At 48.7% G+C, this 57,671-nt stretch carries 53 protein-coding genes, 6 tRNA genes and 2 pseudogenes (1 of these 61 running past the window's edge); 9 read left to right on the top strand and 52 right to left on the bottom strand.

Translation table 11 applies throughout. From position 1 onward, the window contains the following. The 4 genes from holB to I2H39_RS26490 all read right to left on the bottom strand — a co-directional run. A protein-coding gene (holB, locus tag I2H39_RS26505; protein WP_195627942.1) for a DNA polymerase III subunit delta' crosses the window boundary here: on the bottom strand, positions 1–502 show its 5' portion. It extends 488 nt beyond the left edge of the window; the window shows 502 of its 990 coding nt (coding positions 1–502); the start codon lies at positions 500–502; its stop codon lies off the left edge, out of view. 171 nt (positions 503–673) lie between these two features. Next, positions 674–1,435: a response regulator gene (locus tag I2H39_RS26500; protein WP_195627941.1), complete on the bottom strand. Its 762-nt coding sequence runs from the start codon at positions 1,433–1,435 to the stop codon at positions 674–676. Next, complete coding sequence (locus tag I2H39_RS26495) at positions 1,428–3,146, bottom strand: sensor histidine kinase (protein ID WP_138310392.1); 1,719 nt, start codon at positions 3,144–3,146, stop codon at positions 1,428–1,430. Before I2H39_RS26495 ends, I2H39_RS26500 begins: the two co-directional genes overlap by 8 nt. Further along, positions 3,143–4,234 (bottom strand): ABC transporter substrate-binding protein, encoded by a 1,092-nt coding sequence (locus I2H39_RS26490; RefSeq protein WP_195627940.1) that lies wholly within the window; start codon positions 4,232–4,234, stop codon positions 3,143–3,145. The genes I2H39_RS26495 and I2H39_RS26490 overlap by 4 nt, the downstream gene beginning before the upstream one ends. 195 nt (positions 4,235–4,429) lie before the next feature. Between I2H39_RS26490 and I2H39_RS26485 the strand changes: the two genes are divergently transcribed. Continuing rightward, positions 4,430–5,284, top strand: a complete 855-nt coding sequence (locus I2H39_RS26485) for a hypothetical protein (protein ID WP_195627939.1) — start codon at positions 4,430–4,432, stop codon at positions 5,282–5,284. A gap of 66 nt (positions 5,285–5,350) precedes the next feature. Here the strand turns inward: I2H39_RS26485 and I2H39_RS26480 are convergent, their stop codons facing one another. From I2H39_RS26480 to I2H39_RS26350, 27 genes are all read right to left on the bottom strand, one after another. Next, positions 5,351–6,484, bottom strand: a complete 1,134-nt coding sequence (locus tag I2H39_RS26480) for a mandelate racemase/muconate lactonizing enzyme family protein (RefSeq protein ID WP_195627938.1) — start codon at positions 6,482–6,484, stop codon at positions 5,351–5,353. 70 nt (positions 6,485–6,554) lie between these two features. Continuing rightward, positions 6,555–7,790, bottom strand: a complete 1,236-nt coding sequence (locus tag I2H39_RS26475) for an MFS transporter (RefSeq protein ID WP_138310396.1) — start codon at positions 7,788–7,790, stop codon at positions 6,555–6,557. A 154-nt stretch (positions 7,791–7,944) separates the two neighbouring features. Continuing rightward, positions 7,945–9,408 carry a HAMP domain-containing sensor histidine kinase gene (locus tag I2H39_RS26470; RefSeq protein WP_138310397.1) on the bottom strand — a complete coding sequence of 488 codons (1,464 nt, stop codon included), beginning with the start codon at positions 9,406–9,408 and terminating at the stop codon, positions 7,945–7,947. Next, positions 9,405–10,070, bottom strand: a complete 666-nt coding sequence (locus tag I2H39_RS26465) for a response regulator transcription factor (RefSeq protein WP_138310398.1) — start codon at positions 10,068–10,070, stop codon at positions 9,405–9,407. Before I2H39_RS26465 ends, I2H39_RS26470 begins: the two co-directional genes overlap by 4 nt. An 18-nt stretch (positions 10,071–10,088) precedes the next feature. Next, on the bottom strand, positions 10,089–11,663 hold the full coding sequence (locus I2H39_RS26460; protein ID WP_195627937.1) for a BCCT family transporter: 1,575 nt from the start codon (positions 11,661–11,663) through the stop codon (positions 10,089–10,091). A 254-nt stretch (positions 11,664–11,917) separates the two neighbouring features. Continuing rightward, on the bottom strand, positions 11,918–12,112 hold the full coding sequence (locus I2H39_RS26455) for a hypothetical protein (RefSeq protein ID WP_195627964.1): 195 nt from the start codon (positions 12,110–12,112) through the stop codon (positions 11,918–11,920). Positions 12,113–12,142: 30 nt separating this feature from the next. Continuing rightward, entirely contained in the window at positions 12,143–13,582 is a 1,440-nt protein-coding gene (locus I2H39_RS26450; RefSeq protein WP_195627936.1) for a phosphoglucomutase/phosphomannomutase family protein, read from the bottom strand. 16 nt (positions 13,583–13,598) lie between these two features. Continuing rightward, the gene (locus I2H39_RS26445) at positions 13,599–15,251 is read right to left on the bottom strand and encodes an iron ABC transporter permease (protein ID WP_138310401.1); all 1,653 of its coding nucleotides are present in this window, start codon (positions 15,249–15,251) and stop codon (positions 13,599–13,601) included. Then, positions 15,245–16,324, bottom strand: coding sequence for an ABC transporter ATP-binding protein (locus tag I2H39_RS26440; protein WP_138310402.1), 1,080 nt, complete (start codon positions 16,322–16,324; stop codon positions 15,245–15,247). Before I2H39_RS26440 ends, I2H39_RS26445 begins: the two co-directional genes overlap by 7 nt. 149 nt (positions 16,325–16,473) lie before the next feature. Next, positions 16,474–17,598 (bottom strand): ABC transporter substrate-binding protein, encoded by a 1,125-nt coding sequence (locus I2H39_RS26435; protein WP_195627935.1) that lies wholly within the window; start codon positions 17,596–17,598, stop codon positions 16,474–16,476. A 342-nt stretch (positions 17,599–17,940) separates the two neighbouring features. Further along, positions 17,941–18,504 carry a 6-carboxytetrahydropterin synthase gene (locus I2H39_RS26430; protein WP_138310404.1) on the bottom strand — a complete coding sequence of 188 codons (564 nt, stop codon included), beginning with the start codon at positions 18,502–18,504 and terminating at the stop codon, positions 17,941–17,943. A gap of 133 nt (positions 18,505–18,637) precedes the next feature. Further along, positions 18,638–19,777 carry an aminotransferase class V-fold PLP-dependent enzyme gene (locus I2H39_RS26425; RefSeq protein WP_138310405.1) on the bottom strand — a complete coding sequence of 380 codons (1,140 nt, stop codon included), beginning with the start codon at positions 19,775–19,777 and terminating at the stop codon, positions 18,638–18,640. Between the two features lie 108 nt (positions 19,778–19,885). Beyond that, positions 19,886–20,122 carry a DUF3343 domain-containing protein gene (locus I2H39_RS26420; protein ID WP_138310406.1) on the bottom strand — a complete coding sequence of 79 codons (237 nt, stop codon included), beginning with the start codon at positions 20,120–20,122 and terminating at the stop codon, positions 19,886–19,888. Positions 20,123–20,258: 136 nt separating this feature from the next. Then, complete coding sequence (locus tag I2H39_RS26415; protein WP_138310407.1) at positions 20,259–20,465, bottom strand: sulfurtransferase TusA family protein; 207 nt, start codon at positions 20,463–20,465, stop codon at positions 20,259–20,261. A gap of 12 nt (positions 20,466–20,477) precedes the next feature. Further along, the gene (gene yedE / locus I2H39_RS26410; protein WP_138310408.1) at positions 20,478–21,572 is read right to left on the bottom strand and encodes a YedE family putative selenium transporter; all 1,095 of its coding nucleotides are present in this window, start codon (positions 21,570–21,572) and stop codon (positions 20,478–20,480) included. A gap of 193 nt (positions 21,573–21,765) precedes the next feature. Continuing rightward, entirely contained in the window at positions 21,766–22,698 is a 933-nt protein-coding gene (locus I2H39_RS26405; RefSeq protein WP_138310409.1) for a selenium metabolism-associated LysR family transcriptional regulator, read from the bottom strand. 6 nt (positions 22,699–22,704) lie between these two features. Then, on the bottom strand, positions 22,705–24,624 hold the full coding sequence (gene selB / locus I2H39_RS26400; RefSeq protein ID WP_195627934.1) for a selenocysteine-specific translation elongation factor: 1,920 nt from the start codon (positions 24,622–24,624) through the stop codon (positions 22,705–22,707). A 4-nt stretch (positions 24,625–24,628) separates the two neighbouring features. Further along, positions 24,629–26,038, bottom strand: a complete 1,410-nt coding sequence (selA, locus tag I2H39_RS26395) for an L-seryl-tRNA(Sec) selenium transferase (RefSeq protein ID WP_347708611.1) — start codon at positions 26,036–26,038, stop codon at positions 24,629–24,631. A gap of 33 nt (positions 26,039–26,071) precedes the next feature. Next, positions 26,072–26,165: transfer RNA gene (locus I2H39_RS26390), tRNA-Sec, on the bottom strand. 200 nt (positions 26,166–26,365) lie between these two features. Beyond that, positions 26,366–27,487: a glycine/sarcosine/betaine reductase complex component C subunit alpha gene (grdD, locus tag I2H39_RS26385; protein WP_138310412.1), complete on the bottom strand. Its 1,122-nt coding sequence runs from the start codon at positions 27,485–27,487 to the stop codon at positions 26,366–26,368. 27 nt (positions 27,488–27,514) lie between these two features. Then, complete coding sequence (gene grdC, locus I2H39_RS26380; RefSeq protein WP_138310413.1) at positions 27,515–29,071, bottom strand: glycine/sarcosine/betaine reductase complex component C subunit beta; 1,557 nt, start codon at positions 29,069–29,071, stop codon at positions 27,515–27,517. Between the two features lie 210 nt (positions 29,072–29,281). Then, positions 29,282–29,755 (bottom strand): glycine/sarcosine/betaine reductase complex selenoprotein A, encoded by a 474-nt coding sequence (gene grdA / locus I2H39_RS26375; RefSeq protein WP_080548683.1) that lies wholly within the window; start codon positions 29,753–29,755, stop codon positions 29,282–29,284. Positions 29,756–29,883: 128 nt separating this feature from the next. After that, positions 29,884–30,201: a thioredoxin domain-containing protein gene (locus tag I2H39_RS26370; RefSeq protein WP_002565763.1), complete on the bottom strand. Its 318-nt coding sequence runs from the start codon at positions 30,199–30,201 to the stop codon at positions 29,884–29,886. 33 nt (positions 30,202–30,234) lie between these two features. Continuing rightward, positions 30,235–31,176, bottom strand: coding sequence for a thioredoxin-disulfide reductase (gene trxB / locus I2H39_RS26365; RefSeq protein WP_138310414.1), 942 nt, complete (start codon positions 31,174–31,176; stop codon positions 30,235–30,237). Between the two features lie 204 nt (positions 31,177–31,380). Beyond that, positions 31,381–32,688: a glycine reductase complex selenoprotein B gene (gene grdB, locus I2H39_RS26360; RefSeq protein ID WP_138310415.1), complete on the bottom strand. Its 1,308-nt coding sequence runs from the start codon at positions 32,686–32,688 to the stop codon at positions 31,381–31,383. Between the two features lie 9 nt (positions 32,689–32,697). Then, a complete protein-coding gene (locus tag I2H39_RS26355) occupies positions 32,698–33,978 on the bottom strand; it encodes a glycine/sarcosine/betaine reductase component B subunit (protein ID WP_138310416.1) in 1,281 nt (426 codons plus the stop codon). Between the two features lie 4 nt (positions 33,979–33,982). Beyond that, a complete protein-coding gene (locus tag I2H39_RS26350) occupies positions 33,983–34,378 on the bottom strand; it encodes a GrdX family protein (RefSeq protein ID WP_138310417.1) in 396 nt (131 codons plus the stop codon). Between the two features lie 405 nt (positions 34,379–34,783). Between I2H39_RS26350 and I2H39_RS26345 the strand changes: the two genes are divergently transcribed. Beyond that, positions 34,784–35,806 carry a sigma-54 dependent transcriptional regulator gene (locus I2H39_RS26345; RefSeq protein ID WP_138310418.1) on the top strand — a complete coding sequence of 341 codons (1,023 nt, stop codon included), beginning with the start codon at positions 34,784–34,786 and terminating at the stop codon, positions 35,804–35,806. Between the two features lie 73 nt (positions 35,807–35,879). On the opposite strand, the gene I2H39_RS26340 is transcribed toward I2H39_RS26345, so the two are convergent. The 13 genes from I2H39_RS26340 to I2H39_RS26280 all read right to left on the bottom strand — a co-directional run bounded on the left by I2H39_RS26340 (position 35,880) and on the right by I2H39_RS26280 (position 49,520). Beyond that, positions 35,880–37,259 (bottom strand): amidohydrolase, encoded by a 1,380-nt coding sequence (locus I2H39_RS26340; RefSeq protein WP_195627932.1) that lies wholly within the window; start codon positions 37,257–37,259, stop codon positions 35,880–35,882. Between the two features lie 17 nt (positions 37,260–37,276). Next, the gene (locus I2H39_RS26335) at positions 37,277–37,972 is read right to left on the bottom strand and encodes a hypothetical protein (RefSeq protein ID WP_195627931.1); all 696 of its coding nucleotides are present in this window, start codon (positions 37,970–37,972) and stop codon (positions 37,277–37,279) included. 16 nt (positions 37,973–37,988) lie between these two features. Then, positions 37,989–38,696, bottom strand: a complete 708-nt coding sequence (locus tag I2H39_RS26330) for a DUF5058 family protein (protein ID WP_195627930.1) — start codon at positions 38,694–38,696, stop codon at positions 37,989–37,991. 50 nt (positions 38,697–38,746) lie between these two features. Then, positions 38,747–40,012, bottom strand: coding sequence for an MFS transporter (locus I2H39_RS26325; protein ID WP_195627929.1), 1,266 nt, complete (start codon positions 40,010–40,012; stop codon positions 38,747–38,749). A gap of 19 nt (positions 40,013–40,031) precedes the next feature. Further along, complete coding sequence (locus tag I2H39_RS26320) at positions 40,032–41,333, bottom strand: glycine/betaine/sarcosine/D-proline family reductase selenoprotein B (protein ID WP_195627928.1); 1,302 nt, start codon at positions 41,331–41,333, stop codon at positions 40,032–40,034. Positions 41,334–41,351: 18 nt separating this feature from the next. After that, on the bottom strand, positions 41,352–42,659 hold the full coding sequence (locus I2H39_RS26315) for a glycine/sarcosine/betaine reductase component B subunit (RefSeq protein ID WP_195627927.1): 1,308 nt from the start codon (positions 42,657–42,659) through the stop codon (positions 41,352–41,354). 288 nt (positions 42,660–42,947) lie between these two features. Then, positions 42,948–43,946 (bottom strand): helix-turn-helix domain-containing protein, encoded by a 999-nt coding sequence (locus tag I2H39_RS29715; protein ID WP_195627926.1) that lies wholly within the window; start codon positions 43,944–43,946, stop codon positions 42,948–42,950. A gap of 494 nt (positions 43,947–44,440) precedes the next feature. Further along, a complete protein-coding gene (locus I2H39_RS26305; RefSeq protein WP_138310419.1) occupies positions 44,441–45,037 on the bottom strand; it encodes a guanylate kinase in 597 nt (198 codons plus the stop codon). Between the two features lie 77 nt (positions 45,038–45,114). Beyond that, positions 45,115–46,656, bottom strand: a complete 1,542-nt coding sequence (locus I2H39_RS26300) for an aminotransferase class I/II-fold pyridoxal phosphate-dependent enzyme (RefSeq protein WP_195627925.1) — start codon at positions 46,654–46,656, stop codon at positions 45,115–45,117. Further along, entirely contained in the window at positions 46,653–47,189 is a 537-nt protein-coding gene (locus I2H39_RS26295; protein ID WP_195627924.1) for a DNA topology modulation protein, read from the bottom strand. The genes I2H39_RS26300 and I2H39_RS26295 overlap by 4 nt, the downstream gene beginning before the upstream one ends. 137 nt (positions 47,190–47,326) lie before the next feature. Continuing rightward, positions 47,327–48,838, bottom strand: coding sequence for a DUF4173 domain-containing protein (locus tag I2H39_RS26290; RefSeq protein ID WP_138310422.1), 1,512 nt, complete (start codon positions 48,836–48,838; stop codon positions 47,327–47,329). Continuing rightward, positions 48,831–49,058: a helix-turn-helix transcriptional regulator gene (locus tag I2H39_RS26285; RefSeq protein ID WP_138310423.1), complete on the bottom strand. Its 228-nt coding sequence runs from the start codon at positions 49,056–49,058 to the stop codon at positions 48,831–48,833. Before I2H39_RS26285 ends, I2H39_RS26290 begins: the two co-directional genes overlap by 8 nt. A gap of 15 nt (positions 49,059–49,073) precedes the next feature. Then, on the bottom strand, positions 49,074–49,520 hold the full coding sequence (locus tag I2H39_RS26280) for a DUF2975 domain-containing protein (protein WP_138310424.1): 447 nt from the start codon (positions 49,518–49,520) through the stop codon (positions 49,074–49,076). A 306-nt stretch (positions 49,521–49,826) separates the two neighbouring features. Between I2H39_RS26280 and I2H39_RS26275 the strand changes: the two genes are divergently transcribed. The 4 genes and pseudogenes from I2H39_RS26275 to I2H39_RS26265 all read left to right on the top strand — a co-directional run bounded on the left by I2H39_RS26275 (position 49,827) and on the right by I2H39_RS26265 (position 51,451). Beyond that, entirely contained in the window at positions 49,827–50,264 is a 438-nt protein-coding gene (locus I2H39_RS26275) for a MarR family transcriptional regulator (RefSeq protein ID WP_195627923.1), read from the top strand. An 11-nt stretch (positions 50,265–50,275) separates the two neighbouring features. Continuing rightward, positions 50,276–50,515: pseudogene (locus I2H39_RS29550) on the top strand (DUF554 family protein); the annotation flags it as partial. After that, complete coding sequence (locus tag I2H39_RS29545) at positions 50,489–50,671, top strand: DUF554 family protein (RefSeq protein ID WP_330641145.1); 183 nt, start codon at positions 50,489–50,491, stop codon at positions 50,669–50,671. The pseudogene I2H39_RS29550 and the gene I2H39_RS29545, both read left to right, overlap by 27 nt. A gap of 117 nt (positions 50,672–50,788) precedes the next feature. Continuing rightward, positions 50,789–51,451, top strand: a complete 663-nt coding sequence (locus I2H39_RS26265) for a 4Fe-4S binding protein (protein ID WP_195627922.1) — start codon at positions 50,789–50,791, stop codon at positions 51,449–51,451. A 145-nt stretch (positions 51,452–51,596) separates the two neighbouring features. Here I2H39_RS26265 and I2H39_RS26260 read toward each other — a convergent pair. Then, positions 51,597–51,827: pseudogene (locus tag I2H39_RS26260) on the bottom strand (4-hydroxyphenylacetate 3-hydroxylase C-terminal domain-containing protein); the annotation flags it as partial. Between I2H39_RS26260 and I2H39_RS26255 the strand changes: the two are divergent. Then, positions 51,774–51,992: a hypothetical protein gene (locus I2H39_RS26255; RefSeq protein ID WP_227147523.1), complete on the top strand. Its 219-nt coding sequence runs from the start codon at positions 51,774–51,776 to the stop codon at positions 51,990–51,992. The pseudogene I2H39_RS26260 and the gene I2H39_RS26255 sit on opposite strands and share 54 nt — an antisense overlap. 66 nt (positions 51,993–52,058) lie before the next feature. Here the strand turns inward: I2H39_RS26255 and thrS are convergent, their stop codons facing one another. After that, positions 52,059–53,813: a threonine--tRNA ligase gene (thrS, locus tag I2H39_RS26250; protein ID WP_138310427.1), complete on the bottom strand. Its 1,755-nt coding sequence runs from the start codon at positions 53,811–53,813 to the stop codon at positions 52,059–52,061. 727 nt (positions 53,814–54,540) lie between these two features. Here thrS and I2H39_RS26245 point away from each other — a divergent pair. Both I2H39_RS26245 and I2H39_RS26240 read left to right on the top strand, forming a co-directional pair. Further along, positions 54,541–54,963 (top strand): DUF3842 family protein, encoded by a 423-nt coding sequence (locus tag I2H39_RS26245; protein WP_138310439.1) that lies wholly within the window; start codon positions 54,541–54,543, stop codon positions 54,961–54,963. Next, positions 54,950–55,192 carry a hypothetical protein gene (locus I2H39_RS26240; protein ID WP_195627921.1) on the top strand — a complete coding sequence of 81 codons (243 nt, stop codon included), beginning with the start codon at positions 54,950–54,952 and terminating at the stop codon, positions 55,190–55,192. The genes I2H39_RS26245 and I2H39_RS26240 overlap by 14 nt, the downstream gene beginning before the upstream one ends. Positions 55,193–55,218: 26 nt before the next feature. Here I2H39_RS26240 and I2H39_RS26235 read toward each other — a convergent pair whose 3' ends face one another. The 6 genes from I2H39_RS26235 to I2H39_RS26210 all read right to left on the bottom strand — a co-directional run bounded on the left by I2H39_RS26235 (position 55,219) and on the right by I2H39_RS26210 (position 57,670). After that, positions 55,219–57,024: a DUF5050 domain-containing protein gene (locus tag I2H39_RS26235; RefSeq protein ID WP_195627920.1), complete on the bottom strand. Its 1,806-nt coding sequence runs from the start codon at positions 57,022–57,024 to the stop codon at positions 55,219–55,221. 143 nt (positions 57,025–57,167) lie between these two features. Then, positions 57,168–57,240: transfer RNA gene (locus tag I2H39_RS26230), tRNA-Phe, on the bottom strand. 6 nt (positions 57,241–57,246) lie between these two features. Then, a tRNA-Lys gene (locus I2H39_RS26225) sits at positions 57,247–57,319 on the bottom strand. A gap of 27 nt (positions 57,320–57,346) precedes the next feature. Continuing rightward, a tRNA-Met gene (locus tag I2H39_RS26220) sits at positions 57,347–57,420 on the bottom strand. Positions 57,421–57,472: 52 nt separating this feature from the next. Next, positions 57,473–57,554, bottom strand: a tRNA-Tyr gene (locus I2H39_RS26215). A 43-nt stretch (positions 57,555–57,597) separates the two neighbouring features. Continuing rightward, positions 57,598–57,670, bottom strand: a tRNA-Val gene (locus tag I2H39_RS26210). Position 57,671: the final 1 nt, after the last annotated feature.

The following is a 57,671-nucleotide window of genomic DNA, read 5'->3' as shown; positions in this document are numbered from 1 at the left end:
GTTTCAGCTTAAGCTGCACACACCTTGACAGGATAGTGGGCAGGAACGAGTCCTGGTTGGTGGTCAGAAGCAGGATAACTGCATAGGCAGGCGGCTCCTCTATGGTCTTCAGGAGGGCGTTCTGCGCCTGTACCGTCATCTTTTCCGCTTCATCCACTATATATATCTTATAATAACTGCTGTAGGGACGTACCTGTATGGTATCGTTAAGCTGTTCCCTTATATCATCCACGCCAATGCTGGCGGGCTTCTCATGTGTCACGTAAATCAGGTCCGGATGGTTCCCGGAAAGTACCTGCTTGCAGGCATGGCACTGCATACAGGGCTCTGCCATTCCCTTCTCGCACAACAGGCTGAGGGCAAATGCATTGGCCAGGGATTTCCTTCCCATTCCGGCCTCGCCGCTCAGTATATAAGCATGGGAAACCTTCCCTGTCTCCACTGCGTTGCGGAAATGTTCCTTTATCTGTTCATGTCCTAATATATCGTTAAATCCCAACATAGTGATTGGCTCCCCCTTGTGCTGCCGGCCTGGTTTTCAAAACCAGGAAAATGCCTGAAACCGGTCTGTCCGGACCTCTGCCCTGATGGGGACAAACGTCCTCAATAAGTATAGCATAAGAATTTTTCAATGTATAGTACTACATTTTTCCCTGTTTTCCCTATTTATAACCTATCTGCATCTATCCTGATACTCCGACGGGGACACCCCCAGAATCTTCTTAAACTGGGCGCTGAAATAAGCTGTATCCGAATATCCCACCTGGTCCGCCACCTCGTACACCTTCACCCGGCAGTCCTTCAACAGGTTCATGGCCACCTGCATCCGGTAATAGGCCAGGTAGTTGGTAAAGGTATAATCGGTTTCCTTCTTAAAGACCCGGCTCAGATAGCCTTCGCTGATTTCCAGGAAGGAGGCCACGGTGCTGATAGTAATATCCTCCCGGTAATGCTCCCTGATATACTGGGTGGCTGCCTCCACGTACTTATTCTTGGTTTTCCGGTCCGAATGGAACCGGAGGACCGGGGCGGCATCTGTTTCCTCCTCCCTGGCCGGACGCTCTTCCATCTGCTCCCTGATGTGTTCCACTGCATGTTCCAAATCTCCGTCCCTCAAAGGCTTCAGCAGATAATCGCTGACGCCCAGCCGCAGGGCGCTCTGGGCGTACTTAAAATCCCCGTAGGCCGTCAATATGATAAATTTGGCGCGGCAGCCCTGCTCCCGCAGTTTTGTTATCATCTCCACGCCGTCCATCCTGGGCATCTTTACATCCGTCACGATAATATCCGGTGAAAGGCGCACTGCCAGCTCCGCCCCTTCTTCCCCGTTGGCAGCCTCCCCTGCAATGACGCAGTCCAGGGCCGCCCAGTCAATGGTCAGGATGATTCCCCTCCTTACCATTGTCTCGTCTTCCACCACAATGACCTTATACATCCGGCACCTCCTTCTGAACCGGCAGCCTGAGTGTAATGGTGGTTCCATCCTCCGTAACAGCCGCCCTCATACCGTATTCCTGTCCGTAATATATTTTCAATATGTTGATGACATTGTACAAGCCCAGATGGCCGTCCCGCTTAGCCGGGGAGTCGCTGTTAATCCAGTCCACCATGTCCTGTCCCATGCCGCATCCGTCGTCTGTCACCGATATATTCAGTATCCCTTCCTTCTGGAAGGCATAGATACAGATATAGCCGTGCTCGCATCCGTCCAGCCCATGGATAATGGCATTTTCAACCAGGGGCTGCAGAATCATCTTGGGCACCATGCAGTCCTCCAGCTGGTCCGGTATCTCTGTCTCGTACAGAAACCGTCCTGTAAAACGTATTTTCTGTATCTCCACATAGCTCTCTATGGTCTCCAGTTCCTCCCTCAGGGTAATGAAGGGCCGGCTGGATATGCTCTTTCTCAGGATAACCGCCAGGTTTTCCGCCAGCACGGCAATCTCCGGCACCTGGTTGATTCTGGCGCTCCACTTAATGGAATCCAGGGTATTGTACAGAAAATGGGGATTCAGCTGGGTCTGGTACAGCTTAAGGGTTGTCTTATTTAAGTCCTTCTGCTTCTGCACCGTGTCCTCCAGGTATTTCTGCAGGTCACCGGTCATCTGGTTAAAGCTCTCTGTCAGCCTGCCTAATTCATCCTGGCGGCTGGTATGGATGCGGATGGATAAATCCCCTTTCTTCACCTTAGCCATGGCTTTGTCCAACAGGCTCACCGGCTGGCCCATGCTCCGGGACAGCGCGCCTGCTATAATAAGGCAGAGCACCAGCCCCAGACCGGACAAGGCTAAACTCACCGTACCCATGGTGCGCACAGCAGGAGCGCTGATGGGAGCCGAACAGCGCAGCAGGATGTAAAAGCCCCTGGAAGGCTCCCTGGTCCACAGATATCTGGTGTATACCCCTCTTTTCTCCGTTCCCCCCTGGCCTGAAATGGTATGTTCGATAATATCATTGATTTCTCTTTCCCCGTACTCAGGCCTGGAACAGTAAAGTGGTTTTTGGTGGGAATCCAGCACCAGCAGGGTGTCACCGGATGAATAGAAGCCATTCAGCAGGTTATCAAAATTTTCCCTGGTAAAATCCAGCACCACATATCCGGTTCTGGCTCCATGGGCGCTCTCCAGCGAAAATGCTCCCTGCATCAGGACATCACTGCCAGAAGAGGAAAGGTAGGGGTCAGTCCTGTAATAGGTGATTCCCGGTTTCTCCGACGCTTTGTTGAGCAGTCCCCAGCTCACAGGCAGACGGCTGCTTTTAGGCGCAGTATCCGTGGTAAAACGCAGTTTTCCGCCTGCATCGTAGATGCTGAACTGGGCATGGCTGTAAATCTCCTGGACAGCCTGGTACATGGACAGGTATAAATCCTTCTGGAACTCTATGGTTTTATTGTCAATCATAACCCAGGCAGCAGAACCGTCCTCAGTCAGTGTTTCACAGGCGTTCTGGCAGTTCTCCAGCAGCTGGGCAAACCGTTCCCTGACTTCCTCCAGCTGCTGGTTTCCGTCCACGGTTATCTGGCGGTTAATGGAGGCGGTGAACAGGCGCATCATTACAACGCTTGAAAATGTAAGGGGAACCAGGGCTACCAGGAGGCAGCCCAGGAATACCCTGGCCTTAAAAGAGAGTCTCCGGTACCATCTCATTCCACAGGCCTCCCTTCTCTACGGGACAGTATGCCGTTCCACCTGGCCAGTACGTCCTTCTTTTCCCTGGAAAGCTCCTCCAGGTCCATCTCAATCAGCGGAAGCCTGCCAATGGGCGACAGTCCGGGCAGCGGCGGCACATCGCTTCTCACGGACCTGCGGTTTAAATCCGATACCAGAATCCGCTGGACATCCCTGCTCACCGTAAAATCCAGGAACTGCCTGGCAGCGTCAGGGTTTGTGCATCCCTTTACAATGGCTGTGCCGTCCGGAAGAGCCGTGGTGCCCTCCTGCGGGTAAATATAGTCTATATCCGCTCCCTCAGACAGCAGGGCCTGGGCGGACTCCTCCATGGTGACCCCAAGGGAATACCGCCCGTCCAGGATACCGGCATTTACCTCCTGCATACTGTTCAGGGTGCCGTATCCCAGGTTTTCCATGAACTGTTCCAGATAATCCCCCTTTTTCTCCCACGTATGGACAGCCGTCACAAGGGCGGAGGAATACACATCGGACCTGCGCGGGTCCACAAAGGCAATTCTGCCCTTCCACCTGGGTTCCAGAAGGCTGTTCCATCCCACCGGCAGCTCCCGGTACGTAACCACATTTGTATTGTACATGATGACCAGGGGCAGGGCGGAAAAAGAGGTCCAGCGGCTATCCTCACACCGGAAATTTTCTGTTATGAATGCTGCTTCCGGGCTTTCATATACCTGCCAATGCTCCTTTGACTGTTCCAGTGTCTCTATGCCAACCCCGAACACCACATCCCAATCAGGTCCATCCTCAGCCTCCAGCCAGCCTGTCATTTCCTCGGAGGACCCGCGTTCCACCTTTACCATCAGATTGGTGCGCTCCTCAAACTCCTTGATGATGGGCTCATATATCTCTTCCTCCTGGGCTGTATAAAGAACCAGGTCCGGCACAGCAGGCATGGGAGCTGACTCCGGCCCCGGCTGGCATGAGGAAAGAAGGGCTGTGCAGAAAAGGCACAGGCCCCATAGCGCCGGATGCATCCTTCCCACGGCAGTTCTTTTCCTGCCTGCAATCGTTTTTTTCCTGCCAGCGGCAGCTCTGTTCATATACATGGCGGCACCCCCGTGTCCTATACTACCGGTAGAATCAGTCCTGTTTGCTACATTATATCAAAGAAAAACATATTTTTCCATTGCGGAAGCCCTTGAAATCATTCCCTTTGAAATCGTTCCCCTTGAAATCGTTCCTTCCCCATGTTACCCTTAAGGCAGAACGCAAAGAGTATCGTCAAAGGGGAGGCAGACAATATGAACGTGCAGATGATAGAACAATTTATCTGTTCCAAATATACGGACCAGCAAAAATGCGAGGATGGTCTTTTTATCAGTGATGACTTCATTGCCGTCATAGACGGTGTCACCAGCAAGGGGGCGCTGACATGGCCGGTACAGACAGAAGGCGCGGCCGGTACCCTTCCTTCCATGACCAGCGGCCGCTATGCCAGGGAGGTACTGGAAAAGGCCCTTAAAGCCATGAAGCCCAGCATTGATGCCGCCTCTGCCATAGAATATTTAAACCAGGCTCTGGCAGCAGCCGGCACCAGCCGCCGGGATTATCTGAGGGACCATCCTGAGGAACGGCTCCAGGCAGTGGTCATCCTGTACAGCTGTCACAACAGGGAGGTATGGGCCTTCGGAGACTGTCAGTGTATGATTGGGAATACGCTTCATACCCACAGCAAGGAAATTGACAGTCTTATGACAGAAATCCGCTGTCTCTATGACCAGGCAGAACTGATTTTAGGTGGGTCCGAGAATGAATTGGCAGAGCATGACCCTGGCCGGGTCTGCATCCTTCCTCTGCTGCGCCGCCAGTTTCTGCTGGCCAACCAGGACTGCCCCTATGGTTATGATGTGCTTGATGGTTTTTCCATTCATGCCCACCATGTATCCATTTATCCTGTCCTGCCCCAAACCCAGGTCGTCCTGGCCAGCGACGGCTACCCTGCATTAAAAGGCACTCTGGCTGAAAGCGAGGAGGCGCTGAGGGAGCTTCTGCAAAAAGACCCCCAGTGCCTCCGGGAAAACAGGGGCACAAAAGGGCTGGTAAAAGGCAACCAAAGCTTTGACGACCGGACCTATGTGCGGTTTATGGTTTTATAATCGGGAGCTGATATGCGGTAAGAGCGCCCCCTGTATAAACAGAGGGCGCCCTTACCGCACCTACACCTATTCACCTACATAAAAATCCTTAATCTCGTATTCCCTTAAAGCTTCCTCATCCGGCTCAAAGCCAAGTCCCGGCTTCTGGGGAACATGCATGTAGCCATCCTTGTCAACTAATACCCTGTCCTCCTCCTTAAGGATATAATCCCTGCGGTCAACCGTCCATACAGGCGGGTCAAAGGGATATTCCAGATATTCCGCATCGCTGACAGCACAGGCCATATGAAGGTTGGCCAGAAGTCCCACGCCGTTGGACCAGGTGTGCGGACAGAACACAGCCCCCTTGGACTGCACATAGTCGGCAATCTTCTTAGTGCGGGTAAATCCTCCGCACAGCACCGTGTCAGGCTGATACACATCATAGCTTCCCTTATCCGCCAAATCCCTGAAATCGTGCCATCTGCGGTTCATCTCGCCGCCTGCAATACGAATATCCGTCATCTCCCGCAGGCGGGCCAGGTTGTCGTAATCCGCGTGATGGAGCGGCTCCTCCAGCCAGTATACACCCAGCTTCTCCAGCTCCCTGGCCACCTTGACCGCTTTTTTCAAATCCCAGATACGCTCCACATCCCACGGCATTTTCCAGGCCTGGTTGCCGTCCACCATGATTTCCATCTTATCGCCAATAGCCTTCCTGACAGCCTCTATGACCTTGATATCCTCCCTTACATCCTCATGATGGAAACGGATTTTCATTGCCTTAAATCCCATGTCCACATATTCCTTAGCCTTCTCAGCCCTTTCCTCAGCCGGAATCCTGGCGCCGCAGGAGCAGTATGCCTTTATCTTATCCTGCTTCCCTCCCAAAAGCTTATATACAGGCTGCCCGCATTTCTTTCCTATGATATCCCACAGCGCAATATCCAGAGGCCAGCACCTTCCATAATGGAAATCAATGTTGTCAATGACCTTGTTATGGTTTTCCATCTCAAACGGGTCCTTGCCGATAAAGAATTTCTCATGTCCCGCAAAGCCTGTCATAAGGTCGCCGGAGCCAATTCCCGTAATTCCCTCGTCCGTGTATACATAAACAATGGTAGATGCAAACTTTACACGGGGATTCGGGTCCCATGATGCCAAAAATGGCGGGTCCAATGGCTTTGCATACTGTTTGATTTCAATGCCTGTGATTTTCATAAAATACCTCCATACTTATATATGATTTTTATTTTTTCTGTTTAAGCTTATAGCTTCCCGGGCAGCTTTCTTATCCCTTAACCGGGGTCTTTCTGATACTCTTAATAAGGATGACTGCCACGGCAGCGCCAACGATACATGTACCGATGCCGTACAGGAACATGGAACGGTACCCCTGGACCCCCTGGTCAATCCAGCGTCCAATCATAGTGTACAGGAACACGTCCGGAAGATAACCGATGCAGGATGCCATACCGGAGACCGCGCCTGTAACTGAACGGTCTATCTGGGCCTCATCAATAACTGCAAAATAAATGCCTCTCACCGCGTACACGGTTACATTTAACAGGATGAAGTCAAAGACACAGAGCATGGCCAGCGAAGGCTGCTGAGGTGTCAGCAGGAATACAATCAGGAAGGCGATGATAGCCGTATATCCCAGCAGGACTGTCTTTATCCTGGAGCCAATCTTATCAGCCAGGAAACCGCCTGTGATTCCGCCTGCAAACTGTATGATGTATCGGATGCCTCCTATCTGGACGCTGAAATTCTTGGACATGCCGTATACGGATACCATGTAAGGCGGCAGGAAACTGAGGATTGCGTAAATGGAATAAGCGGTAAAGATTATGAGACAAATCATCCACATTTTCGGCATCAGAAGTACGCTCTTAATCTGCTGCACCAGGCTTGTGCCGCTTGCCGCATCCTCCTTCTTATCCTTAATCAGGAACCAGAGGGCGATACCAACTATGATTGCCAGAAGGGCATAGGAGCGGATCACCCAGCTCAGTCCGAACTTGCCGCCTCCCAGGCTGTTAAAAAGTCCCAGAAGCACAAACACTGCCGTGGCCGACACAACACCCCTGCCCCCTTCCAGGATGCCGAACAGCCTTCCCTGCTCATTGCTGTCCCCCAGACACCGCACCGCCTTGATAAGCGCGGACCAGTATGTAAGCACGGTGGTTACGCCGAAGGCCGCAAATATCAGCCTCATGGTGCCGTAGCTTGGGAAGGTGGAAAACAGAAGTCCCACCAGGCCCGTGGATATAAAGGAAATGGTCAGCAGCTTTCTTGGGGACACACGGTCTGCAATCCACCCGCCGAAGAAATAACATATCATGGAAATGGTTGCGTAGGATGTGGAGAGCGCCCCGAATTCCTCATTGCTTAGATTAAGGGCCTCCACCAGCGGAATATAAAATGTATTCCGGATATAGGGAAGCTGGAAAATGACACCAGTACCGCAGCAGAGCACCAACAGGGACGTCCACTTTTTCACATCAAATTTTTTCTTACTGTTCACTGTAAAACCCCCTTTGTACAGTCTTTACTTGTTTTTTGTTGATACGCGTCTCAACTTGTCTCCCATTATAGCGGATAAAAATCAAACTGCTGTCTTCTTGTTCAAAAGACAACAGTTTTGTTACAGCTTTGATACAATCCGCCAAAATTCCTTGTTATCTTATAATATTTGACGCCTCGTACATCCACAGAGTGTCCGGTTTAATCTGGTCTGTCTGGTCCGGCGACTCCAGACGCAGGTAGTCCCCAGCCGGGAACCCCATGGTGACCGTGGTATATACTCCCTCTGCGCTCTCGTATTTCAGCGAACCGTGATGATGCTGCATCACCGACTTGCAGATGGCCAGTCCCATGCCGAAACCGTCCTCCCCCTGGCTGTGGGCCTTATCTCCCTTATAAAACGGCTGGTCTATCTTATCCAGAATATCGGCCGGGATTCCGATTCCATGGTCCGTTACCCGGATAAATGCCAGGGCGTTTTCTTCCCCGGCCGCCCTGATTTCAATCAGTCCCCCTTCATGGGAAGCCTTAATTGCATTGTCCAGCACGTTTTCCATCATGGTAATAAGCAGCTCCCTGTCCCCATAGCAGAATATGCCCTCCGGGATGTCCGTGGTAAAACGGATTTCTTTCTGGTTGGCTTTCATCCGTACTGCCATCAGCGATGTCTCCAGCATTTTTTTCACATCCTGCCGTTCAATATTCAGCAGTCCCGGCTGTATGCGTGACAGCTTAATCATTTTCCGGGTAATGGAATTCAGCCTTTTGCCTTCCTCCAGGATATAGTCCAATGCCTGTTCCTGAAGCTCTTTATCACAGTCGTGGTTTTTTAGCAGTTCCGCATAGCCTATGATGGATGTCAGCGGCGTCTTGATTTCGTGGGTCAGATTGCCCACAATCTGTTTGTAATCATCAATGTTTCTGTTGATGGCAGCAGACATGAGATTGAAATTATGGGACAGCTCGCTGATTTCATCCTCTCCCTCCACGGGCAGCTTAAGGGGAATGGATTCCTGAGCCATGAGTTTTGCCGCCTCATTCAGCCGTTCAATGGGAGAGGTAATCCTCTTTGTTATCAGAAACATAATCATGGCTGTAATAAAAGCCTGAAGCAGGCACAGGGCAAAGAAAATATTCAGCTGCATGTCGCAGGATTTATATATATCAGATAAATCCTTAATCATCACTACCTTATACATCATATTGTCATATGGAAATTCAGACTCCACGTACAGATACCTGGAATCCCCTATGTCCTTCATATAAGTGGGCGTATAGGCTGCCTGCCCCTCCACAAAGGTGTAGCGGGGAGCCGGGGGGAACTTTTCAAAGCTGTCATATGTAAGCCTCTCCCCGGCCCATACCTGCAGGTACCGTCCCTCTCCCGCCAGCTCCTCCCTGAAACCGTCCATGAACCCTGACAAGCCTTTTCCGGCCTCTGACTCCTGAAAAAAATTCTCAATTTTCCCCGCGTATACGGACTGGTAATATTCCGTCCTCTCCATCTCTCCTTCCAGCGTAAAGTGCAGTCCTGTCACCACAAGATAAAATCCGCAGAAAAAGAAAATGGCCACGCTGGCTATGAATGCGCCCAGGAATATTTTCTGCCAAAGTTTCATCTGTCATCACTCCCCTTAAGCAGATACCCCACCTTGGTAACAGTCTGTATGATGCCTTCCCAATCCAGCTTTTTCCTCAGCCTCTGGATGTGGATATCCACAGTCCTGGTTTCCCCCACATAGTTATATCCCCATACATCGGAGAGGATTTCCTTTCTGGTCAGCACCTTGTCGCAGTTGGAGCACAGATAATACAGCAGGTCAAACTCCTTGGGAGTCAGCTCCATTTCCTTTCCGTCCTTAAGCACACGGTGCAGGTCAGGGTCCACACTGATGTTCCTGACATTGAGGGACACGGGACGGCGCCTGCACCGGCGCAGCACCGCTCCCACTCTGGCTAAAAGGTCCATACTGTCAAATGGCTTTGTTATGTAATCATCGGCTCCCACCTGGAGGCACTGGACCTTGCTGCTCAAATCATCCAGGGCAGTCACCACGATAATGGGCATCCGGAAATCCTTTACCCTGGCCAGGATATCAACCCCGCTTACCTTTGGCAGCATCAAATCCAGAATCAGCAGGTCAAAGGGTTCTGCCTCCAGAATCTCCAGTGCAAACTCCCCGTCATAAACCTGGCTGGTATCGTATCCGGCAAAGGACAGGTGGGTCTTAATCAGGTTGGATATGGCCTTATTATCTTCTGCAATCAGTATCCGGTACATGCTTCTCATCCCCCTATCTTACATTTCGTCATTTGTATTCTGGCTGCACTTATCGTATTTCCCGGGATTGCGCATTATCTTAATCAGTGCTGCGCAGGAGGCAATCTGCAGGAACATGGAGGGAAAACCGCCTATGCTGGCAAGAGTCTTTGCGCCTCCCACTCCTGTGAACACAGCCATGACAGCCGCCATAATGCCGATTATCAGGCCCCAGAGTATCTTAAGGGCCACCGGGGCCTCCATCTCCTCCTCAGACATTCCGCTGGTGCACACAGAAGCAATTGCATTGGTATTGGAATCAGCGGCAGTGACAAAGGATATGAAGGTGGCAAGCACAAACACAGGAATACACAGCTGACGCAGGGGAAGCACCTCGAAAAGCTTATATACAATGGATTCTGCCCCGGATGTCTCCAGCAGCGGAATCAGGCTCTCCTGCATGTGCATATGGATGGCGGTGCCGCCGAATATGGAAACCCAAATCATGGAAAAAACAGTGGGCACAAACAGGTTTATGATAATACAGTCTCTTATTTTATATCCTCTGGCCAGTTTCCCCAGGAACAAGGCTGTAACCGGCGCCCAGGCCAGGTAACTGGCCCAGTATCCCACCTTCATATTCCCCAGGCTGGACCAGGAACTGTTGCCAAGATTCATGGAATCCGTAAACAGATTGCGCATGAAAAAGGAATCCATCAGCTCTCCCACTGATTCCGTACCAAAATTCAGGATAAATTTTGTGGGACCAAACAGGAAAATGAACAGAATCAGAAACGAAAATATGTATACATTAAAGCTGGAAAGCCACTTAATCCCCTTCATAATGCCGGACGACGCCGATATGGTATAGACCAGTATAATGGCCGCCATAACCATTATCAGCATAATGCTGTTGGTGGGTATGCCTGTTATGTTGGATACGCCTCCTGCCACGGAAAAAGCTCCTGTGGACAGGGAACCGGACATGCCGGCGCAGAGTATGAAGATACAGAGAGCGTCAATGCCGTCCGCCAGTCTTCCCTTTGTGGCCCGTTCCCCCAGTAACGGAGAGATGCAGGACCCCAATGAAAATGGTTTCTTCATATTGTAATAGGTAAATGCAAACACGGTTGCCGCCAGGGCATAGATTGCATAAGGTGTGATTCCCCAGTGCAGATACATCTGGGCCATGGCAAAAACAGCTGCCTGGGGCGAGTTTGGCTCAATATCAAAAAAGGGCGACGGGTCGCTCATGAGATAAAGCGGCTCTGCCGCTGCCCAGAACATCAGGCCTGCCGCAATGGTGGTACACAGGCTGATAGCAAACCAGTTGAATTTGCCCAGTATTGGTTTGGCGTCCTTTCCGCCGATGACCGTGTTGCCGAATTTAGAAAAGCAGGCATAAAAACAAACTCCCACTGCCGCCAGTCCATAACCGGAAAACAGCCATTTAAAATTGCCCCAAATCCAATCCTTTACCCCGTTGACCACCTTCAAAAAGGCATCCTGGGACACAAACCCCAGTATCAATACCATTAACAGTACCAAAAACGGCGGCCAGAATACCCAGCCCCTTAGCCTGCTCTGCCTTTTTCCCCCTGACATGTTCCCCATTTAACAGTACCTCCTCATCTTTTGTCCCGTCTCCTTTACTGCCGGAGACGTTTAACCTGTGGTTGTATCATTTAACCTGTAAACTAAAGTAATTAGGCTCATTATATCATTTGTACACGGAACCCAGAAACAATTTTACAACTCTGATACAAAAACCAGGCAGATTATCCGCCAAAAAAAGGCTGCGTTTCCACCGGCCAATGCCGGTGAAACCACAACCTTTAATCATAGACCGGCACCTTAAAACCGGCTGCCTATTCACTTTGTTTATCCAATCCCAGATATTTCCTCGCCCCGGCTGTAACTTTTATCTGCTGCTGGCGGTTCTCTATTATCCCGTTTGCCGCCCTGTAAAAATCATGGCCGTAATCCGTATCCGGTACAAACACCTGGATTCCGCCTCCAAGCAGCTTGATAATATCCATAAAATGATGGGGTTTAATAACCATTTTAATATCTCCTGTTCATCCGGAATCTTTCTACAGCCCCAGATACTCCTCAAACAGATTGCACACCCTGACCGCATCCGCCTCATGTTCCATCTCGCAGAATATGCGGAGCAAAGGTTCTGTGCCTGAAAACCTGGCGATTACCCAGCCTCCGTTCTTAAAATATACCTTGCATCCGTCAATATAGGATACATGGTCTGTCTCAAATGGCAGCTCCGGCAGTTTCTTTTCCTCCATAAGGATGTGATGGATACGTTCCTTTTCCTCCGGCGTGAACCTGTAATCACGCTCCGCCATGTGGATGGCCCCGTACTCCTTTCTGATATCCGCTGCAATCTCCGACAGCTTCTTGCCGCTGACAGCTATCATCTCCACCAGAAGGGTGGCTGCATAGATGCCGTCTTTGCCGTGTATATGGCCTTTTACCGTCAGACCACCTGAGGACTCACCGCCTATAATGGCGTCTTTCTCCTGCATTTTAGCGGATATATGCTTGAATCCCACGGGCACCTCGTAGCATTTCTGTCCAAAGCTCTCAGCCACCTTATCCAGCACATGGGTGGTGGCCAGGTTGCGCACGGCAGGTCCCCTCCACCCCTTGTATTTCAGCAGATAGTAGTAGAGCATGACCAGTATGTCGTTTGCATGGAGATAATGCCCCTGGTCATCAATCACTCCCAGCCTATCCGCATCCCCGTCCGTTGCAATACCGATATCACAATAGCGGTCCAGCACATAATTCTGCAGATTCCGCAGGGTCCGCTCCGTGGGCGCGGGCATCTTTCCGCCAAAGAGGGTATCGTGCCTGGAGTTAATGGTTTCTATGGTGCACCTTGCAATGGAAAGAATGGTGCTCAGGGCCGTCAGGCTCACACCGTACATGGGGTCAATGGCAATACGCAAATCCCGTTCCTTGATGGCATCCATGTTAATCACAGAAATGATATTATCCAGGTACTCGTTCATGGGATTAATTTCCCGGACCATGCCCTGCCTTACAAGCTCCAGATATGAGGGCGGGGGCATCTGCCCGTTTTCCTCCTCATTTGGCATGTAGAGCTCCTCCGCCTGTTCCAGGTAATACTCAATTTCCGAGGTCTGTTTCTCATCTGCATCCCGGCCTCCGTAGGTAAACACCTTGATACCGTTATAGATGGCCGGATTATGGCTGGCAGTCACCATCATGCCGTAGCTCAGTTCATGCTTCATCACATAGAACATTACCAGGGGGGTGGGCGAGCTGCGGTTTACAAACCACACACGGATTCCCTGATTCCCAAATATCTCGCAGGACCATATGATGGCCTCCTTGGAAAGAAACCGCCGGTCATACCCCATGACAATGCCCTGGCCCTCCGCTCCCTCTGCCTTCATCTTAAGGCATATGGCCAATGCCAGCTTCTGTATGTTTTCTTTTGTAAATTCTTCTCCAATAATGGCTCTCCAGCCGCCTGTACCGAACTTTACCATATGTTTTCTCCTAACACTACACGATTGACACCTTTCCTTTGCTCACCTTCAGGAAGATAAGCAGCATGACCACTGTGCTCACAGTCAGTATTGATGCCAGGGCTGCCGCTGTGCCGTAACTGTTGCGCACCACCTCTGTATAGATGGCCACGGAAATGGTACTTGTCTTGCCGCCGTAGAGCATGACGCTGGATGACAGCTCATTGATACAGGTAATCCAGCTGAGAATGGCTCCGGACAGGACGCCGGGCGCCATAAGCCTTGCTGTCACCTTGCCGAAGGTCTTCATAGGAGACACGCCCAGGCTGATGGACGCCTCCTCCACACTCGGATCCATCTGCTGCAGGAAGGCGCTTCCTGACCGGACCGTGTAGGGCAGTTTCCTGACCACAAAAGCTATAATGATAATCAGGGCCGTACCTGTCAGGATGACAGGAGGCTTATTGAATGCAACGATTAAGCTGATACCAAGCACTGCTCCGGGAATGACAAAGGGGAACATGATGATTAAATCCATCAGCTGCCCGGCCAGACCCTTCTGCCGGACCACGATATAGGAAATCAGCATACCCAGCGCTATGATAAACACAATGGCAATGGTGGAGAATACAAAGGTATTCCTGATGTTGGTCCACAGGCGGTTGAAAATGGTAATGTAGCTGCCAAGGCTGAATCCCTTCTGGAAGCCTGTGAAATCACACTTGATAAAGCTGGTGATAAGCACCACAATCTGGGGCAGGATTCCCACAAAAGTAACCAGCATCACAGGGAAGGTCACCAGGAAACGCTTCAATCCGTGCAGCACCTCTTCCTTGGGAGGACGCATGGCTGTCATGACATAATTCTTTCTGGATACATAATACTTCTGCACCAGCAGAACGGTTGTGGAACAGATTACAATGATAACAGACAGGGCACTGGCCAGGTGGGCGTTGCCCCCAATCTCACTCATGTATTCATTGTATACCAGAACCGGAAGCACCATATATCCCTCGCCAATCAGCATGGGCGTTCCAAAATCAGCCAGGCTGGTCATAAACACCATGATGGCTCCTGCTGCGATGGACGGAAGCACCACTGGCAGGGTAATGGTCCACAGCCTGCGCAGCTTATTGCTGCCCAGATTTTCCGCGGCCTCCTCCAGGCTTGAATCAATGCTTCCCATGGCCCCTGAGGTATACAGGTACACATAGGGGAATAATTTAAAGGTAAATACGATGATAATGCCAATTTTGCCGTAAATGCTGGGCAGATGGATACCGATATTTGCAAACATGCTGGTGATGAAACCGGAACGCCCGAACAGGGTAATCCAGCTGTAAGCCCCGATAAAAGGAGGACTCATAAGGCTCATGATGATGAAAATATGGATGAACCTCTTTCCCACTATGTTATATCTGGACATGACATAGGCTATGGGCACGCCTACCACCAGGGTGGTCAGTGTAGTTACAACGGACACGAACAGGCTTCGTCCGAGAGCCGTGTAGTAGTACTTCTTAGTAAAGAACCGGATATAGTTCTCCAGGGTAAAGCCAGCTGCATTTTTTGAAAAGAAGCTTCGTGTTATCAGGGTACAGAAGGGATAAAACAGGAAAATCAGCATGAATCCCACTACCAGCACCTTGACCCAGAACCAGAAATCCAGCTTTTTCCGCGATTTTACCATGAAATCACCTCCTGGGTCTGGGCATCGTACACGCCTACAGCATTGATATCAAAGTTTACCTTCACCCTCTGCCCGTCAGGACGCAGCTCACGCACATCCTTTGTGTACTCGTTAAGCTGCACGGTCTGGCCGTTATCCAGTTCAATTTCATATTCAATGAAATCCCCCAGGAAGGTGGATATGACAATTTTTCCCGGCAGTCCTTCCTTCTCGTCAAAGAACAGCTGCTCCGGCCTGGCTGAAATAATCCCCTTTCCCTTAAAGGGGGCCTTAAGCCTGCATGTGATGGTGCACTCACCCTTGATGTCCAGGATAGCTGCCTCCGGATGTTTGCCGTCCACATCACATTCCACAAAATTGGACACGCCGATGAATCCTGCCACAAAGGTGTTCTGAGGCTTCTTGTATATATCCTCAGGGGACCCCACCTGCATCACGTCCCCCTCTTTGATAACTGCTATGCGGTCTGAGATGGCCAGGGCCTCCTCCTGGTCATGGGTCACATAGATGGTGGTGATTCCCAGCCGGCGCTGGAGCTTCTTGATAACCGTCCTCATCTGTACCCTGAGCTTTGCGTCCAGGTTGGACAGGGGCTCATCCATCAGCAGTACGCCGGGCTCTATGACAAAGGCCCTTGCAAGGGCCACCCTCTGCTGCTGTCCTCCTGACAGCTCATTGGGCTTTCTGTCCTTTAACTTCTTAATCTGAACCAGGTCAAGGGCCTCATCCACCTTGCCTGGAATCTGGTCCTTTGGATACTTCTTTGCCTTTAACCCGTAGGCCACATTCTCCGCCACAGTCAGATGGGGGAAGATGGCGTAGTTCTGGAACACCATGCCGATATCTCTCTTATGGGCTTCCAGATTGTTGATGACCTTGTCGTCGAAGCAGATTTCCCCGCCATCCACGCTGTTAAACCCTGCTATCATCCTGAGCAAGGTGGTCTTGCCGCATCCGGAGGGCCCCAACAGTGTAAAAAATTCGCCCTGTTTTATCTCCAGATTCACTCCTTTTAACGCTGTAAAATCACCGTACCTCTTAACGGCGTCCTTTATGATAACTGCATGGCTCATACCAGTCTCCTCCAATCATACCCTTTACGTGAAAGACTGTCCCGCCCTTCCGGGTCCGGACAGCCTTTTCACCATGTTCCTCTGACAGTTTAACGTTTCCTGATTACTTAATACCTACTGCTTATATATACACAAATACTCCCTCGGATTTAGTCTACCATAATGTCATTGAAGTGCTCAATGATGGCTTCCTTCTCATTGGCTGCCCAGTCAAAGTCATAATCAACCAGCGGGATATCTTCCAGTTTAGCCATGCCCTCGCCAACTTCCATGTCGCTTCTTACAGGACGTCGTCCCCAGTTTCCGCTCTGCTCTGTCTGGCACTCTTTGGAAGTAACAAAATCAATGAACAGCTTTGCATTTTCCTCATTGGGGCATCCCTTAACCAGGGCAACGCCGTCAGGAACAGCACTGGTTCCATCCTTCGGATATACAAATCCTACCGACGGGTCATCCTTATACTGTACAGCTGCCTTCTCCAGGGTCAGACCTACATAGAACTCGCCGTCTGCCACCATCTTATGGCACTTGCCTGAAGAGTCAACAATCTTTCCGTCCAGGTTGTCATATAATTTCTTGATGAAATCCCATCCGTCTTCCTTGCCGCCATGGCCCAGAATCATGGTACACAGCTGTGTATAAGCAGAACCGGATTTGGATGGCAGACAATATGCAATCTTGCCCTTCCACTCAGGCTTTGTTAGGTCTTCCCATGTCTCAGGAATGGTCAGTCCGTCCTTCTCAATCAGGTCCTTGTTATAGAAAATAACCATTGGCAATGGGCTCTCGCCAATCCACAGCCCATCCGGGTCCTTGTAAGCAGCGCCTATGAATTCATCGTTAGCACATACATAAGGTTCAAAATATTCCTTAAATGCTGCCAGGGAGTCAGCGCCGCCGCCCCACAATACGTCTGCAATGGGGTTGGCTGTCTCAGCCGCAATACGGTTGCACAGCTCGCCGGTACCTGCTGCCACTACCTCAACCTTAACATTGGGATACTTCTCCATGAACAGGTTAACGCCTGCATTCAGCGGATCTGCATCATGGGGTGAATATACCACCACGGTTCCCTTATAATCCTCAGGAGCCTTCTCACCTGCGGCCGCTGCCTCTGCCTTAGGCTCTTCTGCCTTCTCCTCCGCCTTAGTCTCTGCCGGTGCTTCTGTGGCAGCAGGAGCTGCCGTGGTATCGGCCGGCTTATCGCCGCCGCATGCCGCCAGGCTTAAAACCATCATTGCTGCCAGTGAAGCTGTTAAAAACCGTTTTTTCATAATACACCTCTCCTTTTATATCATATTTTCAGTTCACGTAATCATTGGGAGTTTTTACCTCCGATAGTCATATTATATGACTTTATTGTGCGTTTTTCCATTTGTTATTCTTACATTTCTTTTGTTATTCTGAACTATTGCATAGTTTTAATGACTTTTTTTATATTTATATATGCATATTATCCACTCTCCGGGAGCCCTTTTACCGAACCGTCATAAACATCTGTATAAATATGGGCAAAAAAAAGCCGCGGCATTTTCAATCTGCCACGGCATTCTCTGTTTCAAACACATATTTAGTTAATACCAGCGCCTGTTCCGCCTGCCTGTTCCTGTTCCGGCCTATTTCCTATATCCGCATTTCGGACACACGCCGTTTTCATCTAATGCAATACCGCATAACGGACAGCGGTCCATGGTCCTCTGGGGCTTAAATTCCTCGGACGCTGCATTTACACCGCTGGTAAAGGTTATTTTCACGATGTTTAACTTGTCCTTCAGCAAGTCATAGACAATTTTAATCATGCCCTCAACCGTCATTGTCTCCTTTGTTACAACCAGACGGCATTCCGGATATGCTGTGGCAAGCTCTGTTTTAAAGGCCGGGCCTTTCATTGTATTGTTAGGAGCCCCGTCCTTGATACCCTGGGCCTCATATACCCCCAGGAGCGCCGGAAGCAATGGGTCGTCTTCCCGTAAAATCGTAGCATGGTCAAAGTTTTTCAGAACCTCCCATGCTGTTTTCTGAATCTCGTTACAGGGGAATACCATATTGACACCTGCATTAACCGTATCCTCTACCTCCAATGTCAATATGCCTGTGTGTCCGTGCAGATACTGTGCTTCACCCTTAAAACCATAAAACCTGTGTGCATACTGTAAATCCAACCTGGTGATACTTCTCATATAAAACCTCCTTTTCTTCTGTATTTACGGGTTTCTAAAAATAATAACTATTCTTATTATCATTATAGTCAATATACCCGCAGAAGTCAAGGAAAATCCATCTGTAATTTCAACTATCTTAACATGCAAATCCTTACTCTTCCTCAGCCAATTCCCTTACTGCCCGGATTCCGGTATCAACCTCTTCCTCTGTGTTAAAGTAAGAAAAGCTGAACCGCACCATTCCCTGTTCCACGGTTTTAAAGGATTCATGCATCAGAGGCGCACAGTGGGCGCCCGGCCGGGTGGAGATTCCGTAGGTGACAGCCAGTTCGTCGCTGACCTCCGAGGAATCGTAATTTCCGATATTCAGGGCCACGATGGCTGCCCGCTCATCCGAAGAGAAATCACCGTACACCCGTACACCCGGTATCCCCGACACTCCCTCATAAAACCGGCGCATCAGTTCCGCCTCTCTCCGGTGGATGTTTTCCACTCCCGTCTCCTTTATGAAGCCAAGGGCGGCGTGAAGACCTGCTATTCCATGGCCGTTCAGCGTACCTGCCTCCAGGGCAGTGGGCATGTCCTGGGGATGTTCTTTCAGATAGGTGTGGACGCCGCTTCCCCCTGCCTTAAGGGGTTTTATACGGATGCCGTCACCCACGCAGATTCCGCCTGTTCCCTGGGGGCCCAGAAGCCCCTTATGGCCGGTAAAGCACAGCACATCTATATGCATCCGCTTCATGTCAATGGGAAGGACTCCCGCTGTCTGGGACGCATCCACCACCAGGCGGATTCCATGTCTGCGGCACAGCCCGCCAATGCGTTCCAAATCCATCCGGTTGCCCGTCAGGTTGGAAGCATGGGTACATACAACTGCCTTTGTCTCAGGCCGTATGCTTTCCTCCAGCCGGTCATAACACAGAACTCCCTTCTCATCGCAGGGCAGAATCGTCAGGCTGACTCCCCGCTTTTCCATCAGATAAAGAGGACGGAGCACGGAATTATGCTCCAGCACCGTGGTAATCACATGGTCCCCTTCTGAGAACAGGCCCTGGATGACCGTGTTCAGGCTTTCCGTGGAATTACTGGTAAATGCAACCTGCAGGGGATTGCCCAGGTGAAACAATTCAGAAATCCTCTCCCTGGTTTCATAAATCATCCTGGACGCATCCAGGGAAGCCTCATGGGCCCCTCTGCCGGAATTGCCAAAATTCCTCATGGCATCCGCAACCGCGTCTATAACGCAGTCCGGTTTCCTCATGGTAGTAGCTGCATTGTCAAAATAAATCATAATAGCGCCTCCCTTTCCCACCTTATCAATCGGGAAATTCCAATCACAATCCGGTCCCGCCCAACATTCATACACGGGGCGGGACATCTGTTGGCATACACCCTGATATCAGTACATGAGCTGAACCATTTCCTCATGCTCCACGCCCTTTTCCTTCATAAACCCTGCCATCTCTTCTTCCATGTCAGGTTCGCAGCACCAGGCAAGGCCGCAGCCCGCGGATATTTCCCTGGGCACCGGTATCATCCTTCCTGACTTCCGGTTCTCCTTACAAAGCTTTTCCATGGCAATGGCTTCAGCCGTGGTATGAAATGTAATAATTAATTTCGGTTCTTTTTTTCTCATCCCATCAATCCTTTCGTATCTAAAAATATGCTGCAGCAGACTGTCACCAGGCTGTCAAACAGCCTGACACCTTCCACTGCAGCATCCGGTTTCAGAAGCCCTGGTTCAGACACGCTGTGACTCCGGGACATCTGTTTTATTCAATCACTATTTCAAATTCAGACCCTTTTTCGGTTACTGTAGCCGTCTTTCCCTGGCTCTTTGCGTACTTTTCAACATTCATCCTGGTATGAGGTTCACTGACCAGCACCCTGACTGTCTCTCCCTTGTGTTTCTTAAGGGCCGCCGCTGTCAGCAATACAGGCTCCGGACAGGATAGTCCTCTTGCATCTACTTCGTACATATCTCCTACCTCCTATTTCCCTTCCTCTGACTTTGGCACAAATCCAATGATGAACAGGATGACAATACATCCAATCACCGCAGCCTTGCCGGCCACGGCAAGGCCGCCTGGCGCCGCCGGGGTATCTGCGGTGGCTGCCGCTGCCGCGGATGCAGCCAGCCCGAAGTTGTGGCAGAAAGCAGCTCCCACAAGAAGCCCAAGGAATGTAACCGCAGAGTCAGATGAGCCCTGACCGGCTAAGACCAGCTGGCGCAGCGGGCATCCGCCTGCCAGGACCGCTGCAAAACCAACAGCGTAAAGTCCCAGGATATTCCAGATATGTTGTGAATGTGCTACCGGCTGTCCTGCAAAGGAAAGCTTGAAGCCGCCTGTGGCCAGGTTAAACACCAGCATGACAGCAAACAGTCCGCCGATGACAGTAATCAAATCAAAATTCTTCATTAAAATGACGTCGCGGATACTGCCTGCAAAACAGGTTCTGCATTTCTGTGCTATGGCGCCAAACAACAGGGCCACAACCAGAGCAAGAAGCGCTGGTGCATGCATGCTGCCAGGACCTTTTTCACTGAATGCAAATAATGTGGTGGTCAGGCTCAGTACAAACAATATCACCAGGGCAACCGGGAGCACTGCCCCGTTTATCTTTCCGGTTTCATGAGCCCTTCCCAGTGAAAAGCCCTGCTTTAAGGCGATTGTACCTGTAAATACACCGGCCGCAAATCCGATGAATCCTACATATGCATTTAAATCACCGGCTGACATGCGGATTACCATGCGCAGCGGGCATCCCAGGAATGCCAGGGAGCCAATCATCATGATGACGCCCAGGATAAAACGCAGCATGGGAGACGACCCGGCTGTGGAACGGTATTCCCTGGTTGCCAGGGCAATCAGGAAGGAGCCGCAGACAAAGCCCACGATTTCAGGCCTGAAATACTGCACAACAGCTGCCGTGTGAAGCTTCATGGCCCCGGCGGAATCCCTGATGAAGCAGGCCACGCAGATAGCCATGTTCTTTGGGTTTCCAAAGTAAGCGAGAATACATGCCAGTATTCCCAGCGCCACTCCGGACAGGAGCAGTGTCTTTTTAGAACTTGTCAGATTCATAATCATATCCCCTTTTCTTTTGGTAAAATCAACTGAAAATCATTCGTAAATCAATTCATGTTTTACCTATATTTCCTTAATCATCTTACCAAAATGGAAGGGGCAAATCCAATTCAAAAAAACATGGAACCGCTTTTTAATATAGACTTTTTCTATACAAAACACTATTCCCGCCTGATTCATACATAACCCGCTACATAAACCGCCCGATATCCTGCTGCCAGTTCCTGTCCCTGTATTCAATCACAAGGTCCCGGAATGCCTCCGCAATCGGAGACAGGCGAATGTTCTTGCAGTATACCATGTAAAAGGTCCGTTTCTTCTCCAGGCCGTCTATCTTTAAATATTTAATCCGGTGGCTTTCTTCCTTTTCACCGGCAGCCATCCTGGAGAGAATGGATATTCCCAAGCCTCCGGCCACTGCCTGCTTAATGGCCTCAGTGCTGTTCATCCGGGCAATCACATCCACATTTTTAAACACAGGCACACCGTGGATTTCCGCCTTTTCCATCTCCTGCTTTGTGCCTGAGCCTTCCTCGCGCAGAATGAATGTCTCATGTTCAAAGTCCTGGAAGCTCACCGTACTTCCCTTTTTCCACCGTGCAAACTTTTCCGTGTCCGGCACAATCAGCACCAGCTCATCCATGAAAACCGGCTCATACACCAGACTGTTATGCATCTTATAGCCCGTGAGTCCAATCTCACCCTTCTGGCTCATAACATTGTCAATCACCGTCTTGCTGTCCGACTGGTCCACATAAAACCGTATTTTCGGGCATTTGGCGTGAAACTCCCCTATGAGCCTTGGAAGATAATACTGTCCCGGAATACTGGACGCATATACATCCAGAACACCATCCATTGCCTCGCACTGGGTCTGCACGGTTGCCAGTGCCTGGGACCGGGTATGGAGCATGTCGATGGCATAGGGATAAAACAGCTCGCCCTGCTTTGTAAGGGTTATCTCCCTTCCTGTACGGTTCACAAGGGTTGTTCCCAGCTCATTTTCCAGGTTATTGATATGAGCGCTGATGGTTGGCTGGGTCAGGAAGGTGGCATCTGCTGCTTTTGAAAAACTTTTGTACTTTACCGCATTTACGAATGCTTCTAATTGTCTGAATTCCATAGCCGCCTACCTTGTCTTCTGGACAAGAATACGCACATCGTCTTGTTTCTTTGTTATCTTCTGCTGGTCGCAGTACTCCAGGAACAGAACGGCATACTTTCTGGAGGTTCCCAGCAAATCCCTGTAATCACCCAGGGAAATGGTGGGATGGCTCTCAAAGTATCCCCTAAGAAGTCCCATGGCTTTGTCCCAGTTGTCCTTATGAATCAGGGCGCCGGGATTTATCTTGACCAATGTGCCTTTCTTCACCAAATCATTCGCAATCTGTTTGGCCATCTTTTTGTCCTTGAATTTATTGATTACATCGTCCGTGGCCGGTATCTCATATCCCGCCTTCAGGTATGTCTCCTCTATCTCCTTTAACATCCCCTTAAGCTCATGGGAATATTCAGCATTAAATCCAGCGGCTGCAATGGCGCTTGCCATGGTAACCGTGATGCTGCGCTTTATCATCTCATTTAAGAGGACATCTGCTTTCCTGGACTCCCGAATCTTAAAATTATCCAATATACGGCTCTTAAATTCTTCCTTCTCCATACCGTCGGAAATAGGATTCTCCTTATGGAACTGGTTCAGAAGCTCGGTACCAAACTGTGTAATTTCATTCCAGTAATCCTTATGGATAAAGCTCCCATCGCTGAGGCGGATGGCCTTCTTTCCCTTGACCAGGACCTCCAACTGCTCCTCTGTCTCCTGGTTGGTCCAGTTCAGCTTGGTAGCCAGTATCTTTGGAACAGGGAAGTACCGGCTCTCCTCTTTAAGCTCCAGCTCCAGTACCTCCAAATCAGTGCCCAGCTCCTTAATATGAAGGCTGTCAATGACCTCATCGTGGTTCCTCTTATGCTTTAAGGCCTCTGCCTCCAGCACAATGCCTCCGCCGAAGGTAATGGTGGGCGAATAGAAACGGATGATGAACCTGTCATTCCTCCTTACGGCCACAGGCTCGTCGAAACGGAACTGCACATAGGCCTCCTCGCCCGCGGACAGCACGTCCTTGTCAAGCAGGACTGCCTTGCATATGGCCTGGGCCGATCCATAGTTGATGTGGACCCTGTCCCCGTTTCTCAGTTCCCTGTCCGTGGATGAAAACAGCTGCACCTTAGCATCTATGAACTGGCTTTTCAGCAGGGAATCCTGGGCAGCCAGAACCTCTCCCCTGTTAATCTCATCCTTTTTAATGTTCACCAGGTTCAGGGCTGTTCTCTGCCCCGCATAGGCCATGTCCACCTTGTGGCCATGGGTCTGTATCTCCCTGATTTTAACTGTTTTTTCAGTGGGATACAATTCTACCTCCTGTCCTACCTGGCAGCAGCCCTCCAAAAGGGTGCCGGTAACAACCGTACCAAATCCTTCCATGGTAAATACACGGTCTATGGGAAGGCGGAACAGTTCCTTTTCCTGGCGCCTGGCGCCAGCCGCCCTTACCTTATCCACTATCATCTGCTTTAACTCATTGATATTTTTGCCGGTATAAGCAGATACCTGGATGCGGTCGGCCTTTTCCATAAAGGTCCCCTTGACCAGGTTGTCCACATCGTCATTTACCAGCTCGGCCCAGTCCTCATCCACCAGGTCGGCCTTGGTAAACACCACAATGCCCTGCTTGATATGGAGCATCTTCAGAATCTCAAAGTGCTCCACGGTCTGGGGCATAACGCCCTCATCCAGGGCAACGACCAGAAGCACCAGGTCTATGCCGCCAATACCTGCCAGCATGTTCTTCACGAACTTCTCATGGCCCGGAACATCGATAATACCAATATGGATTCCGGCATCATTGGGCAGGTTGGCGAATCCCAGCTCTATGGTGATTCCCCTTTTCTGCTCCTCCTTCAGTCTGTCCGTATCCGTCCCTGTAAGAGCCTTTATGAGACATGTCTTGCCGTGGTCCACATGACCGGCTGTTCCTACTATCACATTTTGCATATTATCACCCCTCAACCTGTCTGCTGTCCATTGCCAAAAATGCTGCTACAATATATTCAAACTCATCTTCCCTGATGGTCCTCACATCCAGATATACCTGGTTATGGGTAATCCTGACAATAATCGGAATCTCTTCCTTGCGGAGAAGACGCTCAATCTTCTCCGGCGTCAGCGCTCTGCCCTGTATGGCCACCGCATATCCGTCCAGGAGCACGGTTGGCGCGGAGCCGCCTCCCACCTGGTCCTTGCACGCCTCTACCTCCACGGTAAAGTTATGGGTTACCCCGCGGATGGCTTCGGCCAGGCGCTCTGCCTTGTCCTTAAGCTCTTTTGCCGGCGTGGTAATCATGTTCAGCACAGGGATGGTTTTTCTGGCCTGGCGGATATCCGAATACTCAAAGAAGGTGGCCTCCATAGCTGCCAGCGTCATCTTGTCCACCCGGAATGCCCTTGCCAGGGGGTGGGCCTTCATTTTATCAATGTACTCTTTCTTTCCTGCAATGATACCGCCCTGGGGTCCGCCTAACAGCTTGTCCCCGCTGAACAGAATCACGTCTATGCCGGTCTTTAAGGCATCCAGAACCGTGGGCTCGTCCACCCCATACTCTGTCAGGTCTGCCATAAGACCGCTTCCCATATCGTAGATAACCGGAAGATTTAATTTTTTACCCAGCTCCACCATCTCAGGAAGTTCCACCTCCTGGGTGAATCCCAGTATCCTGTAGTTACTTGTGTGTACCTTCATCAGGGCGCCGGTCTCACCTTCGTGATAAGCGTTCAGATAATCCGATGGCTTTGTCTTGTTGGTGGTTCCCACATCCATCAGCTTGGCGCCGCTCTGTTCCATGATTTCCGGCACCCGGAAGGAACCGCCTATTTCCACCAGCTCTCCCCTGGATACAATGACTTCCTTGTCCTTTGCCAGAGCAGAGAGGCAGAGCATGGTTGCCGCCGCATTGTTGTTGACCACCATGGCTGCTTCCGCGCCCGTAATCTTGGTCAGAATTTTCTCCACATGGTCATGGCGGGAACCTCTGGACCCCCGCTTTACATCATATTCCAGGTTTGTATAGTTCCTGGCCACGTCCATGATGCTCTCGCAGGCCTTGTCCGACAGATTTGCCCTTCCCAGATTGGTGTGAAGCACCACTCCTGTTGCATTTATGACCCGACGCAGGCTCTTTTTCTTCTTGCCTGTGATGCGCGCCACAATTTCTGTCATCAGTGTTTCCTTTGTCCCCACCTGATTCCGTTTGCCTTCCAGGATGTCTTTTCTCAGCTCCTCAATGACTTCCCTCACTGAGTCAACAATCACTGACCTGGGCGTACTTTCCGTAAAAAAAAAGAGACGCTCATCCTGCAGCACCTCGTCTATTTTCGGAATCTTTCGGAGTAACTCTCTTCTATCTTCCATCATATATTACCTCCACTACAGATATGGTTTAAACGGAGGAGGTGGGAATCGAACCCACCCAGAGGGCTCTTAACCCCCCACAACGGTTTTGAAGACCGCGAGGCACACCAGCAACCTATCTACCTCCATATCTTTTGGATAGCATTTAACTTTAATATACTATCATGTATTCAGTTGTCTGTCAATCCATAACTTTCTAAATGTTATCGCGAAAACTTTATATTATATTCCGCGCCGCGGAATTTCTCCGCGGACACGGAACATATAACTTATGAATGAATGGCTTTCAGTATGGTATCAGGCCAGAAGGGCCTGACCAGCATGTACTTAGCTGACGTATCCGGCGGCCTTCAGAATCTCATGGGCCTTATCCTTGTTGGCATCGGACATCAGTACGATGGGTCCTGTACAGCCCATGCCGCTCTCCGCATAGATGCCGGCCTTCCACAGTGCCTTAACAGCATCCTCCAGGTCCATAACCTCGATACCCGGAATCTGTGAAGTAACCACTTCCTTAGGAGGCATCTTCACTTCCTCGGCTGCTGCGCCAGCATCCTTCTTGCCTGCAGACTTCAGCTCGTTGATGATATCCTTAAGTCCGGCCTTGTTAGCCTTCTCAAATTCTTCATCAGCAACCTTCTTCCAGTCATGGCGGACCAGGTTGGTGGCGAACTCCATGGCTCCTGCAATAACAGGCGCACCGGAAGCACGTGATACAATCATGATGAGACGGTCATAACCCTCACCAATACCAGGGCCGTAACCGAATCCAAGGGACTCGTAATTACCGCCTGTGGTGTAGGAGGAGAATACCTTCATCATCAGGTTGCCTGTAAGTGAATCCATAACCATGATATCAGGCGTTCCGCCTAACAGGTCGTTTCCTCTCATGACAATGCCGCCGTCAGCCCTTACGGACTCTGCGAAATGAATGTCATAGCCGTTCTCAGCCAGCTTGAGCAGAGCCTTCTCTGTCTGGCGTGCGCCGTCAATATTAGCAATGCCCACGGTTGGATTCTCCACGCCGTCAGCCTTTGCCGCAATAATTCCATAGATTGCATTCTTTACCATGCCGCTGATACGGTCTGTGTCGGACGTACCTGTGGTAGTTGCGATATACATTGGTTTTCCCTTGCCCGGGGTGATAACCTTTCCGACTGTGGACACACCGATGGGGAATGGATAGTGCATGGTAACGGCGCCGTCAATCTCGCCTGAATCCAGCATCTCTTCCATTTTCTTATGAAGGTCTTCCCCCTCGATAAGGACAGCCTTAAGTCCCTTCATCTCGGCAATCTTCATGGCTTCTTCGATATTATCCTGGCCATGTTCGCTGCCTTCTGAGGCGAAGCCGATAACCGGCTTTTTGCCATATTGTCCTGTTTCAAGAGCATCGGCCACCTCAAGAAAAGTATTAGCAATCATAGCTTTTATTTTCTTATCAGACATAACATATTTCCTTTCTCTCGGTGAAAATTATTCCTCTTCGCCCATCAGACCCTCAGCAAACGCTCTCATGGCCTGGCCAATCATAGCCTTTACCTTGCTCTCATCCACGCCGCCGCTCTCTTCTGAAGCAGAACCGTCGTTGGCCTGAACCACGAAGGATACGCCGTCAAACAGATTGGTCATTCTTCCAAGGAATAAGCTTCCCTTACCGATAATCATGGCGCGCTTTGTCTCGCCTGCCAGGATTTCATCTCTCAGAAGTCCCAGGTAAGGAACGCCTGAAGGAATATGTCCCTGGGTGGGAGCCCAGCCTGTCATACCATGTTCCTTAACGAAATCCGCAATCTCATTGCGCTGTAATTCGCCTCTCTTAACGCCCAGGGCAGCAATCATCTTGTAGTTTGCTTCCGGAACATCGCCTGCGCCTGCCGGCTTGGTGATATCCGGGTTCTGCATCTCAGGAGAGTACTTGTCGATATCCACAATCTTTAAACCAGCCTCATCCAGAGGATTGGTTACCAGGGAGGAGATAACGTTCTGAGGAGCGGAACCTGTTCCAACGGTGTGGCGTCCAACGATATCAGTCCTAATCTGCGGGCTTACACCGTCGTCAGCGCTTACTAATACGGAGAAGCCAGCGATAGCGTCTTCCAGAATCGGAAGGCCCTTCTTCACATGGTCTTTGCCGTTCATGCCTAATTTAGCGGTACAGCCGCCGGCTGTAACCACAACGTTCTTAAATGTGCCGGATTTTACCAGGGCAGCTGCGTGAAGCATTGCATGAGCTGGTCCTGCACAGAAGCCTCTTACGTCAGATCCGGTTGCGTTAACAAATCCTGCAACCTCAGCTGCAGCCTTTGCAAAGTTGCCGCCGCCTCTCTGGTTCATATCGCCGCATGCTTCCTCGCAGCAGTCAACTACATAATCTATATCAGCCGGATTAACTCCTGCCTTTTTTACCAAGTTAAGTAAGGATAATACGTTAGAAGCCTTTGTAACCAGGTTCTCTAACATAACGTGTGCGGATAAGTTTACATCCACATCATGAGCTCTCTTAACAGCGCCAACCAGTACATTGTTATAGTACAGAGGCTCTGCATGCTCGTCATTTACCAGGGCAGCGATTTCTTCTTCTGTTGTCTCGCTGTTCTTATCAAGAACCGCTACATGCTCGTCTGTAAACATGTGATGAGCAGACAGCTTAGCCTTAACATCAGCTGCAAATCCCTTTTCCAGTTTAACCAAATCAAATACGTCACAAATCTGAATCAGACCGTAAAATTCATCTTCCGGCATGATTTCGCCGTACTTACCTTCTTTGCTGGCTCCCTCCATCAATTTATCATACCAGGGGAATCCAACCTCAGCCATCTTCTGTGGCTTTTCATTGCCAATATATACCTGGTTCGGCATATAGTTAACGGCATCCTCAAAACTCCTCAAATGACTTGGAAGTTCCTTCAAATATTCTGACTCAGGATTAACAATCATCTCTGTTGTCTGTGTTGTACCATTGTGAATAACCATATCAGGTGTAACCGCCAATGTATAGCTGGCACCCTTTAAAACTGCATAACCGTTCATTCCTTCACCTCACCATAATTTATGACATCTAGTACTGCGTTGCGCAAGTCTCAGTCCGCGGCTGTCTCCGCGCTGCTGATGCGGATTACAGCTATGTACCATACTGGAACTTGCGCAATGCAGTACTAGCATAGTTGCACAATAAAACCCCTTTATTGCACAAAACCCCCGGAGACCCCATGAAGAGCCTCCAGGGGAATTACATTTTAATTATAAATATTTGCAATACTGCTCTCTGATGGAAGACATCTCCTTAGCGATGTCATCAACGTCCATAACCATCTCCATCATACTAATCTGGTCGTCATAAACGCTGCTGTCAACCTCATCTTTGATTTCGTTCTCACAAACATGGAATACACTTAGTCCCAACTGGACTCCTGCTAGAGGACCTGCAAAAGTAGGATCGCCTGCTGTAACGGTTTCTGCAGCTAAACCAGCTGCCTCACCCTCTGCTGCTCCAAGAACAACTACAATGTTCTCAGCGCCGTACTGCTCAGCGAAATCTTTAACTCTCTTCTGATTTTCCAGATCCATAGCACCAGCGGCCGTTCAGACGAAGCACTCAGTTGAAGAATATACAACTTCGGCGCCTGCGGTCTTTACGCATTCTTCTATGGCTGGTCCCGGAATACCGTCACGGTCTCCGATGATGATGACTTTTTTGTCTTTCAAAATTGCCATATCCGTTTTCCTCCTTATTTTATTTTTGGTATTTAATTTGGCTGCCGGGCGTATGCCCGGCGCCATAATATAGACAAACGTCAGTATTGACGGTTGCTAGTAAAATAATGCGGTTGTCTGAGGACAAATTATAAGTTAGCCTCAATCATAGCCTTGATGTTCTCAACAGTTGCATCGTCCTTAACGCACTCGGCAACCTTCTCGCCGCCCTTGTAGATAGCGATAACAGGAAGACCAAGAATCTTCTGTCCGATTGCCAGACGACGTGCCTTGGTGGTGTTTAAAGAGGTGAATTTAATCTTATCGCCGTAATCACCCTCCATAGCATGGATATGTGGCATAAGAGCCTGGCATGGTACACATCCATCACCGTAGAAGTCAACCAGTACTGTGCCTTCAGCCTTCAATACTTCTTCTTCAAAATTGTCCTTGGTTAAATCTACCATTGGTATTACCTTCCTTTCTCAACTATGAATCACTTATTTCTGCTCTGCCAGCCATCTCTCAACCTGCATGGAAGCGATTGCTCCGTCAGCAGCAGCAGTAACAACCTGTCTTAAGCTCTTTACACGGATATCGCCAACTGCGTACACGCCTTCCACACTGGTATGCATGTCTTCGTCGGTCTTGATATATCCGCGGTCCATCTCTAACTTGCCTTCGAACAGTTCGCTTCTTGGGTTGTATCCGATGAAGCCGAATACGCCGAACAGGCCGTCGTCCTCGTCTGCATCGATTCTTGTAAGCTCACCTGTCTTAACATTCTTAACAGTCATGCCGGAAAGGATGCCGTCTCCGTGAAGCTCTTCCACAACTGTATCCCACATGAAGAACAGCTTAGGATTCTTGAACGCGCGCTCCTGAATGGATTTTGCTGCACGCAGTTCATCACGGCGATGGATGACAGTAACTTTTCTTGCAAACTTAGTCAGGTACATGGCTTCCTCAACAGCAGAATCGCCGCCGCCAACCACGAATACTTCCAAATCCTCGAAGAAGGAAGCATCGCAGGTTGCACAGTAGGAAACGCCCTTGCCCATGAACTCGCCCTCGCCCTTGCAGCCGATTGGCCTTGGGAAAGCGCCGGTAGCGATAATCAGGGTACGTGCCTTATAAGTTCCGTTGCTGCCAACCAGTGTCTTTACCGGGCCTTCGATATCAACGCTGACAATGGTATCGCTGACACGCTCAGCACCGAACTTCTCGACCTGCTTGGTCATTCTTTCAATCAGGGAAGGACCGCTCTCGCCGTCTACCATCTGTCCGGGATAATTCTCAATCTCGTCCGTGATGGCAATCTGTCCGCCGTCTTTTCCTTTTTCAATGAGCAGCGTATCCAGACGCGCTCTTCCCGCATAGATTCCGGCTGCAAGTCCGCCAGGACCTGCACCCAGAATGATGACATCATAAATCTTGTCCATCAGAATATCTCCTTACACATCAATTGAATTTCAGGGTTTGCAAAATGCCGCTTCAAATAATATTTTATCATTAATCTGACGGAATGCAAACTCTTTTTTGTGCAATTACACCATTTTCAGAACGTTGTTGAATCATACCATGGTAACTTTAGGCACCATTGGAAGGACCGGCAAAGTTCTTTTTTACGGATGTCTAGCTTCGGTTTACTCAAATACAGTCTGCTCTGTAACCGGGGTCTCCAGTGCTGTCAGAGCCTTAGTAAGTATTCTCCTTCTGATATCCTTCTCTTCTTCCAAGGTCAGAGCCGGATTTCCAAGAGGATGAGGAATAGCGATAGCAGGAACAATACGGTTAGCTCCTACTGTCAGTGAAATCGGAACTACAGTTGCAATATGAACTACAGGGATTCCTGCTCTTTCAATTTCTTTTACCATCGTTGCACCGCAACGTGTACAGGTACCTCAGGTAGAGGTCAGAATGACCGCATCTACCCCGTCATTCCTCAGCTCCTGTGCAAACTCTGCAGCAAATCTCTTGGAGTTAGCTACGGATGTACCGTTACCAACTGTCGTATAGAAATATCTGTGCAGGCTGCCGATTTTTCCTTCTTTTTCAAATTCTCTTAAAACGTCAACAGGAAGGACTCTGTCTGAATCTTCATTGGCATATACTGGGTCGTATCCGCCGTGAGCAGTCTCATATGTAGCTTCTGTCAGGTCCATGACACCATCGATGTCATATTTGCCGTACTTGGAAGCACTGGAGGACTCGATGTGGTCCGGGTTGCCCTTTGGTACGATACCGCCGGAGGTAACCAGAGCGATTTTTGCATGAGCCATATCCTTAACAGCCGGATTTGGTTCTACCCTGTCGAAGTCAGGCATTGGGAACTCGGTTGTGAATTCCTTGCCGGCCAGCTTCTTAACCAGCATCTCAACAGCTCTCTGGGAGCCTCTCTTGTCCTCAAAGAAGTTGACACGGATGCCGTTCGGCATATAGCCCTCTTCCTTGGAGGAGCCAAGCTTCTCACCCTTGGCAAGCTTAAGTGCCAGAGGAGCCATGGTAGCAACAGCACTTCTCATGCCGGCTGCGCTGTTCTTTGTCTCAACGATATATACTTTTGTCTTGTACATATCAGCGCCCGGGTTCTCTTTGTACATACCAGTCAGGACCGGAAGGTTTAACTCTTCCTTAACTGCCAGTGCAACGGTACCGCAGGCAACGCCGTAACGTCCTGCATTGAATGCCGGTCCGCAGATAACTGCGTCTGGCTTCTGGCTGCTAATCATATCCAGAATGGTCTTCTTAGCAGCTTCAACGTTCTCGTTGAAGTAAGAGTCGCCGCAGATAACGGTAGCTACGATTTCTGCCTCTTCTCCGAATGCCTGGTTGAACGCCATACCAGGGCCTACAATGCCTTCTCTTAATTCTGGCTGGTAATCAGCCTTTTCCTCGCCGCCGATGTTAGCGAAGAACTGGTTAATATAATGAACAATTCTTAACTTTGACATCTTATCCTCCTATCTGGCACTTAATTTATTGAAGCCCATCTCGTTTGTTGCTCCTGTGATAACCTGAAGCTCAGCAACAATGGAACCGTCTTTCTGTAAGCTTCCGTCGAATCCGCCTGCAATGATATCAGCAACCTCAGGATAGCCGATAACTTTGTCCATTGCCGGTAAGTTGATGACCATGTTTGCGTTTCCGCCTGTAACAACAGCATTAGCGCTTGCATCTGCATCTGCCAAGGACTGGGAAGCGCCGTCGCGGCCTGCGTACTCATCGGTGATGATAACAGTCTTAACGCCTTTTCCTTCAATCTTCTTGCAGTTCATGATAAGGTCAGTATCAGGGTTACCGAAGCCCTCCTGGGAAACGATAGCGCCGTCAACGCCTAAGAACTCGCAAAGCTTGGATGTCCAGTCAGAAGAACGCATCTTGTCAGCAAGGTATACGTTCTCGTTGGTGATGATTACACCTACAAAGTTCAGGGTCTTTCCGTGCTGTTCAAATAAGTCTGCAATAACAGGGTTATTAAGGTGATGATAGGTTGTATTCTTGTCGCATGCAGATACGCAGTTACCGCTTAAGATAGCGCCGTCCATTAATTCGGTTGGGTTTAAGATAGTTGGTAAGGACTGCTTCATATCTACGCCGTATACATATGTATCATGCATCAGGCCCTGGCTCTGAAGCATCAGTACGTAAGCTACTCTTGGAAGCTCAGGATATTTCTCAATTCCCTCTTTTACGGAACAGGTCTCATATACTTTAACTTCATCAGGCTCTACGTCCTTGGCCAGCTTGCCGATGTAATCAGCAGCCTTCAGGCCTGCAAATCTGACAGCCTTCTCATGAGCATGCTTTGCAAGTCCGTCGATTGGCTCGCATACAACAACCAGGTTGTTTAACTGGGAGAATGGTGTGTACTTAGCTCCCTCGCCGCACATATCGATGATACCTTCCTGGAAGCCGACAATCTTACCTGTGGTAACAACTGCGGAACCCTTTAACACGTTGGTCCTTCCGCTTCCCACTGTCTCCACCTTGGAAATAACGCCTGGGAATAAGTTTCCACCTCCGTTGACTTTTACACGTGGCTCAATCACGTCCTTTACTGGCATGATACGGACACTCTCTCCTGGTCTTGCAATCTCCAGCTCAACAGACTTCAGGTTTTCATCTTCCAACAAAAGTGCCTTCAACTCTTCTGCATTAACATAAATAGTTCCGTTTTCCACTTTTGATTCCGATGCAAACTGAATGTCGTTAATCTGAACGCACCCCAACTCAAGTTTCATCTAATCACTCCTCCTTGTATATTATTTTTTTTACAGCTCCTTCAATCAATGATAAATCCACGTCCCTGAAGTCTTCCAGTATATTTTCCGGCCAATCAGGAGTTCTTCTGTCCTTCATGAATTTCTCGCAGGACTGAATACTGTTCTCCATCACCATCTCAAACTGGTAAAATTCTTCTCTTTCAACCTCAGAGTCGGAAATTATGATTGTCTTGTAAGGAATCTGGTTAGGCTTCAGGCTCCCTGCCATAGGATGGGTTTCCAGGCGATAACCTTTATGTATATAGTTTCTCACCCTGATTAACACATCAATGTAGGAACCATTTTCCAGGAAGTCCACTTTTAATTTGTCCTGATACTTGTCCCTGCACTTCACGTTGTTTGTAACTACGATGTACATGATGTTTCACCCTTTGAATCTTTCTTATTTATTAGGCATAGGATTCCATTCCACATAATAATAGAGCAATTATCGTGCCAACTTTTTCTAAAGTGGGATTTTTTTTTATTTTTTACCTTTTAACCAATGGAAATTCATTTTTTCTATTGCTTTTCCGTCCTTTATAGGTTTTCTATATTGTCTATTTTGTCATTCTTTTAACTTCTGACTTTTTTAAAATTTCTTTTTTTCGTGAACTATTTTTCTTGATAGTGAAATAAATTTCAGTTATAATAGGGGGTAGGGAGGGATTCTTTTTATTTTTGGCATCCATTTTTCCCTTCTTTTACAATTTTCATGTTAATTTTTTCTCAATTTTATGCATAATTAATAAAATTTAAAAATCTAACCACAGGAGACCCGATTATGGACGAAAACGATATGAAAAAAAAGTTTTTTTTCAACACAAAATCCCCTGCCTACCGGAGGGCATTGGAAGACTGTGAACGTGTGGCAGCATCCAATGTAAACGTCCTCCTCATCGGTGAATCCGGTTCCGGCAAGGATGTGGCTGCCCAGTACATCCATGCCTGCAGCCGCCGTTCCGACATGCCGCTCATAGCAGTCAACTGTAATGCCTACACGGAGTCCCTTCTGGAGGCAGAGCTGTTCGGCCATGAGCAGGGCGCATTTACAGGCGCCATCAAGGGGCGGGCCGGAAAGTTTGAGCTGGCGGATAAAGGCACCCTGTTCTTAGACGAGGTGGGCGACATCAACCTGACCACCCAGGTAAAGCTGCTGCGGGCCATTGAGACAAAGAGAATTGAACGAATCGGCGGCAACAACAGCAAACAGCTGGATTTCCGGCTCATTACAGCCACCAACCGCGACCTGGTAGCCAAGGTGCGCAACAGCACCTTCCGGGAGGACTTCTTTTACCGTATCAGTACCATTGTCATCCGCATCCCCGCCCTCAAGGAAAGGAAGGAGGACCTGGTGGACATGATTCACTTCTTCCTGGAGGAATCCCAGAGAGTGAATCAAATCAGAATCGACCGCATTGACGAGAAAGCCTGGGACTTCCTTATTAACTATGATTATCCGGGCAATATCAGGGAACTGAGAAACCATGTGGACAGAATGGTGGTTCTTTCCAAGAACCATGTCATTACCACGGAAGGCATCCCGATTCTCTATAACCTGAAGACAACAGATGATGACACTCCATCCAGCTCCTTCACCCAGGCCGGCATTGTGCCCTGGCGCGAATTTAAACGGCGCAGTGAAAAAGAGTATCTGCAGTGGGTCCTGAACCAGATGGGATGGAACATATCAGCTACCGCCTACAAGCTGGGCATCAGCGCCAGGCAGCTGTTTAATAAGATTAATGAATATAATCTGGAGAATCCCCAGACCGGAAGGCCTCAGAAGCCGGTGCACAGTATCTGAGGCCTTGGAAGTATACCGTCTCCTTACATAGACAGCCCTTTGAGAAAACTTTTTACAATATTAAATTTTGCACCTAAATCCAATCCTTGTGTTCTGGGATGTTCATCTTTCTATGGGCATCCCAGAACTCTTTTACGAGTTCTGGTTGTGCCATGACTTCATATGCAGCCTGGGCAATAATTTCATATGCATATAGACCTGCTTTTTCTCCAAGACTGTTACCGGAAACAAAGGTGGTACTCCAAGTGTGTCCGGTGGAGTCCTGTACCCGTCCTAATCCCTGGCAATGAATGGTGGGACAGAAATATGTCATGTCAGCTGCATCCGTGCAATTTGAGATTCCCAGCTTATCAGTATTAAACGGAAGATACTCCATGGGCATAACTTCCCCGTCGTCCTCTGATGCCTCTTTTCCAAACAAGTTGTGATAGTGTTTCCGCGCCAGCTCCATTTCCTCCTTTGTATAATCCAAAGCTGGAATCTTACCAGCTGCCTGTACCATATGCTGGCAAAGCGGTAAGTTATAGTAGAACTGCGGAATCACGGATAAAACCTTAAATGCCATTTCCGTCTCAGTCATGAGAGCTGCTCCCCGGGCCACCTTGACTGCCCTTTCAAACAGCTCTTTTGCAGAATTGTAGTTGTCCATGGCGCGGAATTGATATATGGATGACGCATAATCAGGTACTACATTGGGTGCCGTTCCGCCGTTTGTGATACAATAGTGCATCCATGTATCCGGTTTTTTATGTTCTCTCAGGAATTCACAGCCAATGTTCATTAATTGAACCGCATCCAGTGCACTGCGCCCATTCCATGGGTCTCCGGCGGCATGTGTGGATTTTCCATGGAATTCAAACTGTACCCGGAATGCCACCTGCTGCGATACCGGAGAGAAATCCAGCTTTCCACGCATGGGATGCCACATGAGTGCCATATCCAATTTGGAAAACACACCATGTTTGGAAAGATATGCCTTACCTACCCCAATCTCTTCAGCCGGCGATTCTATTAGATATACGGTACCGGAAAGATTTTCTTTTTCCATGGCGAATTTAAGGGCTGCGGCTGCACCGGCAGCTCCTCCGGCCATCAGATTATGACCGCACCCATGTCCGGGACCGGGGACAATGGACTGCTCCGGACTGTTTTCCTGGCCTAGTCCAGGCAGAGCATCCAGCTCTCCCACAATTCCTATAACAGGGTGTCCCTCTCCCCATCTGGCAATTAGTGTATTTGGACGGGCCTGTGGATTATCCCAGTCCTGGGCTGCATGATTTTCGATATATGTAAATCCATGGGCCATAGCAAATTCAGTCACAGCCTGACAAGCATAATACTCATTGAGGGAGGTCTCGGGGTGCAACCATAAATCGTGCATTAGCTCCTTTACCCGGCTTCCATTATCCTCAAACCACCGGGCAATCCAGGTGTTCATCTTCTTATCACTCATATCCTTTTTCCTCATCCTTATTTTTCTGAGTCTGCCGGTTCATCAGATTCATTTTTTGCCAAGAAAAAGGCAACCAGCATGGTCCCGAATATGGGAACCAGCATTTTGACGATGCTTGGCAGGAAGCTCAACACATTGTTATACAGCAGCACAGTACCAATGGCCAATATCATAGCCGTAACTCCGCTTTTCTTATTGCTTGACAAGAATTGGGCAAACACACAACCGTACAGGGCAGGCAGCAGGAAGTTAAGTGCTTCTGTCACAGATGGCGGCAGTGCTGAGAGCACAGCCTGTCCTAAAAGTACGCCCAATGCAAGGATGCCAATATTGACAAACACGGAAACAGATATCCCAATGGTGGATATAATAGAGCCTTGAATAGTTCCCGGAAGCACACCAGAAGCCTTTTGTGAGGCAATTGCACACGGCATTCTCATATTGGAACCGTTGCCCGACAAAAAGGATATGAATGTACCGGCCACTCCTAAAACCGGGAAATAAGAGATAGGCTCCGACAGCCACCATGGGGCATTCATGATGACCCATGCCACAACCCCCTGCACGATAGCTCCCCAATTTGGCTGGATTCCATAGACAAACCAGCTCACCAGGAAAGGTACGAAAAATACTACCAGGGACACCGACAATATCAAGCGTCCTATTTTTACGATTGACGGCAGATATTCATTTTTATAAATATTCTCATTCATCAGCCTGTCTCCCCTCTTATATAATGTTTCCTGCAAGCATGCCAAAAAACATAGCTATTAGCATTCCCCATTCCAAAAGCCATTTCTTTCGGGTTCTCTTTTGGACTGCAGATATAAGAAGCATGCATCCAAATCCTGCTATCATGGCAATGGTGGTGTCATTCATTCTGAGTATGTACGGCGCATCCACATACGCATAACAGCCCAGAATCGCAGCAGCCGATACCATTGTGGACATCTTTTTATTCCTTCCACCACCGTTTATCTTATCCAGAACTTTTTCAAAGGAGTTACAAAAAATAATGGGGACAATCAGATAACCCACGCAGCCGAACGCCATCAGGAAAACGGCTGTCTGAAAAATCTCAGGAGTTAGATTGGCTGCACTGGCTGTGGTGCCAAAAGCATCCGCAGCCAGCCCCACGCCCTGAAGTTCATAGTTTACATTTCCCACCACAGAAAGCCTCATCATGGCAGTTGGTGCTCCCACTACAACCAGCAGTGAAATCATACCGACCATGATTACCAAAGAGGGGCCGATGGACGAAAGGCAGGATGTTTTAATGGCAATGTTCACCTGTTCCTTTGTAATTCCAATATGTTTTGCCACTTTAATGCTTTTAGTTAATGAAAAAACTGCAAGTATAATAACTAAGGCTATAGCAGTAACTGTAACCGCCCACAATAAGGGACTGTTGGCTATTTTGCTGACTTCTGCTGACATCTGGTCATCCTCCTCTTTAGTATTATTCCTAAAATCTATATCATTATTGGTTACTGGTTATCCACAACACGCTTTGTATGTCTCCCATACATAAATGCAATGGTAAACATAGCAAATATCAGGCATATGCCTAACATCAGGTAATATATTCCGTAATTTCCTGTGGCATCAGCAATGATTCCCGGAATGGGGGCGCTGACCAGCCCGCCTACGGTGCTGCATGTCTGGAATGTCTTTAAGTTCCTGGAATAACTGTCCGTACCGGACAAATCTGCTGTCCAAATCGGAACACCAACCGTAGTAATGGCGTAACAGCCAAGTCCAAAGATGATTACCACGATATAAAGCGAGAAATCCATGCCTGGCCTTGTCATGAACAGCAGAAAATCTGCTGCTGCCACGCCTGTCATGTATACAAAGTTAGCCTTATGGGCGCCTATGAGGTCAGCCAGAACGCCATAAAATGGTTTTCCCCCAATGGCCAGGGCCCCTGTTATACCAATAAGTCCCCCCACAAACACCGGGTCATAATTCAGCGAAGTAGCGGCCAGGGTAAAGTTAGGTATTGCCCCAAAGCCAGTAAATCCGCAGCAGACCACAGCAATACACATAATGATTTTTTCCTTTGGGTTCAACGGCTTAATATTAATATACTGTACCTTTTTTTTCGTTTTGGCTGCCGGCTCCCCCTCACCGGCATCCTCTCCGTATGCCGCAAGGCCCATTTCCTCTGGTGTATTGCGAATGAACAGCAGAATGATAAGTCCTCCCACCCCAATGAATACAGCAATGACTGTTTCAGCAGACGCTATTCCCCTTGTGGCAACGCGCGAAGCAATCCATCCGGATAAAAGCATGGAGGTAATCCCGGAACCAGCGGAACACAGGCCGAGGATTAATCCGCGCCGTTTGACAAACCACCGCTTCATGATTAGGGAGGCCGGCATCATTCCTCCCAGTCCAAAGCAGAAATAACTTAAAGAAGCAGCTATACAAATCATGACAAACCCATTGGCAATGCAGAAAAGTACAGCCGACGCCACACCGCACGCAAGGGGAATCAAAAGTCCCCTGCGAACGCCAAGATTGTCATAAATCGTGGTAATCATTAACGTGGCTGCCACACTGGCAAGATTCTGCATAGTGGCTATGATAGAAGTCTGGGTATATGTGAGACTAAACCGTTCACGCAGAAAAGGCGCTATGGGTGAATACAGACTGGCTTGTCCCATGAACACGATTCCCAGCAAAATACCACAGGCTGCTGTCACTATGTAATAGTAATGTTTTTTCTGGACCCCATTTTTTGTTTCCATATCTTAAACCCCCTGACCTTTATTCAAACACTGTCTGTTCCCTGATATCTGTATTTAATGCCTTAAGAGCCCGTCCAACAAGTTCATAGCGCTGCTCCCTCTGTGCCTCCTCTGTTGCTTCAGGGTCATGCATGGGATAGGAAATCCCATAGGTCTTCACAATTCGGTTGCTGCCAATTCCCTTAGCAACAGGCACCATGTTCACCATATGTACCACCGGCATTCCTGACTTTTCAATTTCTTTTACCATCATTGCACCGCAACGAGTACAGGTGCCTCAGGTAGAGCCGGCTATGATTGCCTGTACCCCGTCCTTTTTCATCACATCCACAATCTCACGGGCCATCCGGACGGCATCCCCCTTTGCAGTCTGGTTGCCCACAGTCACATAATAATAGGGATGCAGAGAACCCATATGACCTTCCTTTTCATGCCTTCTGAGAGCATCTAAGGGCACGACCACCATGGGGGCTTCAGCTGCATAACCCGTATTATAGCCTCCATGGACCGATATGTAGTCCCCCTGTTTAAGGAACTCCTTATTTTCAATATCATAACGCGCCCAGTGTGTGGCCCCGCCTGCTGGAAGATGGTCCGGATTGCCTGCAGGCACGAGACCTCCGGTTGTGAAAAATGCCACCCTCAGCTTACCGGCATCCACCGGTCCCAAAGGTTCAACCCTGTCCTCTTTGGCTATAAGCAGCTCTGTATGGTATTTTTCTCCATTCAGCTTCTTCAGCAGCATGTCCACGGCACGGTCTGCTGCATTCTTACGCCCGTCTGCAAAAACCTCCTTTCGAATACCCCTGCCAAAATAGCCCTCTGCCTCTGCTCCCTGCAGCACTTCACCTGCCAGAATCTTATTGGCAAGTCCGGCCATCGGGGCTATATCCCCCCGCATCCCGGCAGCAGTGGAATGCCCTTTTATAATATAGGTATATGTATGGTACAGCTCTACTCCAGGATTATTCTCATTCATACTGGTGATTGTGGGCACTTTGAACCTCTCCCCTGCATACTTGCAGACTTCGCCGCAGTTAAATCCATAGCGGCCTGCCAAAAAAGCAGGTCCCGCCACAAGCAAGTCAAATTCCTTATCTGCTAAAAATTGTCCAACCCTTTCAAGCGCGTTCTCTGTATAGCTGGACATGTAATTGTCCCCGCAGATTATAGTGTAAGAAACCTTTGCATCTTTAAGCTGCTGTTCCAGAGCCACAGCCGGTCCAACCGGCCCCTCCCGCAGTTCCGGTTCATGGTCCGCCATATCCTCGCCGCCAATCTGACCAAAGAACTGGTTTAAGTAAACAATTACTCTTTTCAAAGCAATACCCCCTTTATCTTAAAAATCCTTGACTGTCTTATCAGACCAGCCAAGCAGACCATCATGGTCCATGAATAAATGCGCATCCACAATCAGTGAGCCATCTTCCCTCAGGGACGGTCCATAGACCGCGTCATCTTTCCACGCACCCCAGTAAGGGTCGCTCTTTATGGAATCCAGGTTTCCATAAACCGTATCCATGGGAGGAAGTTCATAAACCTCACAGGTATTCCCAGTTGAAACAATGGCATTCGCCTTGGCATCCGTATAGGTTTTTCCCGGGTTTCGTCCATCGCGCCCATTGTTTTCCGCCAAAATTCCCACTGTTTTAATACCCGCATCCTCTAATCCGGCCAGAGTCATCATATAATCCACATCAACATTACCGCAGTGGGATTCCATGCTTATGACTGCATCACATCTAAGGCTCTGGGCCAGGCTGACAACTATGGTGGCATACTGTATTTTCTGGTCAATTGGTTCAATATGCCCTGCCAGAATTACGCCTATAAAGTTTATGGTCCTCCCATGCTCGGCAATAAGACGTTTAATGATAGGGGCATTCTGATATGAATAAGTGGTTCGTTCCGCATTTCCCGGCAGGGCCCCACTGTCACCGGTAAGTGCTCCATCCAGGTATTCGAGAGGACGCACCACTGTTGTGGGAACCCCGGTTAAATCATAACCGTAATAGGAGACCCCCTTAATCCAACCAGGTATGTTGCACAGCTGGTTGATGAACGCCACCCGCGGAAGATTCCTATCTGAAACATCCTCCAGTTCAAACTGTTCCCAGTCTTCCGGTTCTGCATCCTTAAGCGTTGTTCCCAGATACTCTGCCAGATAACACGATGCTTTCACAAAATTCATATTCTCCAATCCTACCTTGTCCTCTTCAGGGTCGGCATTTTCAGCTACAATAACCAAATTTACCAGTTTTGAAAAATAGGACAAATCTGCTCCAGGTCCGGACATGTCAATTAAACCATTCATTCCATGAAGGGAATGCTTACCAACGGCCAGGACTGCCATATCTTTAAGAGCATATACCATCCCTTCCCCGGAGGAAACAGCAGCACCAGTAAATCCAGGAAAAACACACCGTCCATCCGGCCGGTATCGGGGCTCCACCGCCGCCTTTACCGGAAGTATGCGGATGCTTTCCCCGGGGCGGGCGATTTTTAAATCTATATTCTTTAAGGCATTGTCCTTATTAAGTACTCCGATTGCCTCTTCCTTATTAACAGTCAGTATACCATTGCCATACCATGTCTTATTGTCAAAGCAAATATCCCTGATATGGATATTACCAATCTCTAATTTCATTGCATATAACCCCTTTCCTGATGGTTTCGTATTTCAGAAGCTTCTATATAATATTTTAATGATTTCAGGCTCTGGCAACAATGTGGATTATCTCCATGTACGTTTTATATTCACTGTGTGAAACACACATAATCCCCCCTCACCATTGGTATGATTTTGCATTATTACGCAAAAAAACATGCTGTAAAGTCTGGATTCAGGACCTTTACAGCATGTCATTGATTCTTTATGTTATTATATTATTATTGGATTTAAACGGAACCATTTTATCCTGGAATAAAAACAGCATTATTTAAGGCAAGGATAGGATGCCTTCAGACAAGAACTGTCGTACTGGTGTAAGAATACAATCGAGTTATGCAGAGTATAGAGCATATGGGCATCATTAAAATCAATCTTAAACTCATCCTTCAATTTACTCACACGCATATACATAGTATTCACATGAATATGCATGGCATCGGCTGAGTATTTCATTGCCTGTCCTGAACATATATATGTAAACAAGGTACTCAGATAATCCGTCTTCTGCCTCTTATCAATTTCATAAATCTGGAGAATAATAGGACTGCAGAAACTTTTCAGGTCAATCTGATTATTCTTATTCAATACTTTAATAAAGTGTGACATCTGGTATCTGCCATAGTAACGCAGCCCTGGTTTATTTTCTTTTGCCACAAAATCAAAACAGGATATAGCTTGTTCAAACCTTACCGCACAATATTCAATATCAAAGAATCCCATGCTCAGTATTCCAATCATCCCCTTATCTTCCAGATATCTTCTTAATACCGGAAAATCCTGTTCTGTATATTCCACGTATTTTTCCGTATTCAGTACTGCTGAAAAATATGATTCCTGAGAATAGATATCCGTATTCAATATTTTACTTAATTCCTGACACACAATATCACTTTCTGAAACCAGTTTATTCTCAACCACAAGCACCGTATATTTTTCATGTTTTTTCCAGCCCAGAAGCTCCAGCCGTTTTTTCTCTTTTTCCGGATATTCAAATCTTCTCTGTAAAAACCCTGTAAGGATATCATTTATCTGCGCTTTTTTATCGCTCCCGTTTTTTTGAGTCGCTGTACCAAACATAGAACAAATCTGCTGCAGATATTCCTTACTCCTGGTATCATCAATGCCGGAAGCTTTTTTCTCAACATATATATAATACCCTTCATTTTTATACAAAACATGCCGGATTTGGCAATGGTGTGCTCTATTTCGGTCTTCTTTTCCTAGTGTATTACGCCATTGTTCCACCTGGTCAGCCACACTCACAGAAAAATCCCGCCCAAACCCGGTTTCAGGATACTGGCAGACAATATTAAGGGCATGGTTCACAAATAAAACCGGATTTCCCATAATTTTAGAACAATGCCGGACAATCTCACATATCCCGCACCCCTCTGATATATCCTTCTGCAATTTTGCCAGATGGTCATTGCGCCGGATATCCTCCAACAACCAGCTCTGAACTGCCTCCAGAATACGCTCCGGGTCTCCATGTTCCCCTGATGCAAGTATACAGGGTATACCTGTGGAACCGCCTGCCAACGGTGCTTCCTCCAATGCATCATAAGAGGCAACGCAGAGTATTTCACTGTCCGTCTCCCTGTAACTGGGCGGCAGCATCTGCACCGCGTAAACTTCAGCTGAATCCGGTCCCATATAGGTTATTTGATACCCATACTCCTTTAATTTATCCATTAAAATACTGACTAACATCTGTCCCCCACAGCTCCCTCTCAACCGTCCTATACCCCATCCAGTCTCTAACGTCCTTCCCCGCAAATCCTCACAATCTCCTGGATGATTTCCCTGAGGCAATCCTCCAGCACCACATTTTCATACTGCTTTGTAATGCTGCACTGCTCCAGATGGCTGGGGCTGAAATCCTCCTCATCTGCCAGAAAACGCCTGCACATCTCTTTATACTTGGGCATTGTCTGCTGCTCCTCCCGCTCCAGGGCCCGTCTCAGCCTCAGTCCGTCCTCTACATGGATATAGATTGGTACAAGGGCTTCCTTTCCATAATAGGAACGCATCTTCTCATAAGATTCCAATGTCCCCATAATCAGATAATTTCCTGTTTCCAAATCAATCTGCCCATCGTCCGCTGTAAAATAGCTCCATGGACCGTAAACCGTGTCATAGGTCCGGCACTCAATCAAAATCCCATCCTGCCTGCACTGTTCCAGATAAGAACGGTCCACAAAAAAATACTCCACTCCGTTTTGTTCCCCGTCCCGTATGGGTCTGGTGGTATACATGGTAACGGTCTTAAGCTCCGGCATCCTGCTGTGAAGCTTCTTATATATGGTATCCTTTCCCGAGGCACTCTTGCCCATAACATAAAATATCTTTCCCATGATTTACTCCGTACTTCCTTATCTCATTCAGTCTCTCTGTTCCGTCCCTTTTTCTGTTTCATTCTTCTGATATCCCGTCAGTCCTTCTCAACTATGCGGATGGTCCTGAGGGACTGGTTCGCAGGGCCCTGCACCGGTAGCCCCTTATCCCTGTATTCCAGAATCACTTCCAGGATGGGCCTGCTAATCCATTCCCCCGGAGCCACAATGGGTATGCCGGGCGGATAGATATAAACAAACTCCCCGGAAATACACCCTGCGCTGTCCTCCAGACCAACGGACTTCATAGTTCTGTCCATGGCCTCACCCATGGACATGGCCGTGTCACACCGCATACTGTATACACTGCCTCTGTGCATATCCTCTCCGCCTGATTTATCATCCGTTCCCGTGACAGGCCCTTTGCCGTTTTCCCTGCGGGCATCCCAACCGCCGGATGCCAGACAGCCGTCAATCCGGGTCAATGCATCCCCCAGGCGCTCCAGGCCTTGGGCGCTGTCCATGGCTGTTGTAATGGCTGTCACGTAATCAGCCCCGCACATTTCCATCTCCAGATGATATTCTCTGCGCAGAATGTGGTCCAGCCGGGCGCCTGTAAAGCCGGTATCACCATCTTCCCCTGAAGCCAGGTGCGTTCCCCTGGTTGAAACCACGACTTTTGAGATATCCAGGTCCCTGATTCCTGCCTGTCCTATGATTCCTGTATCCACCAGACGCAGATGCCTCATCTGGCCCAGCCTCGTCCGCAGCTTGTGCAGCTGTCTCCCATAGGACGTCATATCCATATGTTCCATCTGGAATATACTGTTCTCTATACTGGCCATGAGCACATAGGAGGGACTGCTGCTCTGTACCATGTGGAGATAACGGTCAATGCGCTCCCGGTCAGCATAGCATCCGCCGTCCGGCCGGTTGCACTTAATATGAAGCAGGGCTGTCTGGGTCAGGCTGGGAAGGGTCTTGTGCACGCTCTGAATCACCACATCTGCTCCCAGGTCCAGGGCAGACGGCGGAAACATGGCGTCATACCGGAAATGGGCGCCATGGGCTTCATCCACAATCAGCGGAAGCCCTGCCCTGTGGACGATTTGGGCAATGGCCTCTATGTCGGATACAATTCCGTCATAGGTGGGGCATACGATGAGGACAGCCTGTGTGTCCATATACCGCTTAAGCATCCTGTCCACATCTTCTGCCGTGATTCCTCCCTGTATCCCCAAGTCTTCTATCTCCTGTGGATAAACATAGGAGGCTTTAAGCTGATTCAGGCAGATTCCGTGGTACACGGATTTATGGCAGTTCCTGCTCACCAGGATTCTCCCGCCTCTGGGTACGGCTCCGCATACAGCAGCCAGAATCCCGCTGGTACTTCCATTAATCAGATAATAGGTCTGGTCAGCCCCGTAAAGGGCTGCCGCCCAATCCATGGAGTCTCTTAAGATTCCCTCCGGGTGGTGAAGGTTATCAAACCCGTCAATCTCCGTTATATCCACTGTGCAGGGATTCACAAAGCGGTCCATGGGACCCGGCATACGCTTATGTCCCGGCATGTGGAAGGGATACATATCTGACCCTGCATATGCAGCCAGCCGGTTTATAAGAAGCTCTTCCTGTCTCATCCCAATGTCCTCTCACGGCTCCTCAATATGAGCCTGGTCATACTGTCCTTTAACTGTTTCCGGTTGCGGACCACCAGCGTTTTATGGGGATACCTGGCCATGATGGACTGATGGCTGTGGGCTTCATCCCGCCCATCCCGGAGAATCCATTTCACGAAGTCCCAGTCCATTTTCTCACGGCAGCCCTCCGCCATGCTCTCCCTGGTTTTATCCCTGTACTCCAAATACCGTTTTACAGCCTGCCACAGGCAGATTCTCCTTGTATAATCCATAAATACAATCAGGTCTGCTTCCTCCAGACGGCGTTCCTGGCAGAATTTCGCGTAGTTGCCGTCAATAATCCAGCCTGTATCCTGATTCTCATCCAGAAATGTCTCCGCCATCCTCTTTGCCTCTTCCCTGTCACGCTCTTTCCATCCAGGTTCGAATTGTATTCTGTCCAAATACAGAACCGGGCAGTCGTAGAGTCTGCCCAGTTTCTTAGCCAGTGTGGATTTGCCAGCACCGCTGTATCCCATGACTGCTATTTTCATATTGTCAACTCCATATCATCCGCATTTTTCTTTTCATAGTATACATGAAAAACCATTGGATTCATAGAGTGATTCTCAGAGTTTTCTGCTTATACCTGTACCATGCATGAACCTCCTGCGCCGGTTTCCTTGCAGTCTTAATGGTTTCTGAGATACGACCTGGCTTTCAGAACTGAAAAATTACAGGTCCGAAGTCCCATTGGTTCTCCGTCATCCCATACCTCATATCTTCCCGCATACCAGGACAGCAGGCGCTCCTTTATCTCAGAATCCGCCATTCCCTCCAGGGCAGGGGCAGCATCCGTGGAAAGACGCATAAAATCATTCTGCTCCTCCCTGGCAATGTTGTCTCTGTGGGATACATTATAACGGGCTGTTATATAGTCCGGACGCATCCACGCTAACACAAGATAGAAGGAAGATACTACTGCCAGGCAGAACCGGAACAAAGGAAAATCGTGATTAAAAATAAGAATTACCACCCCCGCCATCAGCACAAACAGCATGGCCAGGAACCACAGCACCAGGATTCTGAGGAATGTCAGCTGATACTGCTGTACATACAGCACCATCCTGTACACGGCAGACGCCAGCATCACATAGGTACAAAGGCTGACCAACAGCAAAAAAATATTTAACAGGGCATGTTCACGAAAATACTTAAGGCACATAAGCACCATCACAAGATTCAGGACAGCCACAAAGAGCAGCTGGAAAAATCCCTGTCTGGCATACTGGGAATACGTCATTCCCAGAGGCAGACTTCCCTTTCCCATAAAAAGGTACACAATCTGGATGACGCAGAATACCAGGTAAACAATGCCCACCATAGCCATAAAGCTGACCGCTGCCACGGGAGAATGCCTGCGTACATCGGCCATTCCGTCACTGATGCTTCCCCCATAGGCGCTGCAAATCAGGCAGTACATGGCCAGCGACCAGAATATGGTCTGAAGCGCCGCAAGAAACAGGGTGACCGGATTCAGAAACCTGGAGATAACAACCACCAGCATGTTCCTGAATACCATGTCCGCGCCTGACAAAAGCACGCACAGGAATATGACTGCCGGTATTGCCGCGCAGGCGCCTGCCAGCAGCCGGAATACATTCCGGCTCCGCTTATCCTTCAGGGACTGTATATATTCCCCTAAATGACGGAACGGATAAAATACCATTCCCACTGCCTGGGCCAGGTACAGAACAATGGAAGCCATGTATTTTCCTATATTCCATTTATTATCCTGATGGCACTGGTGAAGGATGAATATACAAAACAGAAGAATCAGGGCCAGCCGGTTCATATAATACCCAACTGTCACATTCCCTGTAAAACAGGTGGAAAGTCCAATCAGCAGGGATACAGCAGCCAGCAGCCGGGAATCCTTCTTAATGGCCACTCCCATTTTCCTGAATATCAGGAATGCTGACCCATAGGTGGCTGCCACGAACAATGGGACCGTAATCCCCATGGGATTCCGAAACAGGCAGAAACTGGCGCACACGCCGTAAAAAATACTGAGAAGGCCGAAAAATCCAAAATCCCTTCCTATTCTCTGGAGACGCTTACCCAGCCTTTCCTCTGTCCGGTCCCCGCTGCCGCTTACAGCTCCCCTGGGTGTCACAGCCGTCAAATACATCTTATCATCCATTCTCACTCTCTCCTTCCTCCGGCTCATAACTTAATATATCACCCGGCTGGCAGTCCAGGGCTTTGCAGATAGCCTCCAGGGTGGAAAACCGGATTGCTTTTGCTTTATTATTTTTCAGGATAGACAGGTTTGCCATGGTAATGTCCACTTCCGCAGACAATTCCTTCAGACCCTTTTTTCTCCTGGCCATCATTACATCCAGATTGATTACAATTCCCATGTCATTCCTCCCTGTCTAGATAGTCAGGTCATTTTCCTGCTTGTAACGGATTGCCTGTTCGAATACCAGACAGAGCACGAAACAGAAAAGACCTGCTATCGAGAAAACAATAATAATCACTGCCGTGGCCGGGGTAAATGCCACAAACAAACGCAGTACCGACAGTATGGCTATGAGAAAGCTGCATTTTCCCATTCGTTTTAAGGACGCTGCATTTTCCATGACAAAAGCGTCGTCTGCCAGCACAGTGGCAAACATCCGCCGCAGCTCCAGCACAAGCAAAAGTGCCAGCACCCCTGAGGCCATGTATAGCATGCACTGGACCACGTAATAGGTCCTGAACGTCTCAATATACATGCCCACATAGTGAAAAAGAACCGGAATCGCCGCTGTTATAGCCATCCCCATATAAAACATGATGTCCAGAAGCCCTTTTGTAAATCTTACCAAACGCATATTCATACTAAAATCCGCCTTTCTGTATTGCTTATATGCCCCCCGGAGGGCTTTTACCTTACTCGAAATCCTTAATTGGAATATAACACCGTTTATATTATTTTTCAATATATTTTTATTGATATTCGATAAATTAATATTGATATATAATAACAATTAAGAAGATTGTAAGGATTACATGGGGGCGCAGAAGAATAAAGGGGGGACGCAGGAGCGCAGAAAAGCAGGGACGCAGAAATCGGTTGACACCGCCTATGGTTAGAATTATAATAGTTAGAATTCTAACTATTTGGAAAGGCGGTCCGTTTATCCATGAATTTTCATTATCTGTTAATGTCAGGCCATGCCATCTATTTAAAACAGCTTATGGCCCAGCTGCACCATACCGGCCTGACATCCGGCCAGCCCAAGGTCCTGGACTATCTCATGGGACATGATGGAGCAAACCAGAAGGAGATTGCAGATGCCTGTCACATAGAGGCCGCCACCCTCACATCCGTACTCAATGGAATGGAAGCAAAATCCCTTATTGAGCGGAGACGGGCGGATGGCGACCGGCGTTCCTTTTATATTTATCTGACGGATATTGGGAAAGAGATGGGACAGAACGTAACAGAGGCATTTTCCAGACTGGAAAAAGATACATTCCGGGATATCCCGCCTGAAAAGGTGCAGGAATTTATGGAACTGTTCCAGGAATTATATCTAAAAATGAAGCGGAATCTTGATACAGAAGAACCCGCAAAGTAAACAAGGAAGCTCTCCCCAATATCTTTGGCCTGTCTGCCATTACCATGGGAATCAGCCTTATTATCATGTTAAAAAGTCTGTCTGCCGTGGTGCTGGCCCTTATTGCGGGTACTGTCATAGGAGAACTTCTGAACCTGGAGGATAACCTGCTAAAGGGGCTTCACCGGCTGGAGGAACGGCTTCCCCTGACACTGGATGACCAGCAGATGGATGTGTTAATCAGAATGATAATCCTGTTCTGCTTCAGCGGAACCGGGGTATTCGACACCATGCTGGCTAATTTTAAGGCCTGCGGGGGAATCATCACCCTGGCAGTGGGTTTAAAAATTGCAGGTATCAAGCGGACCAAGGTCTTAAATATTCTTCCGGCCATTGCCATCATTTTCCCGCTGTCATGCCTGCTTTAAAAAATATGTTAAAATCAGCAGATAAGATGTTGTCATAACAACATACATTTTCGGTTTTCCATAGTATACTTCCAGCATAACAACAATTCACTGTTTTGCTTCAAGGAGGATAAAGGAATGATTCGAAGAATTATTAAGATAAATGAAGACCTGTGCAACGGATGCGGCGCATGTGCTGCGGCCTGTCACGAAGGAGCCATCGGAATGGTGGATGGAAAAGCCCGGCTTTTAAAGGATGATTACTGTGACGGCCTCGGGGACTGTCTGCCCACCTGCCCTACAGGGGCCATTACCTTTGAGGAACGGGAGGCGGCTGCCTATGACGAGGCAGCTGTAAAAGCCCGCATGGTCAGAGAAGCAAGGGAAAACCCTGTTTCCACAGAAAGCCTTTCCACGGAAAAAAACCTTTCCATGGAGAGCCGGCTGACCCAGTGGCCTGTGCAGATTAAACTGGCTCCTGTCCAGGCCCCTTATTTTAAGGATGCCCGCCTTTTGATAGCTGCTGACTGCACTGCCTTTGCTTATGGCAATTTCCACAATGATTTTATAGCCGGACGCATCACCCTGATAGGATGCCCGAAGCTGGATATGGTGGATTACTCTGAAAAACTGACGGAAATCATCCGTCTCAATGATATCAAGGATGTCACCATTGTCCGCATGGAGGTTCCATGCTGCGGCGGTATTGAAAATGCCGCAAAACGCGCACTCCAGGCCAGCGGGAAGTTTATACCGTGGCAGGTTGTGACCGTCGGGACGGATGGTACTCTGATACGGTAAAGCTGCGGCCGGCCGTGAATCAGCTGCGTATCCGGTACAGACTTCTTTCCTTCAATACGCATACACGCTTAAAGGCGTTTAAGATACGGATACACCCATATCTTAAACGCCTTTGCCGTACTCCGTATTGGGCTTATGGAATCATTTACCTCTGGGTATTCTGAAACTTCTCCAGCATTGCCCTCGGCGTAGCCGTCCCCCTCTCATACCTTGGACACTCCACCCCGTCAAAACCAGCCAGATACTTGGCAATCTTCTTAAGTTCCTCCAAATCATAACGGCTCATAAGGGTAATTGTCTCCATAAGAGGCGAACCGCCTCCATGTACACCGGCCACACACTGGGCACCCTCGAAGGCGTCGCAGAGTTTATCCTGATGTTCGGTATCGCCGGATTAATCGGCCCCCATGCGGCTGTTAAGCTGAACGTTGGGGGCGACTATTCCAGAGCCTTCCTCATGGGCTTTGTTATGTCCGTTGTATCCCTTGCAGCTGCTTTTGTTGTAAAGAAAAAGGTGGCCGTATCGCTGAAACAGGCCTGACATAAAAAATCACCTGCCCATAAGAACCGAATGGGCAGGTGATTTTTTGATTATTTAATGACTTATTTATCTCTCTTTTGTCTCAATCATCTTCTTAATATCTCCGATGAAATCATCCAGTCCTGCAGCGCCCAGGTCGCCCTTATCGCGGCTTCTCACCGTAATTGCGCCCTCTGCCGCTTCCTTTTCACCCAGAACCAGCATATAGGGAACCTTTTCCAGCTGGGCCTGACGAATCTTGTAGCCCACCTTCTCGTCCTTGTGGTCCAGCTCTGTGCGGATACCGGCTGCCTTTAACTTCTCATATACCCCGGTTGCATAATCCATGGACTTCTCGGAAACAGGAATTACCTTAACCTGTACAGGAGCCAGCCATACCGGGAACTTTCCTGCAAAATGCTCAATCAGAATACCGATGAAACGCTCAATGGAGCCAAAGCATACACGGTGAATCATGATGGGACGCTTCTTGGAGCCGTCCTCAGCCGTATATTCCAGGTCAAACCTCTGAGGCATCTGGAAATCCAGCTGGATGGTGCCGCATTGCCATGTCCTGCCCAGGGAATCCCTCAGGTGGAAATCTATCTTGGGGCCGTAGAACGCGCCGTCGCCTTCATTGACAATATAATCAAGCCCCATATCCTCCAGCGCCTTCTTAAGGCCGTTTGTAGCCATCTCCCAATCCTCGTCAGACCCCATGGAATCCTCCGGCCTGGTGGACAGCTCCACAAAATACTCAAAGCCAAACTGTGTATACACTTCATTAATCAGCTTTGTTACACCCTTAATCTGGTCCTCAATCTGGTCATCCCTCATAAAGATATGGGCATCATCCTGGGTAAAGCAGCGCACGCGCATCAGACCGTGAAGCTGTCCGCTCTTCTCATGACGGTGAACCAGTCCCAGCTCGCCCACCTTTAAAGGCAGGTCGCGGTAAGAGTGGGGCTGGTTCTTATAAACCAGCATTCCTCCCGGACAGTTCATCGGCTTGACAGCATAGTCCTCCTCATCAATTACAGTGGTATACATATTGTCCTTGTAATGGTCCCAATGGCCTGAATTCTCCCACAGCTTGCGGCTCAGGATAATGGGAGTGGAAACCTCCTGGTATCCGTCCCTGTAGTGAATCTCACGCCAGTAATCAATCAGGGTATTCTTTAATGTCATTCCTTTTGGAAGGAAGAATGGGAATCCGGGTCCTTCCTCTGCAAACATGAACAGGCCCAGCTCCTTGCCCAGCTTCCTGTGGTCGCGCTTCTTTGCCTCTTCCATCATGGTAAGATAGCTCTCCAGGTCCGTCTTGTTGGCAAAGGCGGTTCCGTATATCCTGGTCAGCATCTTATTCTTCTCACTGCCTCTCCAGTAGGCGCCTGCAATGCTTGTAAGCTTAAATGCCTTTACGCCCTTTGTATACATGATATGGGGTCCTGCGCACAGGTCCACAAACTCTCCCTGCTGGTAAAAGCTGATTGTCTCCTCCTCCGGCAGGTCCTCAATAAGCTCTACCTTATAGGGCTCACCCTTTTCCTCCATGAACTTAATGGCCTCAGCCCTGGGCAGTACAAAGGGCTTAACCGGCAGATTTTCCTTTACAATCCTGGTCATCTCCGCCTCTAACTTTTCAAGGTCCTCAGGAGTGAAACCTCCCTCCCTGTCAAAATCATAGTAAAAACCGTCATCAATGGCCGGTCCAATGGCCAGCTTTGTGTCTGGATACAATCTCTTCACTGCCTGTGCCAGTACATGGGATGCTGTGTGGCGTATGGCCCTCAACTCATCCTCTGCTTCCTGTACACTTCCATCCGGTAAAATGATTTTCATACAAATCTCCTTTCTTTACACGGGCCTTTCCGGTCCCATGTCTTTGGTATCAGCCTGCTGTGATGATTCCGGCTGCTGTAGTTGATTCCGGTTGTTCCGCCGAATCCGTTTCATACTGAATATGTCCGCCGCCGGAATCCTGTAAAAAACGGGAAAATAAAAACCCCTGGACATATTCATATGTCCAAGGGTGCATTCACACGGTTCCACCTTGATTTTCACTCATTTATCCCTTAACGCGGGAGTACGGCGCCATTTCCCATCCGTTTTGTGCTGTAGCACCTGTGCGGACATCCCTGACGCGGCTCAGGACTGGTCTTCGTCAGTCTTTGGTATGCGGCCTTTCCACCAACCGGCCTGCTCTCTGGATACTTCCCACTGACTACTGTTTCCCTCATTGCCTTTGCTGCTTATTGCTAATCTAGATTATAACACCTGCCTCTGATTTGTCAAGACCGGCTTACCCCTCTTTTTTTATTAGGATATCCCTGTATAGTATAACTACACCGCAGTGTTTTTATTTGGTGACTAGTTTAACCTTTTTGGACTATTTAGTAATATATACACTGATATCCACAATCCCACCAATATAAACCGTCTGTCTGTGGATAACATTTACTTTCCCTCTCATTTCTGTTAAAATATATCCCTGTAAACTATTTTAATTCCATGTCAGACACGGTTTATCAACATTGACCCACAGCACAAAAGAAAAGAAGGTGAATCCATGAAAATTGTCATCATAGACGGGCAGGGCGGAAAAATGGGAAAGTCAGTCATCGAGCAGCTGAAAAAGCGTTTCCCAAATCTGGAGACATATGCCATCGGCACAAACAGCATTGCCACCTCCGCCATGCTGAAAGCAGGCGCCACCTATGGCGCTACGGGTGAAAACCCGGCCATAGTCAATGCCCAGGATGCAGATATCATCATCGGCCCTATCGGCATTGTCATGGCGAATTCCCTTTTAGGGGAAATTACGCCTGCCATGGCCACGGCCATCGGCATCAGCAAAGCATATAAGATACTGATTCCGGTGAACCGGTGCAATCACTACATCGTAGGCTGCCAGAACAGCACCTTATCTGACTATATCAATATGGTATGTGATGAAGTAGGAAAGGAAGCAGGTATCAATGAGAACCATTGAATTTAAGATGGAACGCCAGGGCCTTGTGAACAAAGGCGATAAAGTTAAAATAATCGAGCGGGAAGGAACCAGCAGCTACAGCTATATCATCGACCCTGCTGTAGCTATGTCCGGCTGCTTCGCCGCCCGTTACCGTATCAAGTCTGAATACGGAATTGTAAAAGACATCCGTAAAAATTCACGGGGTTTTTATGTGATAGTAGATTTTGATGAGGACGAACCCCGTTAACAGGTAACACTTCTCTTAATCCAATTTTAACCCAGGGGCACTATCTTCACCTCTGCGGACGGTTCCGTTACCGGCGGAATGGTAGGGGCCGGAGCCGGCAGCGTGGGAGCAGCTGTTTCCGTATGAGGCCCTTCCGTACTGATTACAGGGTCATTATCCACAGAAGGCTCCACCGGTGAAACAGTTTCCGAAGAGGAAGGGGGCATGGTCTCAATTGGCTGAATAATGTCCCCTGACTCCTGGGCCTCACTGCTCTCCTGTGTTTCTTCAGAAGGAACCATATCAATCAGGCTCCTGTCACCGGCATCCAGTTCAATGGCTTTGCTCCACAGAATACTGGTTATTCCGCTGTTTCTGTCCCACTCACAATCATGCCACAGGCAAATGACCTTACCATCCTTAGCCATAATGATTTCCAGCATATCATTTCCGTCCACATGCTTACCGGTCCGAGCGGCTGTATCATTTATCTGATAAATATTCCCGTCTCTTGATATAATAGCAGCTGTCCCATAGGCCTGTTTCCAGATAGCCGGATTGTATTCCCCAAATATCTGTCCCTCATCCTCGTAGTAGTACATATTCTGCATCACACCGGGGAAACGCTCCGACACTGCCTGTTTATTCTGTCCTCTCAAATCCGTCCTGAATATCTGGCTGTACCATTCTCCTCCCGTACCTTTATCCACATAACTGCTGTAATAAAGCTGATTATCCACAATGCAATAGCTCTGTACACCATAGTTTTCCCTGATAATGGCAGTATCGTTCCCTTCGCTCTTTACACTGACAGAAGATTTTGTTCCGCTGCCGCTCAGATAATACGTCTTTCCTCCTATGGTTACCTGACCGTGTTTTACATATTTTATCTTTCCGTCTTCCTCAATCCGGTAAACACGGTCCCCAATGCTGACACTGCTGCCGCTTTCAGCCACTGCAGGATTGCCCATGTCATCTACCAGATAACAATTTCCATCCTTTATGACCACCGAATATCTGGCTTCCCCAGTGGCCACCTCGGTGCCTGAGGTGGTACTGTAAATCTTCCCGGCCTGGGAGTAATAGATTGTATCCCCCATTACCATATACCCATCCACATCCTCCGCAATCAGCTCCTTGGTATCGCTTCCCGGCCTCATCCTAAACAGCTTATCACAAAGCCCCCTCTCAGCCTCGGAAAGGCCCTGTTTCTGGCTTTCTTTTACCTTAGGCAGGAAATATACGTAATCGCCGTAAGCACGCATAGAATTCCTTGTGGTCTTTTCCGGGGCCGTCTCCCCTCCCAGTACCACCACCTTGTTCTCTACGGTCTTGCGGTACAGGATGGTCTTAAACAGTCCTGTGTCTTCCGCCCTCAGATAACACCAGAATGCATTGGTCCTCACCAGGCTGTCCAGGTTTTCTCCTGTACTCTCAGGTTTGTAGTCCAAATCAATTTGGATGTCCTTCAGATAGCCCTTTGTGTCGTGGCAGGTATAGGTCTGTCCCTCCTGTTTTAATACCCCGGTGGCCATGATACCGTCGCTGTCAAAGTAATACAGAAACCCCTCTATATCCTTCCACTGGGCCGTCACGTACTCTTCTTCATCCAGATAATACATCCATCCATTATCAGTCTCATTCCATCCTGGCTTTGGTTCCTCCCTGGTATCTATGGTAATGGAAGGCATCTCCTTCTGCTCAGTACTGAAATCCAGATTTTTATAATCTGACCTTATTTTCCCAACCACTGACATAACAACATACACGGCCGCCGTCATAATAACAGCTGCCATGATAATCAAAAATACAGTCTTGATTGGTGAATCCTTTTTTTTGCGCCGTCTGCTCATTCATTTTCCCCTGGTATCTTTTGTTAGTAGTATACTTAAACCTTAAAACATTATTTATACTATCAGACTTTCAGCCTTTTTACAATGAAGTAAATCTTACAATAAAACAAAAAAGCACCCATCCGTCAAGGATAAGTGCTGAGTGCCCAAAGTCGGAATCGAACCAACGACACGAGGATTTTCAGTCCTCTGCTCTACCAACTGAGCTATCTGGGCATCTGATGAGCGTGCCGGGATTCGAACCCGGGACAACTTGATTAAAAGTCAAGTGCTCTACCGACTGAGCTACACGCCCATAAGGTTTAAGTTTTTGCAAAAAAAATTGCGGGGGCAGGATTTGAACCTACGACCTTCGGGTTATGAGCCCGACGAGCTTCCAGACTGCTCCACCCCGCGCTAGTATATAATTATAAATGTTTTAAAATGTTTTGTCAACCAACATTTTAAATGGGCGAAGGTGGATTCGAACCACCGAAGGCATTGCCAGCAGATTTACAGTCTGTCCCCTTTGGCCACTCGGGAATTCGCCCTTATTAAATTAGTATATACACTTTTCTGTAAAGAATACTTAAATGGGGCCTACAGGGCTCGAACCTGTGACCCTCTGCTTGTAAGGCAGATGCTCTCCCAGCTGAGCTAAGACCCCA

The sequence above is a fragment of the Clostridium sp. 1001283B150225_161107_B6 genome (assembly GCF_015556325.1).
Classification (GTDB): Bacteria; Bacillota; Clostridia; order Lachnospirales; family Lachnospiraceae; genus Enterocloster.
This window is presented reverse-complemented; position numbering and strand designations above follow the sequence as displayed.

Excerpts from the sequence above, each read along its gene's own strand:
- I2H39_RS26500 (WP_195627941.1), bottom strand. The coding sequence starts at position 1,435 with ATGTATAAGGTCATTGTGGTGGAAGACGAGACAATGGTAAGGAGGGGA.
- I2H39_RS26495 (WP_138310392.1), bottom strand. The coding sequence starts at position 3,146 with ATGAGATGGTACCGGAGACTCTCTTTTAAGGCCAGGGTATTCCTGGGC.
- I2H39_RS26490 (WP_195627940.1), bottom strand. The coding sequence starts at position 4,234 with ATGTATATGAACAGAGCTGCCGCTGGCAGGAAAAAAACGATTGCAGGC.
- I2H39_RS26485 (WP_195627939.1), top strand. The coding sequence starts at position 4,430 with ATGAACGTGCAGATGATAGAACAATTTATCTGTTCCAAATATACGGAC.
- I2H39_RS26480 (WP_195627938.1), bottom strand. The coding sequence starts at position 6,484 with ATGAAAATCACAGGCATTGAAATCAAACAGTATGCAAAGCCATTGGAC.
- I2H39_RS26470 (WP_138310397.1), bottom strand. The coding sequence starts at position 9,408 with ATGAAACTTTGGCAGAAAATATTCCTGGGCGCATTCATAGCCAGCGTG.
- I2H39_RS26465 (WP_138310398.1), bottom strand. The coding sequence starts at position 10,070 with ATGTACCGGATACTGATTGCAGAAGATAATAAGGCCATATCCAACCTG.
- I2H39_RS26460 (WP_195627937.1), bottom strand. The coding sequence starts at position 11,663 with ATGGGGAACATGTCAGGGGGAAAAAGGCAGAGCAGGCTAAGGGGCTGG.
- I2H39_RS26455 (WP_195627964.1), bottom strand. The coding sequence starts at position 12,112 with ATGGTTATTAAACCCCATCATTTTATGGATATTATCAAGCTGCTTGGA.
- I2H39_RS26450 (WP_195627936.1), bottom strand. The coding sequence starts at position 13,582 with ATGGTAAAGTTCGGTACAGGCGGCTGGAGAGCCATTATTGGAGAAGAA.
- I2H39_RS26445 (WP_138310401.1), bottom strand. The coding sequence starts at position 15,251 with ATGGTAAAATCGCGGAAAAAGCTGGATTTCTGGTTCTGGGTCAAGGTG.
- I2H39_RS26440 (WP_138310402.1), bottom strand. The coding sequence starts at position 16,324 with ATGAGCCATGCAGTTATCATAAAGGACGCCGTTAAGAGGTACGGTGAT.
- I2H39_RS26435 (WP_195627935.1), bottom strand. The coding sequence starts at position 17,598 with ATGAAAAAACGGTTTTTAACAGCTTCACTGGCAGCAATGATGGTTTTA.
- I2H39_RS26430 (WP_138310404.1), bottom strand. The coding sequence starts at position 18,504 with ATGAGAAGTATCACCAGGTTGGATTTACAGTATGCACACAGGTTTTAT.
- I2H39_RS26425 (WP_138310405.1), bottom strand. The coding sequence starts at position 19,777 with ATGATTTATTTTGACAATGCAGCTACTACCATGAGGAAACCGGACTGC.
- I2H39_RS26420 (WP_138310406.1), bottom strand. The coding sequence starts at position 20,122 with ATGAGAAAAAAAGAACCGAAATTAATTATTACATTTCATACCACGGCT.
- I2H39_RS26415 (WP_138310407.1), bottom strand. The coding sequence starts at position 20,465 with ATGTACGAAGTAGATGCAAGAGGACTATCCTGTCCGGAGCCTGTATTG.
- yedE (WP_138310408.1), bottom strand. The coding sequence starts at position 21,572 with ATGAATCTGACAAGTTCTAAAAAGACACTGCTCCTGTCCGGAGTGGCG.
- I2H39_RS26405 (WP_138310409.1), bottom strand. The coding sequence starts at position 22,698 with ATGGAATTCAGACAATTAGAAGCATTCGTAAATGCGGTAAAGTACAAA.
- selB (WP_195627934.1), bottom strand. The coding sequence starts at position 24,624 with ATGCAAAATGTGATAGTAGGAACAGCCGGTCATGTGGACCACGGCAAG.
- selA (WP_347708611.1), bottom strand. The coding sequence starts at position 26,038 with ATGGAAGATAGAAGAGAGTTACTCCGAAAGATTCCGAAAATAGACGAG.
- grdD (WP_138310412.1), bottom strand. The coding sequence starts at position 27,487 with ATGTCTGATAAGAAAATAAAAGCTATGATTGCTAATACTTTTCTTGAG.
- grdC (WP_138310413.1), bottom strand. The coding sequence starts at position 29,071 with ATGAACGGTTATGCAGTTTTAAAGGGTGCCAGCTATACATTGGCGGTT.
- I2H39_RS26370 (WP_002565763.1), bottom strand. The coding sequence starts at position 30,201 with ATGGTAGATTTAACCAAGGACAATTTTGAAGAAGAAGTATTGAAGGCT.
- trxB (WP_138310414.1), bottom strand. The coding sequence starts at position 31,176 with ATGGACAAGATTTATGATGTCATCATTCTGGGTGCAGGTCCTGGCGGA.
- I2H39_RS26355 (WP_138310416.1), bottom strand. The coding sequence starts at position 33,978 with ATGAAACTTGAGTTGGGGTGCGTTCAGATTAACGACATTCAGTTTGCA.
- I2H39_RS26350 (WP_138310417.1), bottom strand. The coding sequence starts at position 34,378 with ATGTACATCGTAGTTACAAACAACGTGAAGTGCAGGGACAAGTATCAG.
- I2H39_RS26345 (WP_138310418.1), top strand. The coding sequence starts at position 34,784 with ATGGACGAAAACGATATGAAAAAAAAGTTTTTTTTCAACACAAAATCC.
- I2H39_RS26340 (WP_195627932.1), bottom strand. The coding sequence starts at position 37,259 with ATGAGTGATAAGAAGATGAACACCTGGATTGCCCGGTGGTTTGAGGAT.
- I2H39_RS26335 (WP_195627931.1), bottom strand. The coding sequence starts at position 37,972 with ATGAATGAGAATATTTATAAAAATGAATATCTGCCGTCAATCGTAAAA.
- I2H39_RS26330 (WP_195627930.1), bottom strand. The coding sequence starts at position 38,696 with ATGTCAGCAGAAGTCAGCAAAATAGCCAACAGTCCCTTATTGTGGGCG.
- I2H39_RS26325 (WP_195627929.1), bottom strand. The coding sequence starts at position 40,012 with ATGGAAACAAAAAATGGGGTCCAGAAAAAACATTACTATTACATAGTG.
- I2H39_RS26315 (WP_195627927.1), bottom strand. The coding sequence starts at position 42,659 with ATGAAATTAGAGATTGGTAATATCCATATCAGGGATATTTGCTTTGAC.
- I2H39_RS26305 (WP_138310419.1), bottom strand. The coding sequence starts at position 45,037 with ATGGGAAAGATATTTTATGTTATGGGCAAGAGTGCCTCGGGAAAGGAT.
- I2H39_RS26300 (WP_195627925.1), bottom strand. The coding sequence starts at position 46,656 with ATGAGACAGGAAGAGCTTCTTATAAACCGGCTGGCTGCATATGCAGGG.
- I2H39_RS26295 (WP_195627924.1), bottom strand. The coding sequence starts at position 47,189 with ATGAAAATAGCAGTCATGGGATACAGCGGTGCTGGCAAATCCACACTG.
- I2H39_RS26290 (WP_138310422.1), bottom strand. The coding sequence starts at position 48,838 with ATGGATGATAAGATGTATTTGACGGCTGTGACACCCAGGGGAGCTGTA.
- I2H39_RS26285 (WP_138310423.1), bottom strand. The coding sequence starts at position 49,058 with ATGGGAATTGTAATCAATCTGGATGTAATGATGGCCAGGAGAAAAAAG.
- I2H39_RS26280 (WP_138310424.1), bottom strand. The coding sequence starts at position 49,520 with ATGAATATGCGTTTGGTAAGATTTACAAAAGGGCTTCTGGACATCATG.
- I2H39_RS26275 (WP_195627923.1), top strand. The coding sequence starts at position 49,827 with ATGAATTTTCATTATCTGTTAATGTCAGGCCATGCCATCTATTTAAAA.
- I2H39_RS29545 (WP_330641145.1), top strand. The coding sequence starts at position 50,489 with ATGATAATCCTGTTCTGCTTCAGCGGAACCGGGGTATTCGACACCATG.
- I2H39_RS26265 (WP_195627922.1), top strand. The coding sequence starts at position 50,789 with ATGATTCGAAGAATTATTAAGATAAATGAAGACCTGTGCAACGGATGC.
- I2H39_RS26255 (WP_227147523.1), top strand. The coding sequence starts at position 51,774 with ATGTACACCGGCCACACACTGGGCACCCTCGAAGGCGTCGCAGAGTTT.
- thrS (WP_138310427.1), bottom strand. The coding sequence starts at position 53,813 with ATGAAAATCATTTTACCGGATGGAAGTGTACAGGAAGCAGAGGATGAG.
- I2H39_RS26245 (WP_138310439.1), top strand. The coding sequence starts at position 54,541 with ATGAAAATTGTCATCATAGACGGGCAGGGCGGAAAAATGGGAAAGTCA.
- I2H39_RS26240 (WP_195627921.1), top strand. The coding sequence starts at position 54,950 with ATGAGAACCATTGAATTTAAGATGGAACGCCAGGGCCTTGTGAACAAA.
- I2H39_RS26235 (WP_195627920.1), bottom strand. The coding sequence starts at position 57,024 with ATGAGCAGACGGCGCAAAAAAAAGGATTCACCAATCAAGACTGTATTT.